At 41.5% G+C, this 57,341-nt stretch carries 59 protein-coding genes and 2 pseudogenes (1 of these 61 cut by a window edge); 16 read left to right on the forward strand and 45 right to left on the reverse strand.

The window, feature by feature from the left end:
- Window positions 1-104: 104 nt before the first annotated feature.
- The 3 genes from ACTJJQ_RS01065 to ACTJJQ_RS01075 all read right to left on the reverse strand — a co-directional run bounded on the left by ACTJJQ_RS01065 (window position 105) and on the right by ACTJJQ_RS01075 (window position 1,824).
- A complete protein-coding gene (locus tag ACTJJQ_RS01065; RefSeq protein ID WP_440599878.1) occupies window positions 105-857 on the reverse strand; it encodes an HAAS domain-containing protein in 753 nt (250 codons plus the stop codon).
- A 4-nt stretch (window positions 858-861) separates the two neighbouring features.
- Window positions 862-1,188 (reverse strand): PadR family transcriptional regulator, encoded by a 327-nt coding sequence (locus ACTJJQ_RS01070; RefSeq protein WP_017367090.1) that lies wholly within the window; start codon window positions 1,186-1,188, stop codon window positions 862-864.
- Between the two features lie 114 nt (window positions 1,189-1,302).
- Window positions 1,303-1,824, reverse strand: a complete 522-nt coding sequence (locus ACTJJQ_RS01075) for an acyl-CoA thioesterase (protein ID WP_008346212.1) — start codon at window positions 1,822-1,824, stop codon at window positions 1,303-1,305.
- A 179-nt stretch (window positions 1,825-2,003) separates the two neighbouring features.
- Between ACTJJQ_RS01075 and ACTJJQ_RS01080 the strand changes: the two genes are divergently transcribed.
- Window positions 2,004-2,864: a dimethylarginine dimethylaminohydrolase family protein gene (locus tag ACTJJQ_RS01080; protein WP_440599879.1), complete on the forward strand. Its 861-nt coding sequence runs from the start codon at window positions 2,004-2,006 to the stop codon at window positions 2,862-2,864.
- Window positions 2,865-2,925: 61 nt separating this feature from the next.
- On the opposite strand, the gene ACTJJQ_RS01085 is transcribed toward ACTJJQ_RS01080, so the two are convergent.
- From ACTJJQ_RS01085 to proG, 10 genes are all read right to left on the reverse strand, one after another.
- Entirely contained in the window at window positions 2,926-3,894 is a 969-nt protein-coding gene (locus ACTJJQ_RS01085) for an ABC transporter ATP-binding protein (RefSeq protein WP_008346217.1), read from the reverse strand.
- Window positions 3,884-4,801, reverse strand: a complete 918-nt coding sequence (locus tag ACTJJQ_RS01090) for a C40 family peptidase (RefSeq protein WP_039168729.1) — start codon at window positions 4,799-4,801, stop codon at window positions 3,884-3,886. Before ACTJJQ_RS01090 ends, ACTJJQ_RS01085 begins: the two co-directional genes overlap by 11 nt.
- Window positions 4,801-5,880, reverse strand: coding sequence for a dipeptide epimerase (locus tag ACTJJQ_RS01095; RefSeq protein WP_440599880.1), 1,080 nt, complete (start codon window positions 5,878-5,880; stop codon window positions 4,801-4,803). Before ACTJJQ_RS01095 ends, ACTJJQ_RS01090 begins: the two co-directional genes overlap by 1 nt.
- Window positions 5,877-6,818, reverse strand: coding sequence for a S66 peptidase family protein (locus tag ACTJJQ_RS01100; RefSeq protein WP_060832268.1), 942 nt, complete (start codon window positions 6,816-6,818; stop codon window positions 5,877-5,879). Before ACTJJQ_RS01100 ends, ACTJJQ_RS01095 begins: the two co-directional genes overlap by 4 nt.
- Before the next feature lie 114 nt (window positions 6,819-6,932).
- Window positions 6,933-8,552: a peptide ABC transporter substrate-binding protein gene (locus tag ACTJJQ_RS01105; protein ID WP_159145616.1), complete on the reverse strand. Its 1,620-nt coding sequence runs from the start codon at window positions 8,550-8,552 to the stop codon at window positions 6,933-6,935.
- Complete coding sequence (locus tag ACTJJQ_RS01110) at window positions 8,549-9,562, reverse strand: ABC transporter ATP-binding protein (RefSeq protein WP_440599881.1); 1,014 nt, start codon at window positions 9,560-9,562, stop codon at window positions 8,549-8,551. Before ACTJJQ_RS01110 ends, ACTJJQ_RS01105 begins: the two co-directional genes overlap by 4 nt.
- 7 nt (window positions 9,563-9,569) lie before the next feature.
- Window positions 9,570-10,532 (reverse strand): ABC transporter permease, encoded by a 963-nt coding sequence (locus tag ACTJJQ_RS01115; protein WP_024719611.1) that lies wholly within the window; start codon window positions 10,530-10,532, stop codon window positions 9,570-9,572.
- Window positions 10,529-11,464: an ABC transporter permease gene (locus ACTJJQ_RS01120; RefSeq protein WP_048001639.1), complete on the reverse strand. Its 936-nt coding sequence runs from the start codon at window positions 11,462-11,464 to the stop codon at window positions 10,529-10,531. Before ACTJJQ_RS01120 ends, ACTJJQ_RS01115 begins: the two co-directional genes overlap by 4 nt.
- Before the next feature lie 18 nt (window positions 11,465-11,482).
- Window positions 11,483-12,307 (reverse strand): M55 family metallopeptidase, encoded by an 825-nt coding sequence (locus tag ACTJJQ_RS01125; RefSeq protein ID WP_061418779.1) that lies wholly within the window; start codon window positions 12,305-12,307, stop codon window positions 11,483-11,485.
- Between the two features lie 189 nt (window positions 12,308-12,496).
- Window positions 12,497-13,321: a pyrroline-5-carboxylate reductase ProG gene (gene proG, locus ACTJJQ_RS01130; RefSeq protein ID WP_041507414.1), complete on the reverse strand. Its 825-nt coding sequence runs from the start codon at window positions 13,319-13,321 to the stop codon at window positions 12,497-12,499.
- Window positions 13,322-13,490: 169 nt separating this feature from the next.
- Here proG and ACTJJQ_RS01135 point away from each other — a divergent pair, with 169 nt between their 5' ends.
- Window positions 13,491-14,807, forward strand: coding sequence for a S1C family serine protease (locus ACTJJQ_RS01135; RefSeq protein ID WP_440599882.1), 1,317 nt, complete (start codon window positions 13,491-13,493; stop codon window positions 14,805-14,807).
- Between the two features lie 42 nt (window positions 14,808-14,849).
- On the opposite strand, the gene ACTJJQ_RS01140 is transcribed toward ACTJJQ_RS01135, so the two are convergent.
- Window positions 14,850-15,800 carry a ring-cleaving dioxygenase gene (locus ACTJJQ_RS01140; protein ID WP_440599883.1) on the reverse strand — a complete coding sequence of 317 codons (951 nt, stop codon included), beginning with the start codon at window positions 15,798-15,800 and terminating at the stop codon, window positions 14,850-14,852.
- Window positions 15,801-16,129: 329 nt separating this feature from the next.
- Here ACTJJQ_RS01140 and ACTJJQ_RS01145 point away from each other — a divergent pair, with 329 nt between their 5' ends.
- A complete protein-coding gene (locus ACTJJQ_RS01145; protein WP_041092308.1) occupies window positions 16,130-17,455 on the forward strand; it encodes an APC family permease in 1,326 nt (441 codons plus the stop codon).
- 13 nt (window positions 17,456-17,468) lie between these two features.
- Here the strand turns inward: ACTJJQ_RS01145 and ACTJJQ_RS01150 are convergent, their stop codons facing one another.
- The 18 genes from ACTJJQ_RS01150 to ggt all read right to left on the reverse strand — a co-directional run bounded on the left by ACTJJQ_RS01150 (window position 17,469) and on the right by ggt (window position 34,803).
- Window positions 17,469-17,798 (reverse strand): hypothetical protein, encoded by a 330-nt coding sequence (locus tag ACTJJQ_RS01150; protein WP_008358910.1) that lies wholly within the window; start codon window positions 17,796-17,798, stop codon window positions 17,469-17,471.
- A gap of 63 nt (window positions 17,799-17,861) precedes the next feature.
- Window positions 17,862-18,818, reverse strand: a complete 957-nt coding sequence (locus ACTJJQ_RS01155) for a sugar-binding transcriptional regulator (protein WP_007498849.1) — start codon at window positions 18,816-18,818, stop codon at window positions 17,862-17,864.
- A 93-nt stretch (window positions 18,819-18,911) separates the two neighbouring features.
- Window positions 18,912-19,697: an SDR family NAD(P)-dependent oxidoreductase gene (locus tag ACTJJQ_RS01160; protein WP_072367659.1), complete on the reverse strand. Its 786-nt coding sequence runs from the start codon at window positions 19,695-19,697 to the stop codon at window positions 18,912-18,914.
- Complete coding sequence (locus tag ACTJJQ_RS01165; protein WP_440599884.1) at window positions 19,675-20,370, reverse strand: SDR family NAD(P)-dependent oxidoreductase; 696 nt, start codon at window positions 20,368-20,370, stop codon at window positions 19,675-19,677. Before ACTJJQ_RS01165 ends, ACTJJQ_RS01160 begins: the two co-directional genes overlap by 23 nt.
- Window positions 20,371-20,401: 31 nt before the next feature.
- Window positions 20,402-21,784: a dihydrolipoyl dehydrogenase gene (lpdA, locus tag ACTJJQ_RS01170; protein WP_056407862.1), complete on the reverse strand. Its 1,383-nt coding sequence runs from the start codon at window positions 21,782-21,784 to the stop codon at window positions 20,402-20,404.
- Window positions 21,785-21,796: 12 nt separating this feature from the next.
- On the reverse strand, window positions 21,797-23,119 hold the full coding sequence (locus tag ACTJJQ_RS01175) for a dihydrolipoamide acetyltransferase family protein (protein WP_178897143.1): 1,323 nt from the start codon (window positions 23,117-23,119) through the stop codon (window positions 21,797-21,799).
- A 17-nt stretch (window positions 23,120-23,136) separates the two neighbouring features.
- A complete protein-coding gene (locus ACTJJQ_RS01180) occupies window positions 23,137-24,117 on the reverse strand; it encodes an alpha-ketoacid dehydrogenase subunit beta (RefSeq protein WP_026050078.1) in 981 nt (326 codons plus the stop codon).
- Between the two features lie 31 nt (window positions 24,118-24,148).
- Window positions 24,149-25,132, reverse strand: a complete 984-nt coding sequence (gene pdhA / locus ACTJJQ_RS01185) for a pyruvate dehydrogenase (acetyl-transferring) E1 component subunit alpha (protein WP_048001645.1) — start codon at window positions 25,130-25,132, stop codon at window positions 24,149-24,151.
- Between the two features lie 180 nt (window positions 25,133-25,312).
- A complete protein-coding gene (locus ACTJJQ_RS01190; protein WP_017367078.1) occupies window positions 25,313-26,344 on the reverse strand; it encodes an alcohol dehydrogenase catalytic domain-containing protein in 1,032 nt (343 codons plus the stop codon).
- Entirely contained in the window at window positions 26,341-26,787 is a 447-nt protein-coding gene (locus tag ACTJJQ_RS01195) for a hypothetical protein (protein WP_008346260.1), read from the reverse strand. The genes ACTJJQ_RS01190 and ACTJJQ_RS01195 overlap by 4 nt, the downstream gene beginning before the upstream one ends.
- A 62-nt stretch (window positions 26,788-26,849) precedes the next feature.
- Window positions 26,850-27,128: a PTS sugar transporter subunit IIB gene (locus ACTJJQ_RS01200; protein ID WP_008346262.1), complete on the reverse strand. Its 279-nt coding sequence runs from the start codon at window positions 27,126-27,128 to the stop codon at window positions 26,850-26,852.
- 19 nt (window positions 27,129-27,147) lie between these two features.
- Window positions 27,148-28,521, reverse strand: a complete 1,374-nt coding sequence (locus ACTJJQ_RS01205) for a PTS galactitol transporter subunit IIC (protein ID WP_007498866.1) — start codon at window positions 28,519-28,521, stop codon at window positions 27,148-27,150.
- A gap of 50 nt (window positions 28,522-28,571) precedes the next feature.
- Window positions 28,572-29,039, reverse strand: coding sequence for a PTS sugar transporter subunit IIA (locus ACTJJQ_RS01210; protein WP_144684613.1), 468 nt, complete (start codon window positions 29,037-29,039; stop codon window positions 28,572-28,574).
- A gap of 240 nt (window positions 29,040-29,279) precedes the next feature.
- Window positions 29,280-30,011 (reverse strand): sulfate/molybdate ABC transporter ATP-binding protein, encoded by a 732-nt coding sequence (locus tag ACTJJQ_RS01215; RefSeq protein WP_284565007.1) that lies wholly within the window; start codon window positions 30,009-30,011, stop codon window positions 29,280-29,282.
- A 15-nt stretch (window positions 30,012-30,026) separates the two neighbouring features.
- Window positions 30,027-30,896 carry a sulfate ABC transporter permease subunit CysW gene (gene cysW / locus ACTJJQ_RS01220; protein WP_284565006.1) on the reverse strand — a complete coding sequence of 290 codons (870 nt, stop codon included), beginning with the start codon at window positions 30,894-30,896 and terminating at the stop codon, window positions 30,027-30,029.
- Between the two features lie 5 nt (window positions 30,897-30,901).
- Window positions 30,902-31,747 carry a sulfate ABC transporter permease subunit CysT gene (cysT, locus tag ACTJJQ_RS01225; protein ID WP_019743464.1) on the reverse strand — a complete coding sequence of 282 codons (846 nt, stop codon included), beginning with the start codon at window positions 31,745-31,747 and terminating at the stop codon, window positions 30,902-30,904.
- Between the two features lie 11 nt (window positions 31,748-31,758).
- Complete coding sequence (locus ACTJJQ_RS01230; protein ID WP_440599885.1) at window positions 31,759-32,790, reverse strand: sulfate ABC transporter substrate-binding protein; 1,032 nt, start codon at window positions 32,788-32,790, stop codon at window positions 31,759-31,761.
- Between the two features lie 258 nt (window positions 32,791-33,048).
- A complete protein-coding gene (gene ggt, locus ACTJJQ_RS01235) occupies window positions 33,049-34,803 on the reverse strand; it encodes a gamma-glutamyltransferase (protein WP_017359155.1) in 1,755 nt (584 codons plus the stop codon).
- Between the two features lie 227 nt (window positions 34,804-35,030).
- On the opposite strand from ggt, the gene ACTJJQ_RS01240 reads away from it, so the two are divergent.
- From ACTJJQ_RS01240 to ACTJJQ_RS01265, 6 genes are all read left to right on the forward strand, one after another.
- Window positions 35,031-35,489: an ASCH domain-containing protein gene (locus ACTJJQ_RS01240; RefSeq protein ID WP_035392337.1), complete on the forward strand. Its 459-nt coding sequence runs from the start codon at window positions 35,031-35,033 to the stop codon at window positions 35,487-35,489.
- A 206-nt stretch (window positions 35,490-35,695) separates the two neighbouring features.
- Complete coding sequence (locus ACTJJQ_RS01245; protein WP_017359157.1) at window positions 35,696-36,313, forward strand: DUF47 domain-containing protein; 618 nt, start codon at window positions 35,696-35,698, stop codon at window positions 36,311-36,313.
- A 15-nt stretch (window positions 36,314-36,328) separates the two neighbouring features.
- Complete coding sequence (locus ACTJJQ_RS01250) at window positions 36,329-37,327, forward strand: inorganic phosphate transporter (RefSeq protein ID WP_017359158.1); 999 nt, start codon at window positions 36,329-36,331, stop codon at window positions 37,325-37,327.
- A gap of 146 nt (window positions 37,328-37,473) precedes the next feature.
- Window positions 37,474-38,244, forward strand: a complete 771-nt coding sequence (locus tag ACTJJQ_RS01255; protein WP_017359599.1) for a type II toxin-antitoxin system SpoIISA family toxin — start codon at window positions 37,474-37,476, stop codon at window positions 38,242-38,244.
- Entirely contained in the window at window positions 38,213-38,389 is a 177-nt protein-coding gene (locus ACTJJQ_RS01260; protein WP_008346289.1) for a type II toxin-antitoxin system SpoIISB family antitoxin, read from the forward strand. Before ACTJJQ_RS01255 ends, ACTJJQ_RS01260 begins: the two co-directional genes overlap by 32 nt.
- 99 nt (window positions 38,390-38,488) lie before the next feature.
- A complete protein-coding gene (locus ACTJJQ_RS01265) occupies window positions 38,489-38,620 on the forward strand; it encodes a hypothetical protein (protein WP_255290884.1) in 132 nt (43 codons plus the stop codon).
- Here ACTJJQ_RS01265 and ACTJJQ_RS01270 read toward each other — a convergent pair.
- Entirely contained in the window at window positions 38,609-39,508 is a 900-nt protein-coding gene (locus tag ACTJJQ_RS01270; protein WP_440599886.1) for an N-acetylmuramoyl-L-alanine amidase, read from the reverse strand. The two genes, ACTJJQ_RS01265 and ACTJJQ_RS01270, sit on opposite strands and share 12 nt — an antisense overlap.
- A gap of 311 nt (window positions 39,509-39,819) precedes the next feature.
- Between ACTJJQ_RS01270 and ACTJJQ_RS01275 the strand changes: the two genes are divergently transcribed.
- Window positions 39,820-40,404, forward strand: coding sequence for an ImmA/IrrE family metallo-endopeptidase (locus ACTJJQ_RS01275; RefSeq protein ID WP_008346294.1), 585 nt, complete (start codon window positions 39,820-39,822; stop codon window positions 40,402-40,404).
- Here ACTJJQ_RS01275 and ACTJJQ_RS01280 read toward each other — a convergent pair.
- Window positions 40,395-41,018 carry a poly-gamma-glutamate hydrolase family protein gene (locus ACTJJQ_RS01280; RefSeq protein ID WP_024719586.1) on the reverse strand — a complete coding sequence of 208 codons (624 nt, stop codon included), beginning with the start codon at window positions 41,016-41,018 and terminating at the stop codon, window positions 40,395-40,397. The two genes, ACTJJQ_RS01275 and ACTJJQ_RS01280, sit on opposite strands and share 10 nt — an antisense overlap.
- A gap of 244 nt (window positions 41,019-41,262) precedes the next feature.
- Between ACTJJQ_RS01280 and ACTJJQ_RS01285 the strand changes: the two genes are divergently transcribed.
- On the forward strand, window positions 41,263-41,634 hold the full coding sequence (locus ACTJJQ_RS01285) for a DUF5412 domain-containing protein (RefSeq protein WP_017359605.1): 372 nt from the start codon (window positions 41,263-41,265) through the stop codon (window positions 41,632-41,634).
- Between the two features lie 39 nt (window positions 41,635-41,673).
- Here ACTJJQ_RS01285 and ACTJJQ_RS01290 read toward each other — a convergent pair.
- A pseudogene (locus ACTJJQ_RS01290) lies at window positions 41,674-42,497 on the reverse strand (methyl-accepting chemotaxis protein).
- 220 nt (window positions 42,498-42,717) lie between these two features.
- Here ACTJJQ_RS01290 and ACTJJQ_RS01295 point away from each other — a divergent pair.
- Window positions 42,718-44,187 (forward strand): NAD(P)/FAD-dependent oxidoreductase, encoded by a 1,470-nt coding sequence (locus tag ACTJJQ_RS01295; protein WP_217967323.1) that lies wholly within the window; start codon window positions 42,718-42,720, stop codon window positions 44,185-44,187.
- A 32-nt stretch (window positions 44,188-44,219) separates the two neighbouring features.
- On the opposite strand, the gene hag (ACTJJQ_RS01300) is transcribed toward ACTJJQ_RS01295, so the two are convergent.
- The 4 genes from hag (ACTJJQ_RS01300) to ACTJJQ_RS01315 all read right to left on the reverse strand — a co-directional run bounded on the left by hag (ACTJJQ_RS01300) (window position 44,220) and on the right by ACTJJQ_RS01315 (window position 48,834).
- The gene (hag, locus tag ACTJJQ_RS01300) at window positions 44,220-45,140 is read right to left on the reverse strand and encodes a flagellin Hag (protein ID WP_041092274.1); all 921 of its coding nucleotides are present in this window, start codon (window positions 45,138-45,140) and stop codon (window positions 44,220-44,222) included.
- A 294-nt stretch (window positions 45,141-45,434) separates the two neighbouring features.
- The gene (hag, locus tag ACTJJQ_RS01305; protein WP_138825599.1) at window positions 45,435-46,340 is read right to left on the reverse strand and encodes a flagellin Hag; all 906 of its coding nucleotides are present in this window, start codon (window positions 46,338-46,340) and stop codon (window positions 45,435-45,437) included.
- A 225-nt stretch (window positions 46,341-46,565) separates the two neighbouring features.
- Window positions 46,566-48,086 (reverse strand): Kelch repeat-containing protein, encoded by a 1,521-nt coding sequence (locus tag ACTJJQ_RS01310; RefSeq protein ID WP_217967324.1) that lies wholly within the window; start codon window positions 48,084-48,086, stop codon window positions 46,566-46,568.
- Window positions 48,087-48,219: 133 nt separating this feature from the next.
- On the reverse strand, window positions 48,220-48,834 hold the full coding sequence (locus tag ACTJJQ_RS01315; protein WP_058213846.1) for a TetR/AcrR family transcriptional regulator: 615 nt from the start codon (window positions 48,832-48,834) through the stop codon (window positions 48,220-48,222).
- Window positions 48,835-49,131: 297 nt separating this feature from the next.
- Here ACTJJQ_RS01315 and ACTJJQ_RS01320 point away from each other — a divergent pair, with 297 nt between their 5' ends.
- Window positions 49,132-50,145 (forward strand): NAD(P)-dependent alcohol dehydrogenase, encoded by a 1,014-nt coding sequence (locus tag ACTJJQ_RS01320; protein ID WP_346394716.1) that lies wholly within the window; start codon window positions 49,132-49,134, stop codon window positions 50,143-50,145.
- 74 nt (window positions 50,146-50,219) lie between these two features.
- Here ACTJJQ_RS01320 and alr read toward each other — a convergent pair whose 3' ends face one another.
- Window positions 50,220-51,401, reverse strand: a complete 1,182-nt coding sequence (gene alr, locus ACTJJQ_RS01325; protein WP_440599887.1) for an alanine racemase — start codon at window positions 51,399-51,401, stop codon at window positions 50,220-50,222.
- Between the two features lie 182 nt (window positions 51,402-51,583).
- A complete protein-coding gene (locus tag ACTJJQ_RS01330; RefSeq protein WP_156060661.1) occupies window positions 51,584-52,195 on the reverse strand; it encodes a hypothetical protein in 612 nt (203 codons plus the stop codon).
- Window positions 52,196-52,362: 167 nt separating this feature from the next.
- Here ACTJJQ_RS01330 and ACTJJQ_RS01335 point away from each other — a divergent pair, with 167 nt between their 5' ends.
- A complete protein-coding gene (locus ACTJJQ_RS01335) occupies window positions 52,363-52,710 on the forward strand; it encodes a YunG family protein (protein WP_039168782.1) in 348 nt (115 codons plus the stop codon).
- A 61-nt stretch (window positions 52,711-52,771) separates the two neighbouring features.
- Here the strand turns inward: ACTJJQ_RS01335 and ACTJJQ_RS01340 are convergent, their stop codons facing one another.
- From ACTJJQ_RS01340 to ACTJJQ_RS01355, 4 genes and pseudogenes are all read right to left on the reverse strand, one after another.
- Entirely contained in the window at window positions 52,772-53,230 is a 459-nt protein-coding gene (locus ACTJJQ_RS01340) for a GyrI-like domain-containing protein (protein WP_440599888.1), read from the reverse strand.
- A 263-nt stretch (window positions 53,231-53,493) separates the two neighbouring features.
- The gene (locus ACTJJQ_RS01345; RefSeq protein ID WP_440599889.1) at window positions 53,494-53,913 is read right to left on the reverse strand and encodes an N-acetyltransferase family protein; all 420 of its coding nucleotides are present in this window, start codon (window positions 53,911-53,913) and stop codon (window positions 53,494-53,496) included.
- A gap of 31 nt (window positions 53,914-53,944) precedes the next feature.
- Window positions 53,945-54,514: pseudogene (locus ACTJJQ_RS01350) on the reverse strand (TetR/AcrR family transcriptional regulator).
- Between the two features lie 202 nt (window positions 54,515-54,716).
- The gene (locus tag ACTJJQ_RS01355) at window positions 54,717-55,874 is read right to left on the reverse strand and encodes an MFS transporter (protein WP_138279264.1); all 1,158 of its coding nucleotides are present in this window, start codon (window positions 55,872-55,874) and stop codon (window positions 54,717-54,719) included.
- Window positions 55,875-55,986: 112 nt separating this feature from the next.
- Between ACTJJQ_RS01355 and ACTJJQ_RS01360 the strand changes: the two genes are divergently transcribed.
- Both ACTJJQ_RS01360 and ACTJJQ_RS01365 read left to right on the forward strand, forming a co-directional pair.
- Window positions 55,987-56,892 carry a LysR family transcriptional regulator gene (locus ACTJJQ_RS01360; protein ID WP_017367054.1) on the forward strand — a complete coding sequence of 302 codons (906 nt, stop codon included), beginning with the start codon at window positions 55,987-55,989 and terminating at the stop codon, window positions 56,890-56,892.
- Window positions 56,893-56,908: 16 nt separating this feature from the next.
- Window positions 56,909-57,341: the 5' portion of a GNAT family N-acetyltransferase gene (locus tag ACTJJQ_RS01365; protein ID WP_348936672.1), read on the forward strand. It continues 131 nt past the right edge of the window; 433 of the gene's 564 nt are visible here — the first part of the coding sequence; the start codon lies at window positions 56,909-56,911; the stop codon falls past the right edge of the window.

Raw genomic sequence — 57,341 nt, forward strand, 5'->3', positions numbered from 1 at the left:
GGCGCGGAGCGAATTTGACATTCGTGAGCACCAGCACGCAGGACTGACAAAGAATGCGAGGGTTTGTCTACACGCTGAAGCACATCGCAAGTGATGTGCTCTATCTACATTAAATGTTCATTTTTCTTGTTTGTTTTCTGTAAAAAAGCGATTGTTAGCAAGACTAAAATCACAATGGATACCAGACTTGTGAAAAGAAGCATCAGAGGTGATGTCCATCCAAGCCATTCGAATAGGAGCTGCGGCCCAAAGAAGATCACCGGAATGAGCGACACCATATTGGCTTTTAAAATGGCATTCAATAAGACAATACACAGCAGCAACAGAACAATGACGCCCCATCTTTGGCTCGAGGTCAGCACAAGTAAAGGAGTACCAAGTTTTTGGTCCAATAATTTCACTGTGATCAAGGCTGTCATCTGAAAAACACCTAATATCCAAAAGTAAAAGAATGCCCTCCTGCTTGTTTGAAAGGCAGAAGCTCTAAACATCACAATGGTCATGATCACATTGGCCACTATGATTAGCGGATAACCAATGAGTGCATACCAAGAATACGATAAACTTTGACTGATGGCATCTGCTAACATCATGTAAAAAAGAGATCCAATTAAAAAAGCACTGACAAACGGAACCCAGTCTTTATGATTTCTAGAAAGCTCTTTCACTAGCTCGTCAGCAAAGCCCCGTGGATCTCCGCCAAATACATCTTCCCCTGTTTTCCCATCTTTCTCAGCTTCGACAGCGTGTGTCGTTAATTCATCCATCACTTCGTCGATCTCGTCCTGATTTTTCCCTTTTGATATGAGATAGAGTTGCAGCTCTAATAAGATGTGTCTCGTTTCTTTTGTTACCATCTTCTCACTTCCCTTTATGTAATAATCGCTCTACATTCCCTGACAGCTCATTCCATCGCATGGTAAAATCCGTCAGCGCTTCTTCGCCTCTTTGTGTGAGCGTATAGTATTTCCTTTTCGGCCCGCTCGCCGATGCTTTTGTGGACGTATGAACCAGTTGTTCTTTTTGCATGCGCAGCAAGATCGGATAAATACTACCTTCACTAATTTGATCAAACCCATAGTGAGCAAGCTTCTTTGTCATTTCATAGCCATAAATTTCACCTTCAGAAATAATCGACAGCAGGCATCCCTCTAAAATTCCTTTTAGCATTTGTGTTGATTGTGTCATCATCGATCCTCCGCTTTCAGTACCTTGCATGACAAGATAGTTTGATCTTACCACACACTATCTTGCCATGCAAGATACCGGCTCAGAAAAAAATCACCGCTTAAAGGGTGATTTTTACGCCCAAGGCTTATCCGTCCCAAGTGCGTCAGCCAAAGCTTTACTATGCTTCCGGCGGCTTTTTCTTTCCTCTGCCCGCTGCTTCGCTGTTTGATGAAGCATGATTTCTTCCTCTGTTTCCGGCATGACTTGTGGAACTCGTTTTGGCTTCCCGTTTTCATCAAGCGAGACAAAGGTAAGAAATGAAGTTGCTGCGAGTCTGCGCTCTCCAGACATCAAGTTTTCCTTAATGACTTTGACGAATACTTCCATAGAAGATGTGCCGACCCATGTCACATAAGATTCTAAGCAGACGGACTCTTTCTGTCCAATCGGCTCTAAAAAATCAACTGAATCCATTGATGCGGTGACTGTTTCACTACGGCTGTGTCTTGCTGCCGAAATGGAAGCAATGTCATCTATATAACTCATTAATTTCCCGCCAAATAACGTTTGGTGGTTATTCGTATCGAGGGGGAATACCCTGCTGGTTTTCACAACTTTTGATTCCTTGCAGTATTTGAAATTTTCTTCACTCATCGTCATAGCTCCTTCTTGCTGTTTTCGTTGATGCGGAACGACTTTTATTAAACACTATTCTATTAGGTTTGTCTAAACTTTTTGCTTTAGTCTCTCATGAGAGATTTTCTTTCGGAAATGTTTCAACATTTACTAGAAGGAGGAATAATATAACTATCGATAAACAAGGAGGCCCTTTGATGGATTCTATGAAATCAGAGAAAGTGTATAAAACGCCGCAATGTATGAGTGAATATGATGATTTACAAGAAGTCCTCTTATGCAGTCCAATTTATATGGAAATTAAACAGATCATCAATGAAACCCAAAAGCATTTTGCAAGAGAAAATATTTCTCAAATCAAAGCCCTCACGCAGCATAAGCAATTCATCCAAACGCTGAAAAACCATCATGTCCGGCCTGTCCTTCTTCCTGCAAATGAACGTTTCCCTGAACAAGTCTTCACTCGGGATATTGGATTTACAATTGGACAGACTTTATTTGTTTCAAACATGGCAGCCCCTGTCAGACAAGGAGAAGAACATTCCTTAAAAGAATGGGCACAGACAAAAGGATGGACAACCATCACGCTGGATGATGGAACGATTGAAGGCGGCGATGTGCTTATAGACCAAACCCGTGTATTTGTGGGGATCAGCAAAAGAACAAATATAGCCGCCATCCAGCAGCTCAAAAAAGAACTGCCGAATCACGACATCATTCCTATTCATCTTCCTTCTCACATTTTGCATCTTGATTGTGTGATGAATATTCTTTCTCATCATGAGATCTTGATTTACCCTGAAGCTTTTACGGAAAAGGATCTTCATATGCTCAAAAAGCATTATGATCTCATTGAAATAAGTGAGCAAGAGCAGTTCACACTTGGACCAAATGTGTTGTCCATTGGACAGAAAAAAGTCATCAGCTTACCAATCAACCAAGAAACAAATGCTGCATTAACAGCCCGCGGCTACACCGTCATTGAAGTAGATTTTTCAGAAATCATTAAATCCGGTGGCTCTATTAGATGCTGTACATTACCTATTAGGCGGTCATAAAAGCCAAAAAGCCAGCTTGTCTACTCGCTGGCTTTTTAAATGCTTACCTTCTTCCCTCTATCTATTTCCTATCATATAAATGACAAGCCACTTCATGCCCTTCTTCGACTGCTTGTAATACTGGCTTTTTGTCCGCACATACATCCATTGCAGCAGGACATCTTGTCCGAAATACGCAGCCGCTTGGCGGATTCACTGGACTTGGAATTTCTCCCTTTAAAATAAACCGCTTGCGTTTATCTTCCACATCAGGATCTGGAATCGGGATAGCAGACAGCAATGCTTGTGTATATGGATGAAGCGGTGTTTTATATAAAGCATCACTGCTGGTCATCTCCACGAGATGTCCTAAGTACATGACACCGATTCGATCGCTAATATATTTGACCATCGATAAATCATGGGCAATAAATAAAAACGTCAATCCTTCTTCTTTTTGCAGTTTTTTCAGTAAATTCACGACCTGAGCTTGAACGGATACATCTAGTGCAGAAATCGGCTCATCTGCCACGATAAACTTTGGCGATAATGCGAGTGCTCTAGCAATCCCTATTCTTTGCCTTTGTCCTCCGCTGAATTCGTGAGGATAGCGTGTAGCAAAATCATGACTTAGCCCCACCGCTTCAAGCAGTTCCTTCACACGCTCGAGTCTTTTCTTTTGACTGCCATACAATTGGTGGATCTCCATCGGTTCTAGCATAATATCTTTTACAGAGAGCCTAGGATTTAAAGAAGAATACGGATCTTGAAACACCATTTGAATTTGCCTATTGAAATCAAATGATTCTCGGTTCGATAAGTGATGGAGACTTTTCCCTTCATACAAAGCTTCACCTTCTGTCGGGTCATAAAGGCGCATGAGCACTTTTCCAAGTGTAGATTTACCGCAGCCTGACTCACCAACAAGACCAAAGGTTTCGCCTTGTTTCAGCTGAAAGGTGACACCATCTAATGCTTTTAACGTTCTTCCTTTCGATAGATGAAAATGCTTTTTTAAGTTGTTGACTTGCAGAAGTGGTTCACTTCCCATCACATCTCCCCCTCTCAGCTTTCAAATACCGCCTAGTTCCTGCCCACTCCTGTTCATATGAAGTACCAGAAAGAGAAAGGAGTTCAATCTGTCTGCCCGTTTTAGGCGAGTGAAGCATCATGCCATCTCCAGCATACATCCCTACATGGCGAACTGCTCCCTTCCCATTGTCATTGGCAAAAAACATGAGATCACCTGGCGCCAAATGGTTTGATGCGACTGGGGTTCCTTGAACTGCTTGGTCACTTGCGTCTCTCGGTAATAAACATCCACACGCTTTGTACATACTGTAAACAAAACCCGAACAGTCGTAGCCATAGCTGCTCATGCCGCCCCACAAATATGACAGTCCAATAAATTGTTTTCCTATGGCTAAGACATCCTTACCGCTCATAGAAGAAGGTGATGAAGCACGGCGCACATCTTCTTTTTTGATTTCTCTTCTTCCTACTGGAGTCAGAACATCAAAGGAATCGCTCATTTCTTCAACAGGTGCTAGTTCTGTTAAAAAACTAACCTCCATATCCGGTGTTCCGTTTTGATATAAAACCGCTTTTTTCTGACAAACAATCAAGGGACTAGCAGGTGGTTCACTCTCTGATACTTCATTTAATTGCTCTACAGGAATATAACCTGGATAGCCTTGCGGGTGTTTTCGGCTTGCCTGCTGCGGGATGACAACTTTCATCCAGCCATCTGTCTCCTCCAGCCCAATGACTCGTTCGCCAAGCAGTACTTGGGTTTGAATAAGGTTTTCTTCACATAAGGCCAATTTCTGTTCATATGTTTGCTCATCAATCCATTCTTTGATCTGGACGGAACTTTGAAGAACGTGTCGATCCATTTCTCTCGGCGACTGCGGTGCTGTCCATATATTTGCGACTGGAACCTTTGATTCATATAACATCATAAGACCCCTTTCACTCTTTGAATGCCTAACCCATGATGCGGTGGAAAGAGAATATCTTTTCCTTGATAGATAATTCCTCCGTCTATTAAGTCCTCTTTTAGCATAAGCGGCGCATCAAAATCGTAACGGGTAATATTCGGTTGGCTTGCAGCAAGATGAGCGGCTGCGGTAATCCCTAGTTTTGATTCGATCATACTGCCAACCATGCACTTGACGCCGTATGCTTCTGCTAAACTATTGATTTTCAACGCTTTTTTGATACCGCCTGTTTTCATTAATTTTAAGTTGATGAGATCACAGCTTCTCGTTTCTAACATCTTGATGGCATCATGGAGGCTAAAAATACTTTCATCTGCCATAATTAATGTGTCTGTTGCTTCCGTCACCCGGCGCAGACCCTCGATGTCTTCTTTAGGCACTGGCTGCTCGACTAGTTCAATATCAAGTGCCTCCATTTTTCGAATGGCGACAATCGCTTCCTTCCATGTCCAGCCTTGGTTGGCGTCAAGCCTGATTTGAATATCCGGCCCGACTTTTTCTCGAATCCGTTTGATCCTCTGAATATCCGTATCTATATCATCTTTTCCCACTTTGATCTTTAAGGTACGAAAGCCTTCAGCTGCATATTGCTTCGCATCCTCTGCCATTTCTAGCGGACGGTTGACACTAACCGTGTAATCCGTTTCCAGCTGATCACGATAACCACCAAGATATTGATAAAGCGGCAGGCCAGCCTGCTTCGCTAAACCATCGTAAATCGCCATATCTATTGCAGCCTTTGCACTCGTGTTTCCTACAAGTACAAGGTCGATCGCTGAAAAGATTTGTTCATATTGTGACAATGAGGCCCCAATCAAGATCGGCCTCATCACAGCGCAAATAGCATAGTCGATGCTTTCCAGTGTTTCACCTGTAATGACCGATGTCGGGACTGCCTCTCCATAGCTGACATCGCCTTGATCATAGGTGATGATCAAAATAAGAGATGCGGCGTCATACACCGTTCTTAATGCTGTTTTGAAAGGCTTCTTTAGCGGTACATTCTTTCTGCATGTGCGAACATCTACGATTTTCATTTGATCGCCTCTTTCGCTGCAACACCTGGGGAAATATGAAGTTTTTTCCCTGTAGCATCTAATGTTGCGTGCACGCCGATTGGAATGGCGAAGTTTGGAGATGAATGACCGATCCGAAAACCACCAAGTGCAGGTTTCTGTTGCGGAACAATATACGTCTCCCATAACTGATCGAGCGTTAACGACTGCTCTTTCTTTTTCGGCTCACATTGATGAAAATCACCAATGATAAATCCAGCCGCATCACGTAATTTTCCTGCAGAGGCTAGGTGCTGCATCATTCGATCGATTTTATATGGTTCTTCGTCAATATCTTCTATCAATAAAAGCTTCCCCTTTGTATCAATTTCAAAAGGTGTACCAAGTGTCGTGACAATAAGGGCAAGATTTCCTCCGGTGATTTCGCCTGAAGCCGTGCCATGATAAAAAGTGTGAAGAGGTGACAGGTGGTTCGTATACGAAATGGCTTTCGGAGTGAATAGCTGTAAAAAGGTATCCTTTGTATACGGATGAACCTCCTCAAGTCCCACATCAGAGGAGAGCATTGGACCATGAAAGGTCACAAGACCCGTCTGCTGCTGAATCGCTGTATGTAAAAACGTAATATCACTGTATCCCCAAAAAATTTTGGGGTTCCGGCGAATGAGGTCATAATCAATGGCTTCTGCAATTCTTCCTGTTCCGTATCCTCCGCAAGCACAAATCACTGCCTTCACGTCTGGATCTTGAAACATGTGATGAATATCTTCCACTCGTTCATGATCATGACCTGCTAAATAACCATACCGGGAGTCGATATACTTCCCCTTTTTCACCTTTAGCCCTAAGCTTTCTAAAAAAGAAATACCTCTTGCTAATTTCAGCTCATCAGGCGGGCTTGCTGGTGCAATGATTCCCACTGTATCTCCTGTTTGAAGTGCCACTGGCAGATGGTTCATGCCAATCCCCTCTTTCTCTTCGTTTCTTTCAATCTATGGGCATCTTCTTCATAACATGAACGAATAAAGGAACAGACGCTTTTTTCAAAGCGTCCCGTTCTCTCATTTTTTCATTTACTCTCCATCTACCTGTGCCCATTTCAAATCAATGTAACCAACAGGATGACGGACAATGCCCTTTACGCCTTCTTTTTGTAAATAGACTTGGTTATAAAAATGAATGGGAATGATCGGTGCTTCTTCCATGAGAAGTGCCTCGGCATCATGCAGCATACGATTTCTCTTTTGTTCATCTGCTTCTTGACTCGCCTTTTTGATCAGCTGATCATACGTATCATTTGACCAACCTGTCCGGTTCATCGCATTTCCTGTTTGGAAGCTCTCTAAGAAATTGATTGGGTCTGCATAGTCAGCTAGAAATGAACTTTGCGAGAATTGGAATTTGAGTGCCTTTTGATCTTCTGCAAACACATTTGCTTCCATGTTTGCAAGCTTCACATCTACCCCTAGCGCTTCTTTTAATTGCTGCTGAATGGCTTCTGCTTTTTTCTTATTTTCAGGCTTTGTACTATATGTTAATGTGACGGGCGGCAGCTTTGAATAGTTCTCTTCTTTCAACCCTTTTTCTAATAGTTTTACAGCTTCACTCGTATCATGTTTGACAAGATCGCCGCCAGCTTCTCTGAAATCTTCACCATTTGAATCTAAAATTCCTGGTGAAACGAAGGCACGTGCTGGCTTCTCTTCATTTTTCGTCACATACTCTACAATATCCTGAGGATTGATCGCCATTTGAAAGGCTTTGCGAATGTTCTTATTTTGAAAAGGCTCCATGTTGACATTTAGACGATAAAAAAACAGCCCTGCTTGATCCTCAATTTGCACATCTTTGCTTTTTAACAGGTCTTCACTTTGTTCTGCCGGAACGAAGGCCGTATCTAAATCTCCTGATTGATACATTTGATAATCTGTGTTTCGATCACTGATCATGAGCCATTTCACTTGGTCTAGCTTGACCGTTTGTTTGTCCCAATACGTGTCACTTTTTTCCATTGTAAAGCTTTCATCATGCTTCCACTCTGTCAGCTTAAACGGTCCATTGCCGACAAAGGTTTTCGCATCCTTGGCCCAGTTCGGGTCCTTTTCTGCTACCTTCTCATTCACTGGGAAAAAGGCAGGGTTTGCCGTCATATTTAAGAAAGATTTCTGCGGGTATGCTAGCTTGACCTCTAGCGTTTGATCATTAACAGCCTTGACTTTTACATCTTCTTTCTTCCCTTTTCCGCTGTTAAACGCTTCGCCCCCTTCAATCATATAAGCTAAGAATGCCGCAGAAGAGCCCGTCTTTGGATCTAGCAGCCGCTTCCACGCATATTCAAAGTCACTTGCTTTGACTGGATCACCATTTGACCACTTAATCCCATCCCTTAAATGGAACGTGTACGTTTTTCCGTCCTTTGAGATGTCCCATTTTTCCGCCATGGCAGCAGATGGTTCGTGCTTCTCATTCAGTCTCGTTAATCCTTCCATTAAGTTATTGAGCCCTTGCCAGGACACATTATTAAAACCAATGGGCGGATCAAATGATGTCGGTTCGTTTTCGTTATTTAATGTTAAAACTTTCTCTTCACCCTTGCTTGAAGATCCTTTGCCTGCTTGCTCATTGGCTGTACATCCTGCAAGCAGCATCACTGTGATAAAGCACATACTGAGAATCCAACCTGTTTTTCTCATGAAAAACTCCCCCTTTGTGTTGAAGATAAAACCGTTTGCTTCGCTCGTTCATCTTGAAGCCAGCAATGTACTGCATGTGTAGGTGAACGCTGCGTTTCATGCGGCATAATATGATCACACACTTTCATCGCAGACGGACATCGATCGGTATATGGACAACCTTTTGGCGGAGCAAATAAATCTGGCGGGCTTCCTTCAATAGGAATGAGTTCATCTTTCATATCCAGCCTTGGAACGGATTGCAGCAGCCCTTTTGTATAGGGATGCTGTGGATTGTAAAAGATATCTCGCCTTGTCCCAACTTCAACGATTTTCCCCCCGTACATGACAGCCACTCGATCAGCGACTTGTGCTACGACCCCTAGGTCATGTGTGATTAAAATAATCGTCACGCCTGTTTTTTTCTGAATCTCTTTAAATAGTTCTAAAATCTGCGCCTGTATGGTGACATCTAGTGCAGTTGTCGGTTCATCTGCAATCAGCACCTTCGGCTCACAAATAAGAGCCATTGCAATCATGAGCCGCTGCCTCATGCCGCCGCTGAATTGATGCGGATATTGCTTCAGCCTCTCTTTCGGCTGCGGTATCCCCACCAAATCAAGCATACGAAGCGCCTCTTCTTTCACTTCTTTTTTTGTCAGCTTCTGATGCACTTTTGCAGCCTCCATCAGCTGATCTCCAATTGTCAGCGTCGGGTTGAGTGCCGTCATAGGATCTTGAAAAATCATGGAGATATTGACACCACGTATGCTTCGCATGTCTTTTCCAGATAATGACAGCAAGTTGCGATCACGAAACCAAATTTCCCCTTGATCGACTTGTGCGCTGTATGCAGGGAGAAGCCGCATGATACTTTGAGACGTCACACTTTTTCCGCAGCCTGATTCTCCGACAATGGCGAGGGTTTCTTTTTCATACACATCCACATTCACCCCGCGTACCGCTTGAACAGAACCGCCATATGTCCGAAAGCTAACATGCAGATCGATAATCCGAAGCATTTTTTTCATCACGCCATCACCTCTTCATCTTCGGATCAAGCGCATCTTGCAAGCCATCACCTAAATTATTAAAGCAAAACATCGTCAGCGAAATAAAAAATGCCGGAAAGAATAAACGCCACCAGTGACCATTATCTGACAGCACTGTTGGCAAGGCATCATTGGCCATCACACCCCAGCTTGCAAACGGCGCTTGAATCCCTAAACCAAGAAAACTTAAGAACGCTTCAGCAAAGATCGCTGTCGGTACAGTTAGCGTCATCTGGACAATAATCGGTCCCATCGTATTCGGCAGTAAATTTCTGCGGATGATGCGCAAACTTTTTGCGCCAAAGGTTTTCGAGGCAAGGACATATTCTTGGCTTTTCAGCTGAAGGACTTGACCTCTCACGATTCTTGCCATCCCGATCCATCCTGTGACAGTGAGCGCCACAATAATAGTCACAAGCCCAGGCCCCATCAGAACCATCAATAAAATGACGACGAGTAAATACGGCAGACCGTAAAGCACCTCGACGATCCGCATCATGACATGGTCATACTTCCCGCCTTTATAGCCTGCAATACCGCCATAGATGACACCGATTGCAAAATCAATGAGAGCGGCCATGACGCCCACAAATAACGAAATGCGTGCGCCGTACCAAGTACGTGTAAACACATCACGTCCAAGTTCATCTGTTCCAAACCAGTGAGCAGCTGACGGTGGCAAGTTTTGCATGGAAAGCCGCTGTTCTGTCACACTATTCGGTGCAAGGAGTGGGCCTAATACAGCCATGACGAAAAGAAAAATCAGCACCGATAAACTAAACATAGCGAGTTTATTTTGTTTTAACCGTCGCCAAGTATCTGCCCAATACGAAAGTGAAGGTCTTTTAATGGCATGGACTTCAGATGTCTTTTGTTCTTTAGGAGCAAACCATTCATCTGGCACTTCATGCGCTTGATTCGTTTGATCATGCTGAAGGTGTATACTCATGCCTTTCCTCCTTTCTGATGCAGCTGGATCCTTGGATCAAGCAGACGATATGTCACATCTACAATGAAAAGAAGGGTAATTAAGATGATACTGTAAAAAACAGTGGTTCCCATGATGACAGGATAGTCACGGTTGTTAATACTCTCGACAAAATATTTTCCCATTCCTGGGATCGCAAATATTTTTTCAATCACAAAACTGCCTGTTAAAATACTTGCGACAAGTGTGCCAAGGATCGTGACAACAGGTAAAAGCGCATTCCGCAGGGCATGTTTAAACACAATTTTATAAGGGGAGAGTCCTTTCGCTTTTGCAGTTCGAATATAGTCCTGCGACAGCACTTCAATCATGCTCGATCTCGTTAACCGGGCAATGATCGCCATTGGACCTACCGCCAGTGCAATGGTAGGAAGCACCATATGCATTGGACTTGTCCACATTGCTGTAGGAAAGAGCTTTACATTCACAGCAAGCTGCTGAATTAATAAGGTAGCAAAGATAAAGTTTGGTATGGATATACCGAAAACAGCAATCGTCATGGCGATATAATCAATCAAGCCATTATGCCGGAGGGCAGCCATGATTCCGAGCAAGATGCCGGAGATGACAGCAATCAAAATAGAGATAAGACCAAGTTCTAATGAGACTGGAAAACCTCTCGCCAATAAATCATTGACACTTTCAGAAGGCTTTTTAATGGAAGGACCAAAATCAAAAGTAACGATGGATTTTAAATAGATCATATATTGAACATAGAGTGGTTCGTCTAAGTGATAGTAGCTTTCGAGGTTTCGCTGGACAGTTTCGTTTGTATTTCGTTCTTCATTGAAGGGCGATCCTGGGATGACCTTCATTAAAATAAACGTTAACGTCGTAATCGTTAAAATCGTGGCAATCATCGCAATCAAACGCTTGAGCAAAAAGCTGGTCATCTGCCGTCTCCCCCTCGCTTAACAAAATGTTGTACGTGCGGCAAGCTCTGTCATGACAAGCATTGCTTGGTAGGCCTCTAATATATTCTCTGCTTGATACGTCACCGTTGTTGTCCCTTCGATGATGGCCGTACCCGGCATTAAATTCGCCCATTCGGCTTGTCCATAATTGGCAAACTCAATCTTCAGCAGCGGTTGATCAGGAGGCGTCAGCGGCTTGATGTGATGAATCTCTTTCATTGCGACTTCCACTTGCTGAGAGATTAGTTGGTTGACTTTGGCAGGAGTAAGACATTTCACAGCAGATCTTGAAATGGTTTCTTTCACCGCCACTGTTTTTACGCCAGGCATTAACTTTTCTGCTTCAAGTGCCGCTTGATCGTCTCCGCATACAAGAATGACTGGAACACCATAATACCCTGCGACATACGCATTAAAGCCCATTTCACCAACTGGATGATCATTTATGTAAAAATGTCTGACACCAAAAATCATACTGTGCGACATCACACCTTTCATTGATGCCCTTGCATGATAGCCTAAAAAAACAGCGGCATCATACGTTTGATCTAATCCTTGAACCATTGAATAAGGCTTTACATCCCCTGATATGAGAGATGCTTCCTCATGCAAATCTTCAATCAACAAATTATTCATTTTAGAATGGCTATCATTCACTAAAATCTCGGTCGCCCCATGTGTAAGAAGAGCTTCTACACAGGCGTTCACTTCACCTGTCATGATTTTTCTCCCGCGCTCATAATTGTGCTGGCGGCTATCAACAAATGTATGATCAGCTAGACCAGTAATTCCCTCCATATCGACTGATACATAGAGCTTCATCCCCATCCCCCTTTAATTAAACTTAAAATTTGTGTATATTTTTCTAAATTTTCTAAAAAATTATATGAGAACTTGATTGATTTTTCAATACAATGTCTGAAAATAAGGAAATTAGACTCAGGTAATACAGGTCAAAAGCATTGATGATAAAGGATTTATTTGACAGAAAAAACACCACTAGCTATGTCTTTAGTGGTGTTTGTCTGCTTCATCGATTTGCGATTTTAGCTGCGCATATTTTTTCATCGTTTGTGTAAACAAGTCATCGAACATTTGCGGCGCCTGCTGCTGGATGACTGCAGCGCCTTCTCCTGTAATCCCGCCTTTTGTTGCGACCCTGTTCACCGTTTCAGCAAATGTCAGTCCGCGTTCAACAAGAACTTGTCCTGTACCGAGCAGCGCATATGTTAAAAATTCATAGGCTTCTTCTAAAGAAAGCTCACTATTTCGAACAGCAGCTCTCGCCATTTCTTCAAAGATTGCTGCAATAAAGCCCGGAGAAGAGCTTGTCAAATTACTCGCCGCATCAAACCGGTCCTCTTCCACTTCCCTGACGATACTAAAAGCTGAAAGCAGGCGGTGGAGTCGTTCTTGTGCCTCCTGTCCAGTGGTTTCACCATGCGCCACAAGGGATACACCCGTCCCTACGGCTGATGTCAAAGTGGGAATGTATCTAGAAACCGGCTGATTCGTATGTTGCATTAATTTATCTAACGTGACAGCCGCTGCCACTGATACGATATGAAGAGATGTCTTTGCGGGGCTCAGCTGATCTAAGACATCAAGTACAGCAAGTGGTGGTACACAAACAAACACGACATCACATGATGCAGAGATGTCATCTAAAGAGCAAATGTTGACATGCTGGTTCTTCTCTTTCAGCTCTTGTAGCCGCTCCGTTTCACTTCTTGTATGGATCATAAACTGACTGGCATGAAGTACTCCTTTGTCCAGCCATTTTTGTACCATCATATCTGCCATGCTTCCATATCCAATGATTCCAATAGTCTCCACAGTTTAATCTCCTCTATTTTGCTTAGATTCACTACTTATTTTAACAATTTCCCACAATGTTTTCATTTTTATCCCACACTTTTTTCTTACGATAAAGTCAGTATCCACCACATACGGTCAATCACCTTACACACATACATGTAAAAATCGATGAAAGAGAGTGATCTTGATGACACATCACAAAGATGAAAAACACACTTCTTATGAATTACAAACCATTGAACAGCCGAAAAAAAAGAAGAAGCCAAGTGGCTGGCTGAAGCCATTTGTCAGCGGGATTGTAGGAGGTACGTTAGCGTTAGGTTTTTACGTTCTAACTCCATATGCTCAGCATTCAGAAAATAGTTCAACTGATTCGTCAACGAAAACAGCCGCTGTATCGACAAATGATACAAGTACAAATTCGTCAAAAACAACAGCGTCACAAACATCGAATTCGACCAGCAGTATTTCAAGTATGGTCGAAAACGTATCACCAGCCATTGTCGGCATTACAAACTATCAAACACAAAGTCAAACAACCACAGATTTTGGCGATATGAACACACCTTTTGATGGATCACAGCAAAATCAAAACAGCAGCAGTCAAGAGCAAGAAAGCGGTACCGGATCAGGGGTTATTTTTAAAAAATCCGGCAGTAAAGCCTATGTATTAACAAACAACCATGTGATTGAAGGAGCAAGTAAATTAACAGTCTCCTTGCATAATGGCAAGACAGTGGAAGGAAAAGTAGTCGGCTCTGATCCGCTAACTGATCTTGCTGTCGTGGAAATTAGTAGCAGTGGCGTTACAAAAGTCGCTGAACTTGGAGACTCCTCATCCCTTCGTGCAGGAGAAACCGTCATCGCAATCGGAAACCCGCTTGGTGAAGATTTATCAAGAACAGTGACACAAGGAATTGTCAGCGGTGTCGATCGAACAGTTTCTATGGATACATCAGCTGGCGAAAGCAGTATTAATGTCATTCAAACAGATGCCGCCATTAACCCCGGTAACAGCGGCGGACCGCTTTTAACAACAGACGGAAAGGTTGTGGGGATCACCAGTATGAAAATTTCTGAAACAGGTGTGGAAGGTATCGGATTTGCGCTCCCAATCAATGATGTCAAACCAATTGCAGAACAGCTTCTCACAAAAGGAAAAATCGAACGGCCTTATATCGGTATCAGCATGCTGGATCTCGAACAAGTACCAGATGCTTATCAGAAGGAAACGCTTGGACTGACAAGCAGTCAACTGGATAAAGGCGTGTATGTAAAAGAAATCGCTGCTGGCTCACCTGCTGCAAAAGCTGGATTAAAGGCAGAGGATGTCATCACCGCCATCAATGGCAAAAAAGTGACAACCGGCAGTGAATTACGCCACGAGCTTTACACGAATGCAAAAGTAGGAGATACCATCAGCATCACACTTGTTCGTAATGGAAAAGAAGAAACAAAACAAGTGACATTAACACAATCTGAATCAAAGCAAGTCAGTTCTTAACGAAAAAAGCAGCTCATAAAAATTGAGCTGCTTTTTTCATGTTCACTTGATTGGGACCAATCTTTGTTCAATTTCTGCTCGTTTGTGCTCTAAAAATGGTGGAAGTGCTAATTGATCACCAAGTTCATCCACGCTTTCATCCACTGTAAATCCCGGACCGTCTGTTGAGATTTCAAACAAAATGCCGTTTGGCTCTCTAAAATATAGGGCTTTAAAATAAAACCGTTCTACAACACCAGAGTTGGTGAAACCGGCTTTGGCTATTTTATCATGCCATTTTTCAAGCTCTTCTGCGTCCGCTACACGAAAGGCTACGTGATGAACACTCCCTCTGCCAGATCGCTCAGCAGGTCCTTCTACTTTTTCAATGACATGAATCTCTGTTCCAGCTCCGCCCTGTCCTGATTCAAAAATCGTCACGATTTCCCCATCATTTGATTGTTCACGTGCTTTTTCTGTGAAACCAAGGATGCTCGTTAACACACTGATCGTTTTATCTGCTTCTGCGACTGTTAATTCTACTGGTCCCAAACCTCTGATCGCAAAATCAGCAGGAATCTCATCATGCACTGGCGGCTTCGCTCCATCTTGCACGCTTGGTTCTACAGTCAAAAACAGCTGCTGTCCTTCTGGATCTGTAAATTTCAAGGCAGGTCTGCCGCCTCTTAAAGAAGCTGTTTCTTTCTTTACACCTTTTTCTTCAAAGCGCTTTTCCCAAAAGGTGAGTGCTTCTTCTGAAGTGACAATCAGACCTGTGCGTGAGATCGCATTTGTTCCGTCCAGCCGGCGGGCGAGCATCGGTATTTCAAAAAACGTCAGCTCTGTACCAGGTGAGGCGACCTCATCTCCATAAAATAGATGATACATCGATGGATCATCTTGATTGACTGTTTTTTTCACCAGTTTTAAGCCAAGGATTTGGCGGTAGAAATCAACGTTTTTCTGAGCATTTGCTGTTAGTGCTGATACGTGGTGAATCCCATTTATTTTCATCGTGTTCACTCCTATTATAAAATATCTCGAATTCGAGATAATATCCTTATGAATAAAATAGGTCATTTTAGAAGAAAAGTCAACCATTCGGCTGCATCTTTATTGGACGTTCGGCTTTCGCCTATTAAATTAACATTACATCAAAAATATTCTTATATTGTTCGCTTTTAAGATAACATTCATCCTAATATCTCCAATAAACGAACACTTTTAAATACAAATACGAAAATCAGAAAATTTTTTTAATTCTTGTTTTCCTAAAATCGTATTACAATGAACAAAATACATGTCACAGTAACGTACGAAAGTGATGCAGGAGGTCGTGTGTAATGAACAAAGAACAACCAGCGTTAAAACAAGACATCGGCTTATTTTTTGCCCTATCTCTTGTCATCGGAACAATTATTGGATCTGGCGTTTTTATGAAGCCTGGCAACGTCCTTTCTTATTCAGGAAGCTCAGGCATCGCCTTATCCGCATGGCTGTTAGGCGGGATCTTAACCCTTGCAGGCGGACTCACAGTCGCTGAAATTGGTACACAAATCCCACGTACTGGTGGTTTATATGCCTACCTAGAAGAAGTATACGGTGAATTTTGGGGCTACTTATGTGGCTGGGTGCAAATTATTATTTACGGACCAGCGATTATTGGTGCTCTTGGTCTTTATTTTGGTTCATTATTAGCTAATTTATTTTCTCTTTCTTCTTTATGGGCTACAACCATTGGCATTATCACCGTTCTTTTTTTATGTGTGATCAACATCATGGGAACGAAATACGGTGGTTTTGTCCAAGGACTGACCACGATCGGAAAGCTTGTTCCAATTGCAGCAATTATTGTGTTTGGCTTATGGAAAGGAAATGAACATATTTTCACAGCCGTCAATGAGAGTATCGCACAAATGAACTTCGGTGCAGCAATTTTGGCAACATTATTCGCCTATGATGGCTGGATTTTGCTTGCAGCGCTTGGCGGTGAAATGAAAAATCCAGAGAAACTGCTTCCTCGTGCGATGGCAGGCGGTATTTTAATTGTCACAGCATGTTATCTCTTTATTAACATCGCCCTTTTGCATGTGTTACCAGCTGATCAAATCGTTCAACTAGGTGAAAATGCAACAAGCACAGCTGCTACAATGCTCTTTGGTCCAATTGGCGGTAAAATTATTAGTATCGGAATCATCATTAGTATCTTTGGCTGTTTGAATGGAAAGGTTCTTTCGTTCCCGCGTGTCATTTTTGCGATGGCAGAACGAAAACAAATTCCGTTTGCCAAAGCCATTTCACGCATTCATCCTACTTTTCAAACACCTTGGATCGCTGTATTTGTACAGATTTTGATTGCCATTGTGTTTATGATCGTCAGTAATCCCGAGAAGCTGTCAGAGGTTTCGATTTTCATGATTTACATCTTTTATGTGATGGCCTTTTTCGCTGTCTTTAAGCTAAGAAAACAAAACAGGGGAATGAAGCGCGCTTATAGCGTACCACTTTACCCGCTCACACCGATCATTGCGATTATCGGCTCTTTCTTTGTCTTAATCAGCACCATGATCACCGATTGGCAAAGCTGCCTGATCTCCATGCTGATCGGCATTGCCGGACTGCCGATTTATTACTACATGAAAAAAACACAAAATAAAGCAGAGCGCTAAGACAGCCTCTGCTTTATTTTTTATATTGCTTAATGACCTTATAAGATTCGTTTAAATATCTCATCAGCCGGTATGGCTTACTTAAAACCCGGATGGGGAGTCTTGAAATAAATCCATTCAGATTCGCCTTATACTCCTGCGTCATCCGCTTCGGCTTTGTGGCAATTTTTTCATATACTTCTTTGTAAAATTCCTTCATGATGTCGACTTGCACACTGATCTTCTGATGACACTCTGTACACTCAACGCTTTTCATCTGATCATTCACATAAACGATGCTGTGGAGGGTCTCTTCTTGGCACCGAGTACAGTGTAGGTTTGCTTCCATTTCGGTTTTCTTCAAGATACACAGCTCCTTTCTCGTTTGATGTTGCTCTTTTTATACAATACGATGGCTGTCAGCTGTTTATTGGACAGATGCTTCCTTTAAAATAGCTGCCGCAGTCAATTCATCGGTGACGAGCACCTGAATAAAGCCGCCGTTTAAGGCCCCTAAAATACTTTCAGCCTTATGGGTTCCTTCCACAACTGCGATGACTTTTTTCACGCTCTTTAATTGTTCTAACGATAATCCAATCACCTTTTGGTTCAGCTCATCTTGGACTGGTTTCCCTTCCCCGTCAAAGAAACGAAAACCAATATCACCAACAGCTCCTGATTGCCTTAAACCAGACAAATCTTCTTCTTTTAAATAACCGACTGTTTTCAATGTAGAGCCTTTATGCGGATTCCCAATACCGATCAGGGCAATATCAACATTTCTGCCTTCTTCAAGCACAGCTTCTATGTCCTGCATCGCCATCAGCCGCTCTTTTAATTCTTCTGTTTCTAAAATCGCAGGTGCATATAAATAAGAGCACGTACCATTCATCTTCTTTGCCAGCTCATATGCCAGCTGATTCGCGTGAATGTCGACTGCCTGCCTGCCCATTCCGCCCTCTAAAGGAATGACTTTGACATCGTTTCTTCGCTCAAATGGATATTCCTTCACTAGTTCGGCAAGTGTGGTTCCCCATGAAATACCGATTTTCTCAGCGCCTTTCATGTTTTTAGAAAGATAATAGGCGCCCGCTTGACCGACTGCCCGTTTGACCATCTCAGACATTGTCCCGACACTTGGGACAACGACAGCATCCGTTAATTGAAAGGTCGTTTCGAGCTGCTTTTCAAGTTCCACTGTATGAATACTTTCGTCTTTAATGTACACTTCAACGATTCCCACATCTTTTGCTTTTTGTAAGAGCTTTGAAATGACTGGTCTTGAGACATTGAGCTTTTTTGCAATCTCCTGCTGCGTCCACCCGTCTGTATAATAAAGATGAGCAACCTTGACGAGCTGTCGTCTTTCTTCCCAATTCAGCATGTGACATCATCCTTTTAATATACTATGATTACCAGTATACCAAACATTCGTTTCTAATTGGAACAATTGTTATGAAAATGACAAAAAGAGCGATTAACTCTCCGCTCTTTTTCCCTCGCTATATTTAGGCTGATACGTTCTCCCGCCATCTAATAAGAGTATCTGTCCGTGCAAATAGCTTCCCTCGTCACTTGCGAGAAATAAAGTGACTCCAGCAATATCTTCTGGTTTTCCTAATCTCCCGATAGGAATAAGTGATCGAAGCTGACTTTTCTCAAGCTCAGTCGGATAGAGCGTATCAAGCATCTGAGATTCAATGACGCGCGGTGCAATGACATTGATGCGGACATGATGTGAACCCAATTCCTTTACAAGCGAACGCATGAGACCAAATGCCCCGGCTTTTGACGCGTAATACTGGATGCCGCCGCCAGAGCCTGTTATCGCAGATCCTGATCCAATAATGACAACGCTGCCTTCTTTCCGCTCACATAGATAGGGTGCTAATGCTTTGATGCAGTAGAAAAGACCATATAGATTCACAGCCAGTGTCTTTTTCCAAAGTGAAAAATCAACCTCTAAAAAAGGAAGGGATTTCGTCATTCCTGCTGAATAGACAAGATGCCCAATGCCACCCAGCTCTTTTTCAGCTGCTGACGCCATTTGCTGAACACTTTCCCACGATGAAACGTCAGCTTGGAACGTCAGCAGCTGAGGATGCTGTTGTTTTAAAAGCGAAAGTCCCTGTTCATCTATATCTGACACAGCTACACGATGCCCTTCTTTTAAAAAACGCTGAGCAATTTCTTTGCCGATTCCTTGGGCGCCACCTACGATGAGAACTGGTTTTTGTTGATTAGCCAGCGCTCTCACCCCCATCGAGCATAATCGCTGCTCCATCTGTAAATGCACCGTACGACGTACTTAAGAAAACCGTCATATGAGCCACCGTCTCCTTGATTTGCTCTTTGTCAGGAAGCAAATGGAGAGGCGGCGGAAGTAGTGCCAATACCCGGATGCCTTTGTCTTTAAATTCGCGCGCTAATCCTTTTGTCATGGCATTCAACATACTATTTGATGTAGCATGTGAGATCCCGCCATCACCTGTTATGCTGCCTGATGAGGAAATATTAATGATGCAGCCCTGCTTCTGATCCACCATATGCCACACAGCGGCTTGACTGGAAAGAAAGACTGTATTTACGGATCTTTCCACTTCATCGACCCATATCTCAGGACTTACGTCATCAATCTCCTCATCTGCTTTTTGCTCGGCTTGATTGACTAAAATATCAAGCTTGCCGCATGTATCGATGACTTGTCTTAGCATAAGCGTAGCATCACGCGGTGTCTCAAGCGGATTGATGACAACAGTCGATTGGCCGCCTAATTTTTCAATGTCTTCGCTTATCGACTTTGCTTTTGATTCATCACGAAAAGCGTGTATGAAAACATGTGCACCTGCCTGGGCCAAAGCTAGGCAGATGTCTTCTCCAAATCCATCTGTGCTATCTGTCACAAGTGCCACTTTCTGATGAAGCTGGACGTGCACACGGATCTCCTCCCTATCCCTTGTTTGGCATTTATTTTCTCAGCTTACTCACAATATCAAGAGCTGCTTCATAAAAGCCTTCTGAGATGGTTGGATGCGGGTGAATCATTTTGGCCATCTCTTCCGCTGTTCCTTCTAAATACATAAATGAGGAAGCCTCTGATATCATCTCCGTTACGTGCGGACCAACCATTGTAGCGCCAATGACTTCACCATATACGGTATCGTACACGAGTTTAATAAAACCGGTTTGAACACCTGCTGCCAACGCTTTTCCGCTTGCAGCTAAATCAAATCGCTCTGCCCGCACGTTTAGCCCTTTGGCTTTTGCCTCTTTCTCAGTCAGTCCCACACTCGCTACTTCTGGCAATGTATAAATACATCTAGGAACGATGTCGTGATTCATTTTTTCAGGCTCGCCGCATATATTGCTGACCGCAACGGCTGCCTCTGCCATCGCCGCATGAGCGAGCTGATATCCGCCGGCTACATCTCCAATTGCATATACACCTTCAGCACTTGTCTTCATCTCGTCGTTTACTTTAATAAAAGGACCATCCAGCTGAAGGTCCAGCTGACTGACAGCAGAGACATTTGGTCTTCTTCCGACACAAACTAGTAGTCTTTCAGCCGTAAAGATGTGCGTCTCTCCTTTATCGTCTGTCGCATGAATCGCTTTGACTCCTTCGCTTTCTGTTACCTCTGTCACCGTCGTTTTCTTTGCGATATGGATGCCTTTTTTCTTCAATTCTTTTTCTAGTAATTTCGAAGCTTCTTCATCTTCCTGCGGAATAATCGACGGAGCGGCTTCTATAATGGTGACTTTTGATTGGAGACTCTGGAAGATGCATGCCAGCTCAAGACCAATTACACCCCCGCCAATAATGACGACAGATGCAGGAATATCTGGGATGTCAAAGATCGTATCACTTGTGTCAAATTGAATCTCTTTGAGCCCTGGAATAGGCGGAATAGCAGGTGATGAGCCAGTGGCAATGATCAGCTCTTTTGTTTCAATCGTTTCTGACCCATCTTGTTTTTCAATGTCAATGCGATTTTTTGTCACAGCTGTGCCTCTGCCGTTATATACATCAATCTTTCCTTGCTTTAATAAAAAGGCGATTCCGCCCCTGAGTTTTTCGATGACATCATCTTTACGTTTTCTCATTTTATCGAAGGAAAGAACCATCTCACCTGTTTCGATTCCCCAGCTTTTTGCTTTCTCAATGGATTCAATGACTTCTGCATGTTTGAGCAGTGTCTTTGAAGGGATACAGCCTCGATTTAAACAAGTCCCCCCTAGAAAATCCTCTTCAATCAATGCAACCTTGTGTCCACGTTCAGCGGCTTGAAGGGCGGCAGTGTATCCGCCAGGCCCTCCGCCAATGACTGTCAGATCATACGTTTTTGTCATCCGATTCATCTCCTACATTAGCAATTCAAATGGTTGTTCAAGCACTTTTTTAAGGTCTGTTAAAAAGGCTGCTGCTGGTGCACCATCTACCACTCGATGATCAAATGATAAACTGACGCCCATCATTGGCCGCACCTGAATTTCTCCATCGATCACTACAGGTTTTTCTTGAATGCGTCCAACGCCTAAAATCGCCACTTCCGGCTGATTAATAATTGGGGTAAACGTGTCAATGGCATACATCCCTAAGTTACTAATGGTAAATGTAGACCCCTTCAACTGGTCTGGCAGCAGCTTTTGATCGCGTGCATTTCGACCAATTTCTTTTGCTTCTTTTGTGAGCTGTTTCAGCCCTTTTTGATTTGCATGAGAGATGACCGGAACCATTAAGCCGTCTTTCACAGCAACCGCAAGACCAATGTGCACATCCTCATGGAAATGGAGCTCATTTTGTTCAAACGTCATATTGATTTGCGGATGGCGCGTGAGGACACTGCTGACCGCATGGATGATGATTTCTGTAAACGACAATCTGTAGCCTGTTTCTTTTTCTATCGCTGGGAGCAGCTGTTTGCGCACTTCTTTTGCTTTTGTCATATCAATTTCACTTGTTAATGTGACGTGCGGCGCTGTAAAGGCACTTTGTGACATGCGATCTGCGATCACTTTTCTCATCCCGGCTAGTTTTTGTGTTCTCACTGGAGCAGCTTCTGCCTTTTGTGCGCCTGCTGCTGTCACATCACTCTTCATGATTTTGCCGTGAGCGCCAGAACCAGCAACATTCGCTAAGTCGATTCCTTCACGAGCAGCCACTTTTCCTGCAAGTGGTGATACGCGCTGGCCTTCCTCGTTCGTATGAAGGGCCGCTTCGACATCCCGTTTTTGAATTCTGCCTTTTGGTCCTGTACCAGATACTTCGTGAATGGCAACTTGGTGATCTTTTGCCGTTTTTCTCGCTGCAGGTGTTGCGCGTACTTTCTCACCCACCGCTGGTTCAACTTCAGTCGAAACAGATGGTTCAGATGGTGATGACGTTCCGCTGTCTTCAGAAGATGCTTCATCTGACTGCGCTGGCGGCTCGCTCGGTACCTGCTCATTTGCCTCTCCGATATATCCAATGACAGCATTGACTGGAATCTGATCATCTGCTTCGTAATATTTCTTTAGAAAAACGCCATCATCATAGGCTTCAACCTCGATATTGATTTTGTCTGTCATAATCTCAAATAGAGGCTCACCGATTTCAACCGAATCTCCTTCTTCTTTAAACCATTGAAGCAAGGTACCGATCTCCATCGTACTGCTTAGCTTCGGCATAAATATCTCTTTTGGCATGATCTTCTCCCCTTTACTTAAGAGCGCACGAGCTCTTTTGCTGCTTCAATAATATCTGGCACTTGTGGAATGACTGCTTTTTCCAGCGTTGGGTTGTACGGTATTGGGACGGCAAGACCGCCAAGTCGTTTAATAGGTGCATCTAAATAGTCAAAGGCTTCACTTTCCGCTATCATACTGGCAATCTCTCCGCCGTAGCCGCCTCGTTTCACTGCCTCATGCACAACGATACATTTGCCTGTTTTTTTCACAGATTCAATAATGGTTTCTTCATCTAATGGGACGAGCGTTCTCGGATCAATGATCTCGACATCGATTCCTTCCGCTTCTAGTTCCTTCGCTGCTTCGAGCGCTTTGTGCACCATAATGGCTGTTGCGACAATTGTGACGTCCTTTCCGCTTCTCTTCACATCCGCTTTCCCTAAAGGAATCGAATACTGCTCTTCTGGTACTTCACCGATTGTTTTATATAAAAGCTTGTGTTCATAGAAAATGACAGGGTTGTCATCATCCATTGCTGCTTTTAAAAGTCCTTTTGCATCATAAGCTGTTGAAGGCTGAACCACCTTTAGTCCAGGAATATGAGCCATCCACGCTTCTAAGCTTTGGGAGTGCTGCGCTGCGGCACCTGTCCCAGAACCTGCTGGTGTTCTGACAACAAGCGGCACCTTCCCTTTTCCGCCAAACATGTAACGTGTTTTCGCTGCTTGGTTTACAAGCTGATCCATTGCAATTGTAATAAAGTCAGAGAATTGTAGTTCTAAAATCGGACGCATCCCTGTCAAAGCCGCTCCGACTGCGCCTCCTGCGATGGCAGCCTCTGAAATCGGCGTATTGCGGACGCGTTCTGGACCGAATTCCTCGATCATCCCGCGCGTGACACCAAATGCGCCACCGTATACGCCGATATCTTCACCTAAAATGAAGACATCTTGATTTTTTCTCATTTCCTGACTCATTGCTTCTCGAACGGCTTCTAAATATGAAATCTCTCTCATTGTCGTGTTTGTCACGTGATTCCCCTCCTAATTAGGCGTATACATCCTCTAATAGTGTGTCAATTGATGGTTCTTTACTATTTTTCGCAAATTCAACAGATGCCTCGATCTCTTGCTTCGCTTCTTCTTGTAAACGAGCAGCCTGCTCTTCTGTCAGAACATCTAGCTCCATTAAGAGTGACTTAAAGCGTTTAATTCCGTCTTTTTGTCTCCATTCTGTCTCTTCTTCACGTGTACGGTATTTTTTCGCATCACTCTTAGAGTGACCCTTCCAGCGATACGTTTTCATTTCAATGAGTGATGGCCCTTCTCCAGCTCTTGCACGGCTGACCGCTTCATCTACTGTGTTCATAATCTCAACCATGTCATTTCCATCAATCGATTTTCCTGGGATTCCATAGCTTTCTGCTCTTGTTGAGATGTCTTCAATGTTGATCATTTCTTTCACAGGACCAGACATGCCGTATTGGTTGTTTTCACAAATAAACACAACAGGTAAATCCCAAATGGAAGCAAGATTCAGCGCTTCATGGAAGCTGCCTTCATTTGTGGCACCGTCTCCGAAGAAACAAAGGACCACAAAGCCTTCCTTTTTCATCTTGGACGTGAGCGCCGCACCTGTTGCAAGCGGAATACCGCCGCCAACAATCCCATTTGCCCCAAGGTTTCCTTTTTCTAAGTCGGCAATATGCATGGAACCGCCTTTTCCTTTGCAGTAACCTGTTTCACGTCCGAACAGTTCAGCCATCATTTTATTGACCTCTGCACCTTTTGCAATACAGTGACCATGTCCGCGGTGTGTACTAACAATCTTATCTTCATCCTTTAACACAGCAATAGATCCAACAGCCGATGCTTCCTGTCCAACACATAAATGGGTCGTTCCATGGATTAATCCTTTAGCAAAGAATTGATCGACCTTTTCATCAAAATATCTTACTAACCACATTTGTTTATATAAATCTGCTAATTTCTCATGACTAATCTGTTCAGGCAAAGTGATTTGTTTTTGCATTTCTTCTCTCCCCTTTACATTTGTTCTTATGTGTTACATTTGTAATTATCATACGTTTAACTCTCATTGAAGTCAAGTATTTCCGTTTATTTTTTAAGCGTTTTCATCTTTTTTCAGAAAAAAAGAGAAAGGCAAAGCCCTTTTCCAAAGACCTTCTCTTTCTCTCCATCTCGTACATTCTCATTCATCTGGATACATCATGATTTTGACGCTTTCACCTTCTGGATGCCTAGCGCATTCTATCGCCTGACGAAGCTGACTTAATGGATATCGATGCGTCACCATTTTTTCTGTATGAACGACCTTTGCTTTTAAGAGCTCTAGCGCTTCACGATAATGGTATGGATGCGAGGAATAAGCTCCGACTACTTTTACTTCATCATGGAAAAAACGTTCTGCTGGAATGGAGACATCCCCTTTCGGAAAGTGAGCAAAGACCAAAATCGTTCCGCCTCTTGCAACAGCTTGAAATGCTTCTTTTAAAAGCGCACTGCTCCCCACAGAAATAATGACAAGGTCCGCTCCCTTTCCATCTGTTTCTTTCATGACGCGGTTTTCTACTGGCTCAGATGCTGGATGAAAAGCGACGTCCGCCCCAAGATTTCTTGCTTGAAGGAGCCTGTTCTCATTTACGTCTGTGATCATCACTTTTCCAGCCAAATAATATTTGGCAAGCTGTAATTGAATGCAGCCAATTTGCCCCGCTCCAAGAATCAAGACCGAATCTCCAGGATGAACGGGCGCCCTTTCAAAGCCGTGAAGACAGCAGGCAACCGGTTCGACCATCGCTCCTTGTTCATATGAGACGTCATGTGGGAGCTTGCCCATTGTATGCTTCACATGTAAAGCAGGAACACGAATATATTCCGAAAAACCGCCCGGCTCTACATTTGTGGCTGCAAATTGCGGGCACATTGTATAAAATCCTCTTTGACAAAAGTCACAAGTGAAACAAGGGACATGATGCGCTACATACACCCTGTCTCCCGTTTGAACATGTGTGACGTGACGGCCTGTTTCGATAATGTCACCTGCGATTTCATGCCCTAGCACTGTGCCAGGAGGTACCGTCTCATGTGTCGCTTTATAAATATCCGTCCCGCATAACCCGCAGGCACGCATTTTTAATAATACTTCATCATCACCAATGGCTGGCCGCTTCCGCTCCTCGTAACGAATGTCTTCTGAAGAATAAAAGACAGCTGATTTCATTTAGCCGCATCCTCCTTTTCATCACATGTCGCAAGACTCTGCAAGGATTGAACGAGCTGCTTGTACTCACTCATCTCACTTGAAATCCAGTAGCGTCCGCCAAATATTCGCGCAGGTCCCACTCTGACATATACTTTCCCGATATGAGGATATGGTTTTAAAAACAATTTTCCTTTAATATCGGACACGGCATATGTGTGCCACCTGCCAAACGCACCTATTTTCAGCTCATCTTCACTAATCATGATATTCGTTGGCTGATTCAGGCCAGTGATGCTAGAAAGCATAAGGATAGGCAGCGTATAGACACCTAACACAGCTAATGGCTCAGGTCCTGCCGACATCAACGTATAAAGAGACCAGAGAAAAAACACACATATTAACAAAGCCGGAAGGAAAATAGAAAACATGGCAGACGTTCGGCTATAAGCATGCTGCTGCATGAGAGCTCCTCCTTTCAAATGACATGGAAGGAGCTTTCGCAGCTCCTCCACGCAATCATCGTTCACTTAATATGATCGATAATTTTTTCAATATCTTCTTCAATGCCAAATCCCGTTAAAAAAGATAACGTTTGAATCACAGGCGTTCCTTTTGTATCACTAACAGGCGTTGTCGTCACAATTAAATCAGCACCCTCCGCTTTCTGCGGAACCTCAGATGCCTTACACTGTTCAACGATGACATCGTATCCTTTTTCCTTTAATGTCTCTTCTACCTTTTTTGCCACAACCGTTGACGTTGCAACTGCCGTTCCGCAAGATACTAATATTTTTTTTGCCATGAGAATCCCTCCAGGTCGTTTATTGATCTTTCTGATCTAAGCCCATTTCTTTTGCATACTGCTTTTTAATATCATTTCGCACCCAGTACCAAAGAAGCGCATATGCCAGTGCACAGACAATCGCTGCAATGAAGTAAGGATTGCTCGGATCAAGAAGTCTCACCATGATCCAAGGAATGACGTGTGAACCAAGATCGATACCAGAGATCATATTTGCCCCTTCTGGGAAGTCGAAACCAACTGCTTTCCCCATTGTTGTGGCGAGTGGTGCAAGGTTCGTTGCAATGAAGAAGACAATCATTAAGGTAAAAATACTGTTAATGAGGCCGCGAATAATATTCCCACGAGCGGCTGCTACTGCCCATACTACTGTAAATGGCAGAACCGATAAGTCTGCAAACGGCAGCATACCATTGTAAGGAAGAACGACAGCGAGCAAAATGGTGATTGGCACCATCAAAAGGGCTACAGCCATATTCGCTGGATGACCAATGACAATCGCTGTATCCAAACCAATATAGACATTTTTTCCAGGGAAACGCTTTTGAATATAAGAACGAGCACCCTCAGAGATTGGAATAAGTCCTTCCATTAATAAAGCAACCATTCTTGGCATTAACACAAGCACTGCAGCCATTTGAATTCCAAGGGTCATGACACCTTTTGCATCATAGCCCCCAAGAAGACCAATAATGATACCAAGTATAAGACCCATCACAAGCGGTTCACCAAAGATGCCAAAACGTTTTTTCAAAGTTTCTGGATCCGCATGAATTTTGTTTAGACCAGGGATTTTATCAATCACGCGGTTTGACGCATACATGAGCGGAGCGAAGTTGACCGTTTCAGCATGAGCCATCGATACGCCTTTTAATCCGAAATGGTGTTCAATCGTCGGTGCCGTCCAATCGGCGAGTTTTAGTGTAATCGCAGAAACGATTAAACCAACGGCAAGAGCTAAGAACATATTATGATAAGCGTAGTAAGTAACAGAGGCAGCGAAAATCAAATGCCAGAAATTCCAAATATCCACATTCAATGTTTTCGTAAAGTTAACAGACAGCAAAATGACATTTAACAAGAGCACAAGAGGAATCATCAAAGGGGCAACAGGTGTACCAAATGAAATGGCGGCTCCAATCGGCCAGCCGACATCTAAAATATCAAGCTTTAATCCAAGAGAATTGACCATGGCTTTGGCTGCTGGTCCAAGACCGCTTACGAGTAAATTAATGACCAGATTGACCCCGACAAATCCAATTCCGATGGTAATACCTGCACGGAAGGATTTTTTAAATCCTTGCCTTAAAATCATACCGAATAACGTCATAATAATTGGGAGCATAATTGTTGGCCCTAAGTCTAAGATGAAATCGACGGCTTGCTTGATCATACATCCACCTCCTGATTTTAAATAAAGCGCTTACATTATGTCGTGAATAGCTATTGGTTTAATTCTTTTTGAAGTACATCAACTGCTTCTTCATACGATGTCATGTGAGATAAACTTGTCATTACTTCTTCTTTTCTGAAAAGCGTCATCAGTTTCTCTAACATCACGAGCTGTTTACTAGGTTCAGAGATTGCCAGAACGAACACAATTTTGGCTTGAACTGTCTCATGAGGGCTTCCCATCTTATGAAAAATAACAGGTTCCTTTAATGTCGCTACACTGATCGCCGGTTTGTTTACATGTTCAGGATCTGTATGGGGAATGGCTACCCCAAAGGTCGCAAGAGGAAGACCGGTCGGATATATTTTTTCTCTTTCAAGCACTGCTGGTAAAAAGCTCGATTTGATATACCCTCCAGTTTCTAACCTTTCTGCTAAATAGGCAGTCACCTCCTCACTTGAAGATGCTTCGTATTGCAGCTCAATCAGCTGTTGATCTAACTCAAACAAGCTGTTCAAACAACCACCCCTTTCATTTGGTATAAATATGAACACATGTAACAAAAAGAATGAACATTTTAAAATAGAACCTTTTGTGAAGCGCTTACAAATAGATGTTTTATAAAATGTTCAATGCTGTTACCTTTGTAAAGATATTATAATATTCGAAATTATAAGTCAATGTTCCTAGGAAAATTTTTATAAAAAAAGATGCAGCTTTTTGCCGCATCTCTTTCATTACATCGCATCAACTTCTTGTTAAATATGGCTTCCTATATCTAAAAATTCAGCTACAAAAAGGTTGTCTGTCTGCTCTGTCATTTCTTTTTTTGTGCCGATTTTTTCGATTCTGCCCTCATTCATCACCACAACACGATCAGCGATATCAAACGCTTCTTCTTGATCATGCGTCACAAAGATGGTCGTCATTTGAAATTCTTGATGAACTTTTTTCAGCCAATGTCTTAATTCTTTTCTCACCTTTGAATCTAGTGCACCAAAAGGTTCATCTAAGAGAAGAGCTTTCGGTTTAACGGCTAGCGCACGTGCAAGTGCTACACGCTGCTTTTGTCCACCTGACAGCTGCTCTGGATAACGGTGAGCATACTGCGTTAATTGAACGACTTTCAGCAGCTCATGCACCCGCTCTTTGATGTCTTTTTTAGGCAGCCTTTCTCCTCTAGGTTTCATCTTCAATCCAAAAGCCACATTATCAAATACCGTCATATTTCGAAAAAGCGCATATTGCTGAAAGACAAAACCAATTTTCCGTTTTCGCACTGGGATGTGAGTATAATCCTGTTCTCCAAATAAGATCTGTCCTGCATTCGCATCATCAAGCCCTGCAATAATTCTTAATAAAGTCGTCTTACCTGATCCAGATGGTCCTAGTAAGGATATTAATTCCCCATTTCCGATCGTCAAATCCACGTTTTGCAAAACCTTCGTCTGCCCAAATTGCTTTGATATTTGTTTCGCTGTAATCCCCAAGGCTGATCCCTCCATTTATTTTGAACGCTTGCCAAGCCTGTGATCTCTCTGCTGAATGATCTGCTTGATGATTAATGTGATGACCGCAACAAACGCCATGAGAGAGGCCACGGCAAAAGCCGCTTGGAATTGATACTCGTTGTATAGAATTTCTATATGAAGTGGCATCGTATTCGTCATTCCGCGGATATGACCTGATACAACCGACACTGCACCAAATTCACCAATTGCCCTAGCCCCTGCTAAAATGGCGCCGTAAAAAAGGGCCCATTTTATATTTGGAAGTGTCACAAGGAAAAAGGTCTGCCACCCACTGGCACCAAGCGTAAGCGATGCTTCTTCCTCATGAATGCCTTCATTTTGCATAAACGGAATTAACTCTCTCGCAACAAAAGGAAATGTCACAAAGATGGTCGCAAGAATCATCCCCGGTACAGAGTAAATCACTTTCCATCCATTTGCTAAAAGCCACGGTCCTAAAAGTCCATTTGAACCAAATAAAAGTACAAATACAAGTCCTGCAATGACAGGTGACACCGCAAACGGAAGATCAATGACAGTCGTTAACAAACGTTTTCCCGGGAAATGAAATTTTGTGATGAGCCAAGCAGCACTGACCCCAAATATCATTTGAAGCGGCAATGTGATCATCACAATGAAAACAGTCAATTTAATTGCCGCAAGCGTGTCTGGATGTGAGATGGCAAGAAAATAAGAACTCCATCCTTTCTCAAAAGCCTTTGAAAATACAGCAATCAACGGCATGAGTAAAAACAAAATCAAAAAAGCATACACCACACTAATTAACATACGCTTCACCGCTTTTGATTCCGTCACAGGACTCCTGTACTTGATGCGGTGCTCTTTAAGAAGCTCCCTTTCCAATCATCTCACCTCACTTCCACTTGTTTTTTACGCTCGACAAACCACTGCAATCCGTGAATTAATAACAAAATGACAAATGATAAGAGCAGCATGAAACAGGCAATGGCTGCGGCACCTTGATAATCATACTGCTCAAGCTTAGACATGATCATCAGTGGTGTAATCTCTGTTTTAAACGGGATATTTCCCGCTATAAACACAACGGAGCCATATTCACCTAGTGCTCTTGCAAATGCAAGAGAAAATCCAGTCATCACCGCTGGAAACAAGGCAGGCAGCAGTACATGAAAAAAGGTCTGTTTTCTTGTAGCACCAAGTATAGCTGCGGCCTCTTCCACTTCCTGCTCAAGCCCCTCAATGACCGGTTGAACCGTTCTTATGACAAATGGAATGCCAATAAAAATCAGTGCCAAAATAATCCCGAGCGGGGTGTAAGCCACCTTCACATGCAAAAATTGCCCAATCCACCCATTCGGAGAATAAAGAGTCGTCAAAGCGATGCCAGCCACTGCCGTTGGAAGAGCAAACGGCAAATCGATGAGGGCATCCAGGATGTTCTTTCCTGGAAACGAGTACCGCGTGAGAACCCATGCGATCAGTACACCGAAACCTGCATTGATGAGTGCAGCTGCAAAAGAAGTCGTAACTGTAAGCTGCAGCGACTTTAGCACCCGCGCATCACTAAAGACATTCCAAATTCCTTCTGCTCCTAATGAAGCCGTCCAAATAAATACCATAGATAAAGGAATCACGACAATCGCACTGACATAAACAAGTGTCACTCCGAGACTCAGCCCGAATCCAGGCAATACACGTTTTCTTTTATTGGCGGCAGCATAGCCTTTCTTCATCACGTCGCCCCCTATTTTTGTCCGCTATATAGTTGATCAAATAATCCGCCATCATCAAAAAATCTTTTCTGCGCCTTTCGCCATCCGCCAAATGCCTGATCAATGGTCACCATATCAATCTCTTTAAATTGATCTTTATATTTGTTTAGCACTTCTTGATTTCTTGGTCGATAATAGTTTTTCGCCGCAATTTCCTGTCCTTTTTTAGAATACAAATAATCTAAATAAGCCTTTGCCACTTTCTCTGTTCCTTTTCGTTTCACATTTTGGTCGACAACGGCAACGGGCGGCTCTGCTAGAATACTAATGGAAGGACTGACAATCTCAAATTTGTCTTTGCCTAATTCATGCAGTGTCAAATAGGCTTCATTTTCCCAAGCAATTAACACGTCACCAAGACCGCGCTCGACAAAAGTTGTTGTGGCGCCACGAGCACCTGAATCGAGCACCTCGACATGCTCATATAACTTTTTCACAAAATCCTTCGTTTTTTCTTCATCCCCATGAAAGGTTTTATCGGCATATGCCCATGCGGCTAAATAATTCCATCTTGCACCGCCTGACGTTTTTGGATTTGGTGTGATGATAGATACACCTGGCTGAATCAGGTCATCCCAGTCTTTAATCTTTTTTGGGTTCCCTTTCTTCACAAGAAACACAATAGTAGACGTATAAGGTGTGGACTGATTCGGAAATTCTTTTTGCCAATCCTTTGAAAGTAGCCCTCGATCTGCAATGGCATCAATGTCGTACCCAAGAGCAAGTGTAGCCACGTCTGCTTCGAGTCCATCAATAATCGATCTCCCCTGCTTACCTGACCCTCCATGAGACTGCTGGATTGTCACATCTTCACCGGTTTTTTCTTTCCAATAAGTCTGAAAGGCTTGATTGTATTCCTGATACAATTCACGGGTAGGATCGTATGACACATTCAACAGCTCAACCTTTCCCTTTTGATTTGAGGCTTCATTCGCATTTGAGCATGCAGCACTTGTGATGATGAAAAGTGTGATCGCAATAGAAATCCATATCCATTTTTTCACGTTATCCGCTCCCTTTCACATTGAATAGTGACACCAACCTTGCCGTTTTCAGTTCTATACGCAAAAAAGGCCCTCAGCGATTGAAGTACAAAAAAGTCCTGTACGTCAATGCCAAGAGCCTTCGGTTGTCCGATCAGCTATGTATGATTGATGTTAGTCTATATATTATTCAAACTATTCACAGGTGTCAACTGTGTTTTTATTTTAATGAAAAAAAGAAACGCCTTCTTGATGAGGCGCTTCTTTTCCCGGGAAATGCTATTGATCTGCAGCTACCTTTAGATTGACACCAACAGCAGTTCCATTTCTCGTTGAATCAGCTACTCCAGTAAATGTCCCTGCTTTTCGATCAATCAGTAAAGCTTGCACATTCCCTATATCAATAGGCGAACTGCCAAACTGGTGACCCATATCATTTAACTTTGTTCTTACATCTAGAGGAACACCTACTTCATAACGATACGAAGTTAAGCTGTTTGTGTAGATTCTTGGCTCTTCTACTGCATCCTGAAGCTCCATGTCATATTCAAGTAAATTGAGAATCGTCTGTGAAACAGAAGCAATGATCGTCGTTCCACCAGGAGACCCAACAGTCATGACAGGCTCTCCATCTTTAAAAATGATCGTCGGGGTCATGCTTGATAACGGACGTTTATTGGGCTGGACTTCATTTGCCCCGCCAGGTCTTGCATCAAAATCAGTCAGTTCATTATTTAAGAAAAATCCATACTCTGGAACAAGAATCCCTGTACCAAATAATTGTTCAATGGTCGTTGTAAATGACACAACATTTCCCCACTGATCTGCAACAGTAAAATGGGTCGTCTCACCAATGGTTTTATCTTCTGGCTGAGGAACAATTGGGGATGGATTTTTTTCATCCTCATATGCCCAAGGATCTCCTTCTTTCGGGCTGCGATTCATTTGATCTAATTGAATGAGAGAGGCTCTTTCTGAAATGTAATCATCGTCTAGTAGTCCTTTTAGTGGAACATCTACGAATTCGGGGTCGCCGGCATATGCGGCTCTGTCAGCATAGGAGAGGTGCATTGTTTCAGCAAGCAGCTGATATTTTTCGAATGATTTGGGGTCATACTGAGACAGGTTAAAATGGTCAAGTATTTTGAGAATTTGTAGCATAAACACCCCGCCTGAGCTTGGTGGAGGCATGCTTGCAAGCTGATATCCTTTATAGTCTCCCCAGATTGGCTTGTCAGTCTTGACTTCATAACGTTTGATATCTTTTGAAGTCATCGTCCCGCCAAAATCTTGAACTGTATTTGCAAGTGCCTTTGCTACTTTTCCTTCATAAAATGCTTTGCTTCCTTTTTTCGCAATGAGTTTAAATGTTTTTGCAAGACCTGGCTGTACAAGCAGATCTCCTTCTTCGAGCGGCTGATCATTTGGAAGAAAAATTGGCGCTGCGGCCGTTTTTTTCAATTTTCCTTGATGATCATCAATCGCTTTTGCCAAGACAGAATCAATTTCAAAACCATCTTCTGCAAGTTGAATGGAGGGCTCAATCAATTCCTTCATAGAACGAGTACCCCACTTATCTAATGCAGCTTCAAGACCTTTTACAGTCCCTGGAACACCTACCGCATTTCCATGTGTAGATCGCTCAGCAAACGGAATCACTTTTCCATCATCTGTTAAAAACATGTCAGGTGTTGCGCCCTGTGGTGCTCGCTCTCTGCTATTGATGATGGATGTTTCCTTTGTTTTCCCATCATAAACCATCATAAATCCGCCACCGCCAATTCCAGACATCATTGGCTCTGTTACGTTAAGTGCGTACTGAATGGCAACAGCAGCATCCACTGCGTTCCCACCTTTTTTCAATACGTCAGCACCAATCTCTGATGCAAGCGGATGTGCAGTAGCCACCATACCATCTTTGCCAACAGCTACTTTATTCCCATGAGTTTCGTTTGCAGTGACTTGGCTGACCGGCAGGAAAAACGAGAAAACAAACAGACATATGGACAAAACAGTTAGAGAAATGCGTTTCATGAACAACACCCCTTCCATATTCTTACTTTGACCTTACCGACTTCTTGACCAGAATACAATAGATTATTCTAAAATTTCAAAATTTTTCATTCTATCATCCTATATCTGCCAAACAAAACGCATGTTTTCAAAACATATGACATGCACAGTTCGTAGTAATAAAGACATATGATTTCCAAGTTTGAAACTTCACGATATAATAATCTCATAACAAAGGGGGAAAAAGGATGAACCACAAAAGCACTTTATTTTGGGAATCTTATTGGGAGGAAAAATCAGAAAAAACTCCTGATCACGCCTCTGTTTCTGCTTGGGCATTTGGCGCAGATCCAGATCACTTGCTTGACCTTGTACAACAAGGGAAAAAAACAGCCACTTGTTCTGGATACCTTTTTTACGAAAAAGAACAAGAGCCTCTTCCAAAACCCGGTCAATATGCGGTCATTTTGGACAGCAGGGAGGAACCAAAAGCCATCATAGAGATCACACAAGTAGATATCATGCCAATGAATGAGGTTCCTGAATCATTTGCAAAAGCAGAAGGTGAAGGCGATCTTTCATATGACTATTGGTACAAAGAACATGAAGAATTTTTCACAGAAGCCCTTAAGCCGTACGGATTAACATTTAAGGAAGATATGCTTCTTGTTTGTGAGCGGTTTAAGCTTGTTTATTCAGCTTCTTAACGTTTAAGCGGTGCCAAAAATGGTCCGCTTTTTTGCTTTCTTTTCCCCTTTCTGAAAAAGGTGAGTTGAGATCACATCTTTAGGTCAGAATAAGATCAAATAGAAAAAGTGAAGAAATTTTCGACTACACCTGTTTTTTTTCGACAAAAGAATATATAATTATTTGATGTGTGCATTGTCTCATTTATACAATGGAGGGTTTTTACATGTTAAAAAGGAAAAAAGACAAGTTTTCCGTCTTGTTAACGGAAATTGCTAAAAATTTAGATGAAACTGCTGAGTATTTTGTTAGCTATAAAGTAACAAATCAAACCACTCTGAAAGAATTTTCTGACACATTGAAGGAATATGAGACAAAAGGTGATAATCATGTTCATACCATGATTAAAGAGCTGAACAAAGCCTTTATTACACCGATTGAACGTGAAGACATTCTTCAATTGACGAATAGCCTCGACGATGTTTTAGACGGAATTGAGCATTTTTCAGCAACTTTAGAAATTTATTCAATTACAAGCTCTGACGAACATATCGACAAATTCAGCCACTACATCAGAGAATGTGCGAAAGAAATTTTAACGACTATTGAATTACTGGCTGATAATCGCTTGAAAGATATTCATCCGCACGCAATCAAAATTAAAGAGATTGAGCATAATTGTGACAATCTTCACCGCAAATCACTAAAGAACTTGTTTGGAAAAGAAACAGATCCAATTAAGGTCATTCAATACAAAGAAATTTACGAAACACTTGAAGAAATCGCAGATTCCTGTCAAAGTGTTGCCAACAATCTAGAAACAATCATTATGAAGAATGCGTAACGGGGTTAGTTAAACATGGATACATTACTCATCCTTACCATACTTATTGTCATTTGTGCACTTGCTTTTGATTTCATTAACGGATTCCACGATACAGCAAATGCCATTGCTACTTCTGTTTCAACAAAGGCGTTAAAGCCTAGACATGCTATTATTATGGCAGCGTTTATGAACTTCTTAGGAGCAATGACATTTACAGGTGTGGCAAAGTCCATTACAAAAGACATCGCAGATCCTTTTACACTTCAAAACGGATCTGTCGTCATTTTGGCTGCTTTAATTGCAGCGATAACTTGGAACTTGCTTACTTGGTATTACGGGATTCCGAGTAGTTCTTCACACGCACTGATCGGATCAATTGCAGGAGCTGTTATTGCCTCTGCTGGTTTTGGCGCTTTAAACTATTCGGGATTCATTAAAATCATTCAAGCACTTTTGCTTTCACCTATCCTGGCTTTTGTTTTGGGATATATCGTGTATACCATTATCAAAATTATATTCCGAAATAACAATCTCGCAAAAACAAATAAACAATTCCGACGTGTTCAAATTTTAACGGCTGCACTGCAATCGTATACCCACGGAACAAACGATGCGCAAAAAGCGATGGGAATTATTACGATGGCTTTAATTGCAGGTAATTTGCATACAACAGACGACATTCCTTTCTGGGTACAATTCTCTTGTGCGCTTGCAATGGGACTAGGTACGTCTATTGGCGGCTGGAAGATTATTAAAACAGTCGGCGGTAAAATCATGAAGATTCGTCCAGTAAACGGAGTATCTGCAGACTTAACGGGTGCAGCTATTATCTTCGGTGCAACATTTATTCACTTACCGGTTAGTACCACTCACGTGATCTCATCTTCTATTCTAGGTGTAGGATCTGCACATAGAGTAAAAGGAGTCAACTGGGGTACGGCAAAACGTATGCTTGTCACTTGGGTGATCACATTACCGATTTCGGGAACTCTAGGGGCACTTATATACTTTGTGTTAAATGCGATTCTCTAATATCAAAGACCTGTCTAACAGGTCTTTTTTTATTTGTTTGCATGCTCAAATGCTCTTTTTCTGCAAGCCATTTTTTCATGAAGCAGGGTTTCCAATCATATCCATAGAAATAAATAAGTATCCATCTGTCTATGGGAGAGAAGAACATGCTATTATTTTTTCAATTGACTGTTTGGTTATTGCTAGGTGCTCTTGCTGTATATGTATTTGCGGTATGGCGCTTTGAACAAAAAGTAAAAGAAAAGATGTTTGCAATTCGTAAAACGTGGTATTGGATTTATGTAGCAGGTGCTGTTGTGTACTGGACAAATGACCCTGCTTCAATCTTCACCGATTGGATGCACTACCTGATTATTGCTGTTTTTTTCGCATTAACTGATGCCTTTATTTTCCTCAGCTCCTATATTAAAAAACTCGGAAATCATGAACTTGAAACTGACACCCATCAACTCCTAGAACAAAATAACGACCTGCTTCATTCTTACCTCAATAAACTAAAAACGTACCAATACCTATTGAAAAACGAACCGATCCATGTATATTATGGAAGTATAGAAGCTTATATAGAGGGAATTGAACGACTGATCTATTCTTTTGCAGAAAAAATGAATATTCAAGCAGTTCTTTGTCCTTATGATACGCAGGAGCAAAAAGATGACCTGCTGCGGACACTTGATCAGAGAGCGCTCATTCAAGCAAAGCTTGACAGGCAGGAAGTGTATTACGATGATTTCGGCAAATTGGTTCTCATCCCGTTTTCAGTAGCGGATGCACACTTTGTGATTAAGCTGACCTCTGAGGAAATTGTCACTGAATTCGACTATTTATTAATGACTTCACTTACAACGATTTATGACCTAATCTTGCCTGACGAAGAGGAAGGTGATGAAGATGGAACACGCACTTCAAGGGGATAATAACAATCGCAAGAAAAACCCATTTAAGATTTTAAAGAAAAAGCGCCATATTAGTATGGCTGATTACAAAGTAAGTCCCCATACGGAGCGTATTTTCAAAAAGAATGAACAGCTCCTAGATGAGTATAAAAATAAAAAAGCTTGATTACACTAAAGGACGCGGAACTTCATCCGCGTCCTACTTCCGTTTTCACATCTACTTGCATACAATAAAACCAACTGCTGCAACGATTGAGGTGCCAATATGAAAAAGAAACTTAAACAATTGAGGTATGTTCAGTTTGCTGAATTTAAGCCATCCCCTTATGTCTGCCGATTACATGAAAAAAGTGAAGCCGTCATTCAAGCGGCCAAAAAGAAAGACTCACTGATTTAATAGTTGAAGCAACTTCACTTTTGTTTTAGGACCGTATACTCCATCACTTGTTAGACCATTCATCAGTTGAAATCGCGCGACGGCATTGGCTGTTTTTTCCCCATAAACGCCATCAATGCCCTTATCTACAGCTGTTTTGTCAGGATAAAAATACACAGCAGCAAGCGCTTTTTGGACGAGACGTACATGCTCCCCTTTTGTCAGAGGTGATGTCACCTTTAACACCCCATCCGGAAGTTCATAACTGAGCTTTTCTTCTGCATGATAAATCTTGAGAACTTGTCCAACTCGAATCATGTTGGGGTCACTAATCTGATTCCATGTCTGTAAATCACTCACTGTGACACCATGGGCTTTGGCAATACTCGTTAGCGTATCCCCGCTTTTCACCACATATGTGATAACCGTTTCCGGATCACCTGCAGTCTCAATTCCTCTTTTAAATTCATCCCATGTAGCTAGTAGCAGACGTGGACATGTTTTTCCTGACCAATGCTGATGCGTCACCACATTTGCTAATGGAATGCCATGTTCTTTTAAAAGCTTTTGAATAAGCCACTGGGCATGTTTGACAGCTTGTTGAAAGTTTCCATCCTCATTTTCACAAATTTCAATGCCAATCGATTTTCGGTTGCCATCTCCATGTCCATCCCCAGCATGCCATCCATTTTCATTTAAAGGGAGATGCTGAAAAATTTCCTTGTCATCCACTGTAAAGTGCCAGCTTACCTCTGTTGTTGAGCGTTTGACATATGCCGCGTGACTTTTTGCGTCAGATCCCTTAGATGTATTGGCTGTGTTATGCACAGTTACATAAAGCGGCGTCATAGCATATCCTGGCCGATTTCCGTTTCCAACTGGAATAAAATCTTTATAAATTTGTACCATGTTTTGCACTCCTTTTTGTTAAATTGATGTTTGATCTTGCTCATCAATCGGTGGCAAACGTAAGACAAATTTGTTTGTTTTCGTCATAAGACTATGGTAAAATTTGAATTCAATCGCCGTTTTATCTTTGTAAAAAATAAAAAATTAGAATAAAAAACAGGAAAAACTTCCAATTTTCTTTGATTTTATGTTAAAATTGTTAAAAATAAGCCGATATAAAAAGTAAGCGATAGCTTTATTAGCCATTTAGTCCTATATGGACTTTTCTTTTACGGCAAAAATAGAACATACGTTTGTATGGAGGTTTTGACATGACTTATTTTTTAACCCATTTAGAAGAAGATATTAAACGGTTATACACTCAACTGCAAATAAGCGGTCCTGCCTATGTAGACATGCATAGGATCGCAGCTGAATTTCATGTATGGGTACACTACGAGGATACTGGCAGCATGATGATCAAACATCAAGGTCTTTACAGTATTATTTTAAACAGAGCCTTATCGTCAGAAGAACAGTGGCAGGATTTCGCCCACGAGCTTTGTCATGTGCTAAAGCATACAGGCAACCACTTTAACATGCACAAGCTCTTTCGAGAACTGCAAGAGTTTCAAGCAAAACAATTCATGTATCACTTTTGTGTTCCGACTTTTATGCTGCTGCAAATGACGCTCCCAAACCTTAGGCAGCAAGCCATTTTGCATATTGCTCAAACATTTCATGTCACTCGGGCTTTTGCTGAAAAACGGCTTGCTCTATTTGAACAGCGAAGAGCCGGCATTCAATTTCAAAAAGAATTTACTTCTTATTTAATGAGAGCCGGCAAGGTCGCAGAAAATGAAGCTGCGTATCAAACAAAAGCGTCAGCACACGTGACGTCAGAAGTTTATTCATAAAGGCTTAACACTTGTTTCAGTACATTTGTGTATTGATAAAATTGTTCGGTTTGTGTATCACGCCTACGGCTCCGCCTAAAGTCTTGAAAGAAAGCTCTTCTCTGAGCTTGGCTAATTTCAATTTGAACACTTTTTCCTGTGAGGCATTGATTATTAATATTTTGAGGATGTGTTCCAGCAAATTGATCCGATTCAGATAAAAGTAAGGCATGGAAGCCATTTTGTGTGAGATACTTCACTGTTTCAGCAGCTTTTTCCCTGTCGGTACCGCCAACTAAAGTTTGTAGGACGTCTGTTTCTCCATAGCCGTGGAGTGCAAACGTATAATGATGTGTATGCACTTGAGAAAGACAAATCGGCTCATCAAAACGTGTGCTCGTAATATGAAGAACATGATTGCCTTTCACTTTAAGGCCCTCGAATAAATACATAGAATAATCGGTTGCTACTTCATGGACCAGCTCGCTCACGCCAGATTCAATTCCTCCCGCATGAGGTGACAGGACGAGAAGCTGATCCCCTTTCCGCTGATGAAGAATTTGATAGTCGATCCCTTTTCTTTCATGAGCGGAAAGCTCTTCATAATTTTGATACGTATCTATGATTTGATTCATTCCATCTGCCCCATTTCTCTATATGAGCATAAGTCTACTGATCGCAAATTCTTTTGTAAAGTGTTTTCGAATAACCAGTGTGATCTGAATGCATCCTTAAATTTTCCTTATCTTTACGGGCTAACTGTTGAATGTTGAGAAAAAATGACCGATAATTGAAATGAATAGAACTTTTGGACTATATGAATCTTTTTGTAATCTCTCTCATATATTAGAATATTGCGATCTACACCTGGAGGAATTCATGTTTAAAAAGAAAACCACCATCATCCTTGCCATCTTATGTCTTAGCTTCGCCGGAATTATTTACTGGAAATGCTTCTCTCTTCAAGGCGTGTCTCACGGCACATTCATTCGCTCGATATCATCACCTGATGGAACCTATACCATTAACACATATCGACATAGCGGAGGAAAGCTAAAAGAGAATGCGGTCAGAGCAGAAATTGAAAACAAACTCACCCACCACAAAAAAACAATCTACTGGAAGTACCCTGATAAAGATCCTCTGATCAAATGGGAAAATGCACAGCTCGTTCAAATTGGACATGAGTTTTTAAATGTGGTCAAAGGTGAAACATACGATTATCGCTTTGATCAGAAAAATAGAAAATAACGAGCCAGCAAAAAAACGAACCCTTTTTGGATTCGTTTTTTACGTTGACATCACCTTTTGCATAAATTCTTTCATTTCTTTGCTAACCGTCGTCAACCTGTCTACAATTTCACTAAACTCCGTCACTAATAAAGCCTGTTCTGAAGATGACCCTTTCATATGGCCCATACTCTCAAGTAATGTATGTATATTAGAGGAAATCCCTTGCAATGAGCTTTCTATGTTTTCTGTTGCACGTGAGGTTTCGCTTGAGAGCTTTTGAACCTCGCTCGCTACCACACTAAAACCCGCTCCCTCTTTCCCTGCCCTGGCCGCTTCAATTGAAGCATTCAACCCTAGCAAACTCGTTTGCTTAGAGATACCTTTGATCATTTTTGTAATATCTGAAGTTTTTTTCGAGCTTTCAAGTGTTTGCTGTGTTTGGAATGTCATTTCCTCACTTGTCGCAGAGAGCTCTTCTGAATGAGCCGCCACCACATGTACCTTTTCTTGAATACTTTGAATGATGTCATTCAATGACTCCATATACGCCTCAAGTTCTATTTGATTTTTAAGTGGAAAACCTAAAGCAATTGCACCAATGACTTGGTGATTTTCATCGAAAATCGGCAATCCCATTGCATTTAAAGGGTCCCATACACCGATTCAGGTACAAATGTACTTGATGTTTCGCCTCTAAGCGCATTTTTCATATTCTGATCATCTGGTTTAATGGGATCTCCTGTCCGTATTTGAAAATCCACATCTTTTGATGGCAAATACAGCAAGAATTTTTCTCGATCAATGACCCCCATCGTCACTTCATCTTTTAAAATCTTCATCATATATGGTGCTGCGGTTACAATACTCTGTAGTATATCCATTCCCTCTACCCCCTTAATGTATTTATCGGTCATTCCTCTTAAATTTGATTATTATTTTTTAAAATTAATGATCAAGATTGAAGTTTTTTTATATTTACGAGTAAAAAGTATGACAATTCCTTTCTATATTCAAAAAAACGAGAATTTGCTATACTTAGAAAATCAACATATGATGAAATGGTCATGTAACCATTTGATATATTCACTGGAGGCGCATGTTGTGACACAACCCATGAAGTATGAGCGGGCGATCGTCATCGGAGGCGGAATAACGGGAATGCTCGCTGCAAAGGTTTTATCAAGTTTTTACCTTGAAGTATTGATTATTGAAAAGGACGAATTGCCAGACGCTCCTGAAAATCGTCTTGGCACGCCTCAAGCTTTTCATCCACATAGAATGTTGCCACTAGGCAAACAAATCGTGGAACGTCTATTTCCTGGTTATACAAAAGAATTACTCGAAATGGGCGGGTACAACACATGGCATCAGACATCTCGATTTATGACAAAAGATGGCGAGTTAGTACTCACCGATACTGAAGAAACAGCTGTCACACGACGTGCCATGCTAGAGTGGGTGCTGATGCAAAGAATGTTACGTGAGGATCGTGTTCAATTTTTAGAAAAACATGAAGCGATCGCTCTTCTTTTTGAAGAAGAAACGACTAAAGTGAGTGGATTACAGGTCAAAGATCGGAGGATAAAGCCTGGAATCATCAACAAAATGAGTGCGGACATAGTCATTGATACGTCTGGAAGAATGTCTAAATTGCCAAAATGGCTGAAAAGCGCAGGACGAACCTTGCCTCAGACAGATGAGCTAATCGTGTCTCTTGGCTATAGCACGAGATACTACCAAATACCATCTGAGGCACCGAACCTAGAACCAATGGTCATCGTTGGACAGCCAAATAAAAAAATTCCAACAGGACTGTTTGAACGAGTAGATCATGATTTAGCAGCGGTTCTTCTCTCTGCAGCTGGCGGCTCTCATTATCCAACAACGGACGCTGATCAGTTTGATGTAGAGACCGCTAGGCTGACCAATCCCTCGATAGCAGAAGCCATCACTCATTTAATTCCCTATACGAAACCAAAAGGATTTAGAGTTCCGGCTTGTGTCAGAAACCACTATGAACAAATGGAAGATTGGCCAAGCGGCTTATTGGTCATGGGTGATGCCTTATGCACATTAGATCCAATACATGGTCAGGGAATGACAAAGGCAGCTCTTGAGGCACAGACACTTGAGCGTATGCTCAAACAAGCACAAGAAGATGGGCTTATTTCTTTTGAACGGCATACCTTACAACAAATGCAGCACGCCAATGAGCTTGGCTGGTGGCTTTGTGCAATTGCGGATATGGCTTGGGAAGGCGTTGAATTAAAAGGAACCCCCATTCCCCATCTGACATTTGTACAAGAATTTTTCAATTATTATGTACAATATGCCGTTCAAACAAAACAACCTAAATGCCTTGAGGCTTATCATCGTATGCATTCGTTCTTAATAGAACCGAGAAAAATCATCAACCTAGAGCAGCTGCAAGACATGATTCAAGCTGACTCCACTGGTGAGGTCGGCCACTGGTGGCATAGGTGGGATCAAAAGAATGATGAATTAAATCGAGCTTTCTTCTATGAAGCTGTTCCAGACTTTCAATTACATCAATTGCTAAAATCAAACTAACATAAAAAAAGCCCCTCAACGGGGGCTTTTAATTAACGTAATAATTGAAGTACGTTTTGTGGCTGTTGGTTCGCTTGTGCAAGCATAGCTTGAGAAGCTTGAGAAAGAATGTTGTTCTTTGTGAACTCACTCATTTCTTTCGCCATATCAACGTCACGAATACGAGACTCAGCAGCTGTTAAGTTTTCAGCAGAAGCACTAAGGTTGTTGATTGTGTGCTCTAGACGGTTTTGGACTGCACCAAGCTTAGATCGCTGAGCAGACACTTGCTTAATAGCTGTTTCAATAATACCAAGTTGTGCATCAAATCCAGCAGCTTCCTCGCCATCTTCACCACTTGCACTAATAAATTTTGTCACATCGATTCCAGCAACAGAACCGGCTCCATCTTCACCTTCAGCCGTCCCATCTGTACCTAAAACTGAAGCACCCATGTTTTCGATGTTAAGTGTAATTTGTTGTGTTGCGTTTGCACCGATTTGGAATACAAGGCTTTGTGCCTCACCACCGTCATCAGCACCCTTAGACGAATAAGTTCCATCTAATAATTTCTTCCCGTTAAACTCTGTACGAGTAGAAATACTTGTAATCTCATCTTGCAAGTTTGAGATTTCATCTTGAATGGATGCTAAATCTTCTTCCTGCTGTGTACCTGTGTTCCCAGCTTGAACAACTAGCTCACGAATACGTTGAAGTATCGCATGAGATTCAGTCAATGCGCCTTCAGCCGTTTGAATAAGAGAGATACCATCTTGAGAGTTTTTAGTAGCCATTTCTAGACCACGGATTTGACTTCTCATTTTTTCAGAGATCGCAAGACCTGCTGCGTCATCCCCTGCGCGATTAATGCGAAGACCAGAAGAAAGTTTCTCCATGTTCTTTTGGCTTGAACCGTTGTTAGTAGAAAGACGATTCAATGTGTTAAGTGCTGCGATATTGTGGTTAATTCTCATATTAAATGACCTCCATGTGTTTGAACCAATTAGACATCCATGTCTAAAAGTTCTAAATTAGAATTTTTCCGTAAGCCTTACAATCCATTTATCGAACTTTAATGGAATATGTTTAACAAAAAAGGAATAAATAAGGGAAAAGTCTCATTCAATATGATCGTTTCGCTAGAGTATGCCAAATTTAAAGGTCGTTTTTCATGATTTAATAGAGGGATTAAAGAATCACAAGTGAAGAGAAGGAGAAAAAGCGAAGAAAAAAGAGCATAAAAAAAAGCCCCATTAAGGGGCCTTTCATTAACGTAGTAATTGAAGTACGTTTTGTGGCTGTTGGTTCGCTTGTGCAAGCATTGCTTGAGAAGCTTGAGAAAGAATGTTGTTCTTAGTGAACTCACTCATTTCTTTCGCCATGTCAACGTCACGGATACGAGACTCAGCAGCTGTTAAGTTTTCACCAGAAGCACCAAGGTTGTTGATTGTGTGCTCTAGACGGTTTTGAACTGCACCAAGTTTAGAACGTTGTTTAGAAACTGCTTCAATTGCGCCATCTACGATTGCCAATTGGAAGTCATATCCGCCATCAGCATCAGCCTCAATTGTTGCGAAATCTGTTACTTTAAGTGCAGAAACAACTTTTGTTGCATCTTCTGGGTCGCTACCAAGTTTATCAGCAGACATTGCTTCGATGTGAACAGATAACTGTTGAGCACCATTAGCACCAATTTGGAAAGTTAGTTTTTTAGGATCTGCTCCAGTTGCACTGAAAGAACCATCAAGTAGTTTCTTTCCGTTAAATTCTGTACGGTCAGAGATACCATTCTTGTCAGAACCGTTTCCAATCTCTTGTACTAGTGCATCGATTTCTTCTTGGATAGCACCAAGATCTGTATCATCTTGAGTTCCAGTGTTTCCAGCTTGAACTACAAGCTCACGTACACGTTGAAGAATTGCATGAGTTTCAGTTAATGCACCTTCAGCTGTTTGGATAAGAGAGATACCGTCTTGTGCGTTTTTAGTAGCCATTTCTAATCCGCGGATTTGTCCACGCATTTTTTCAGAGATTGCAAGACCTGCTGCATCATCTCCTGCACGGTTGATTTTAAGACCAGAAGAAAGTTTCTCCATGTTCTTTTGGCTCGCACCGTTGTTTGCAGACAAACGGTTTAATGTGTTAAGTGCTGCGATATTGTGGTTAATTCTCATTTCCTATTACCTCCATGTATGTGGGACCTGACAGACGTCCTTGTCTGAAAAAAGTCCTTTATTCTAGGGCTTATCAACCCTGACAATTCTATTATCGGACGTGGTTATGGGATGTTTAGCAGATTTTTAAAAAAATATCTTATTTTTTTATGATGTTCATCCTAATTTTAACAATAATGTAAAATAAAAAAAGCTGCTAATCTATTATCAGCAGCTTTCATTTTATCAATATTGCTTGATATCAAACATTAAGATATTTTGGTACACCACGTAATCTTTCTTACTTGTGAAAGGTCCTTTATTGTGTTCATCATTGATCTCATAAAAGTTCATTCCGATTCCAAAGCTTCTTTCTTTATACCAGTTAAGAAAATCGTTGATTTCTTTCATTGAGAGCAGATAATCCTTTTGTAACCCATTGATCATGGTAATAGAAAGTATACCTTTCGAAGTTTCTTCTCCGGGTTTTGTTCCGTCTTGATCTTTTGGTTCTCCCGTTGTTCCGTCATCTGGCTTTGTTCCGTCCTGATCTTTTGGTTCTCCCGTTGACCCATCACCAGGGTTTGTTCCATCTTGATCTTTTGGTTCTTCCGTTGTTCCGTCACCGGGATTTGTTCCATCGTGGTCTTTTGGATCTTCCGTTGTGCCATCACCTGGCTGTGTCCCATCTTGATCCTTTGGGTCTTCTGCTATCCCATCATCTGGCTTTGTTTCATCCTCAGTCACTTGTAAGTCTTTTAATGAAATAGAAATCACGGATCTGTAATCACTTTTCACAGAAAGATGTCTCATAGATTCCGAATAGTTACGTCCGCCAATGACATACAATTGGTCATCAACAATTGCTGCGACAGCTGATACTCTACCTTCTGGTAAATCATATGCTGAATTTTTAAATTGGCCATCTTTTGGATTGAAAATCTGAACTTTGTTTACCATATTTTTTGAACTATCACCATATAATTGCCCACCAATAATCAAGAACTTGCCGTTGTAAGTTTCATAGGAGGGTTCATATGTATAAGATGTTAACTGAACATCAATTAATCTCTTCCAAGTATCTGTTGAAATATCATACTGAAACAAATACTTTTCTCTACTATGCCCTATCGAATTTTCGCCACCTGCAACATATATATTTCCGTCAATTGCAGAAATGGCTCTCCCATTCCGAGATGGTAAACCCGATGAGTTCAAGCTCTTCCATTCACCAGAGATTGTATTGTATTCATAGACATTATTCTTATATGAGTTTTTTGAAGATACAATATATATCTTCTCTTTCACTGCAACTGCTTGTAAAGTTCCTTTACTATAAGCTGAAAAAACCGGCTCTCTTGGAATTCGAATCGGCTCTTCAGCCCACTGATCAAGTTCTGCATCATAAATATCTATAGTGTTATAAGCTACTTCTGTCTCTTCATTAATTCCACCTATTAGATAGATTTTTTTACCTACAGTAGCGTAAGTACCGCCTGTTCTATTTCTTGGCATACTGGCTTTCTCTTCCCAAACATCTTTTTTTGGATCATACATAAATGTTTGGTTATTCAACTTATTTTTTTCACTTGCTCCACCAAATACATAAATTTTCCCATCAACGACTCCCACACCAGCATTAATACGTTCTTCTGGTAAATCAGCTCGTTTCGTCCATCCAATTGAATTTTCTGCATTTGCTTTAAATGGACTAAGAATACTCATTAATAGGAGTACCGTGATAAATAATAAAAACCTTTTTTTCATTTTCTATTCCTCCAACTCGTTATGTTCCCTCCTTTTATCGTTCTATTTTTTACAAAGTTTACAATTTAAAGAAGTTTTAAATAAAACTTTATATACATTCAAAATGTTGTGGGCTAGAGATGCGGCCTAAGCATTACCTTTTCATAATCGCTTCTTCATCTTTCAACTGAATCATAAGTGAGGATTGAATATATAATAAATTGATAATACGTCGTGCCATTTCTGAGGGAGATGCATTGTAGTCATTTCTGATCCATTCAATGATAAAACCAAAGATGCCATATGAACGATATTGGACAAAATAACTGTCGTTGATTTCTGCATACTGATCACTCACAAACGACATTCTATTTTGGAAAATATATTGTATTTTCTTAAGCAATTGTTCTTGTATGTGGGGAATTCGGTCTTCCATCACTAATAAATCATAATAGTCGCGATTTTCAACGATATATTGAAATACATCGGTGCCCTCTGGTTTCATGCGAGTTAAATCCAACAGTGGATTTTCACGAGTCGGCTTACAAAATTCATATTCGAAATCGACCATTTCCCGGTGAATAACATCTGCTGCTAATTCATCTTTACTTTCATAATGCACATAAAACGTCGTCCGATTATAGTTTGCCTTTTCCACAATATCCTTCACTTTTACGTGCGAATATCCTTTTTCTTTTACTAGTATTTTGAATGTTTGACGAAGTGTTTCTTTTGTTCGCTCAACACGGCGATCCTCTTTTTTGATCATGGGCCCCTCCTTTAGACACTTTTTAATAAATGTTGATTAGATATACATAAATTTATTTGTGTTGAAAACCTATACAAAAAAGATTTTTTGCTGATTGAAACGGAAAATCTTTCGTCCTACAATCAACTTAGTCATAAAGAAATGAATTTTTTGTGACATTTGATCTAACCTTTCTTCAGAATATCATACTATACAAAAAGTGAGGGCACATGATATGGAAATTCAAGCGATGGTCACACAAATGAAAAAGATTTCGAGAAACAAACACTATTACTAGATGATCCAAAAGCAGATGAAGTGCTTGTCAAAATCGTTGCATCTGGTGTTTGTCATACGGATGCCACTGTATTAGATGGCACGCTTCCTGTCCCACGTCCTGCTTTATTAGGACATGAAGGCTCTGGCATTGTCGTAAAAGCAGGTTCTAATGTCACAACCGTTCAAGAAGGGGACCACGTTGTACTAGGTTTCGCTTATTGCGGTCATTGCCATAATTGTCTTGGCGGGAACGCTGGTGGATGTGAAAACATGATTCCACTGAATTTTTCTGGTCGTAATAAACATAATGAAACGCCTATCCATACACATGATCATCAAGATGTATCACAATTTTTTGGTCAATCGTCATTTGGTACATATGCAACGGTTGATGAGAAAAATGTGGTGAAAGTAGACAAAGAAACTGATTTACGTTATTTAGGACCATTCGGTTGCGGCTTAATGACTGGGAGCGGTACTGTCTTAAATTCACTTGCTCCAGCTCCAGGTACAAGCTTTGTTGTGTTCGGTACAGGCGCTGTTGGTTTAAGTGGGTTAATGGCAGCAAAAATTGCAGGCTGTGATCCGATTATTGCCGTTGATATCCATGATAGCCGCCTTGAACTAGCAAAAGAATTAGGTGCAACACATGTCATCAACAGTAAACATGAGAACCCAGCTGAAAAAGTGAAGAAAATCACAGAAGGAAAAGGGGCACATTACTCATTTGAAACAACTGGAGTACCAGAAGTCACGCTAGCTGCCCTTCACTGCCTGCGTGTCAAAGGAACTTGTGCAACAGTAGCAGTAGGAAAGCGCGATTTAACGTTTAATGTGACCAATGATCTCATGCTCAATGCGCTCACGTTAAAAGGTGTGATAGAAGGCGATGCCGTTCCTCAACTAGTCAAGTTCTTTAAAAATGGACAATTCCCAGTTGAGAAACTAGCAAAATTCTACGAATTAGAAGAGATTGAACAAGCTTTTGAAGATTCTAAAAATGGATCTACGATTAAACCAATTCTTATTTTAGATAAAGAGTATCGAGCTTAAGCCGAAATAAGACGTGAAACTCAAAATCCCCCTTTATAAAGGGGGATTTTTGCAATTTCATGCTGTCCTTACCTTCACACATACATCACCGGCGTCGATATTTTAATAATCTTCCCGCCTCGACGATAAAACCTTGGAACACGGCGGCTTAATGTTGCAATGACTTCATAGTTAATCGTATTGAGCATTTCAGCAATTTCATCAACAGAAATTTCTCCGCCCTTTTGACGGCCATAAATGACGACTTCCTCGCCTTGCTTTGCTTTCATCTCTCCTAAGCTGATCATCGTCATATCCATTGTGACTCGGCCCGCAATTGGCATTCGTTCTCCGCGGAAAAGCATAAACCCTCGATTGGATAAAGCACGTGAGTACCCATCTGCATAACCAATCGGTATGGTCGCAATGACTTCGTCAGGCTTTGCCACATAGGTTGCCCCATAGCTGACCGTTCTTGGCTTTGTCACCATTTTCTTCACGAACGCAATCCTTGCTTTTAAACTGAGAGAGGGCTCTAGCTGAACAGCGTCTAAGCTTTCAATGTATTGCGAGGGATACAATCCATAAAGTCCGATACCAAGCCGGATCATATCGGCACTAAATTCAGGAAACGCAATCGAAGCAGCTGTATTGTTCATATGTACGGTCGGCAGTTTGATCCCTTCTTCTTTCAAAAACCGAAGGAAATCAATGAAGATGCTGTGCTGAAGCAACGTAAAATCAGGATCAGGCTCATCCGCAGTGGAGAAATGCGTAAATATTCCATCCCACCTCAGGTTTTCACTCTTTTCAAGCGCCTTCACCACCGCTAACAGCTCTTCCTTTGTCCGTACACCTAATCGCCCCATCCCTGTGTCAACATTGACATGAATCCCAAGCCGGCGCTGGCTTTCTTCTTCAGCTAAGATCTCATTTGCTTGAGCAATCCAGTCTTCACGAAGGCCAGATAGATCAATTCTCCAGGCCGCAGCCCTTTTCACACAGTCGAGCGGGGTAAATCCAAGAACCAAAATTGGCGCTTCAATTTTTGCTCTTCGCAGCACAATGCCTTCCTCTAAGCTAGCAACTGCAAGTTCTGTCGCACCGCTTTCTAGTGCCTGCCGCGCTACCTCCACTGAACCGTGTCCATAAGCATTCGCCTTCACGACAGCCATGATCTTACTTTTTCTTGGAATATGCGCTTGAATCGCTTCGATATTTCTTTTAATCGCATCAAGATTGACTTCGATCCAGACTTCCCTGCAAAGCTTTTGCATGTATGTTTCCTCCTCATCACATGAGTCATTTCAATATCAATGTTCGTTTTCGTGTCTAGTCTATCTTTATTCATTTTTGAGAAAAACATTCAACTACAATGACTGGACTGGCTTTAACTTGATTGAGATAAAAAAAGAAACCACATCAAAATGTGATTTCTTCTTTATGAACAGGAATTTAGTTAATATACAGATTTCATCATCGAATTAATTTGATGATAAATTTCCTCCAAATTTTCTCGTTCAATTAAATATTCAGCGGTGCTCTTACGAACTGGCACATCAAATTGCAGGAAGGTGATCGTGATCGTTGATGCTTCTTGATCATTCATCGTTAATCTTAATTGAAGTGTAGAAATCTCTTCATTATTATCACTCTCAGTAGAATGTTCAATCGGTATACCATCTTCTAACATGTCAACTTGTTTCAACTCTTGCAAGGAAAGTTCAGTGACTTCAAACCTGAATTTCTGAGATGAGCCGCCAGGTTGATGTGTAATAAAGCGCATTTTCTTTCGCTCGTCATCAATCGCAAAACCTTTATCAACATTTTGCGAAAAGATGTATGTTGAGGACTGAAATCCGTCTTCATGAAAGAGCATCATCATCTTATCTAATAAGATGTTTGGATCATTCTTTTCTTTTTGTCTTTGCAGCCTTCCCGCTATGAATAAAATGACCATTCCCCCAATAATGCTAAAAGCCGTTCCCAACCCATTACCTACATCTACGAAAACAGTAAAGCCTAAAATAGCAACAATAAAAGCGATTACAATTCCTATGATGAATATCACACCATGCTCCTCCTGACATGACCTTTCATTGTTTTAGCCATAGTATATCATTTGGATCAAGTGCTTCAACGAAAAGATTTTATTGGTTTTTAAATGAAAAAAATCTACTATAGACTAAACAGATGCTATATTTATCTCACTCTTTAAATAGAAAGGATCTTTAGTAAATGAACCTCTACTCGACAGACGAAATCATTGATGCTTTATATAAAGCCTGGTCCTCTCAATCTAGTTCAAAATGGAGTAAAGACAACCCAGCAAACGGACAATGTGGCGTCACTTCTTTAGTTGTCCATGATCTTTTAGGCGGAAAAATAAACAAGACCTCATTACCCAGCGGATGGCACTTTTACAACGTAGTGAATGGAACAAGAATTGACTTTACTTCTTCACAATTCTCTGAAGAAATTTTTTATATGGATGTACCTTCAAATCGGGAAGAAGCATTTCAAGATACGAATAAGGATCAATATCGTTATTTAAAGGAACGAGTCCTAAACTATTTAAACGTGTAGATTTTATATTCATGAAAACAGACCACAAGAGGTCTGTTTTCATGAAAGTTAGATAAAATGTTTAAAAGATAGGCAGTAAGAATTCACACACCTTATCTTCGCCTTCATCTTCTCTATATCTCTCCATAATAGGTGCATGGCGTATGTTCAATTGATTGTGTTGGATCATTTGAGGTAATTGTCTCCAAAACAAATTCACTTTTTCGGCTGTATGTGTCACCGTAAACACAGCATACTTTCCTCCTTCAACATGACCAGTCTGAACAAGTTGATCTTTGGAGAAATCTCTATTTGTCATGAACATTAGGTCATATCTGCAATTTTCAGGTAAAGTTCTTGCAGGATCTTCTTGAGGGACACCGTATATGCCATGCTTCTTTAATTCATCATTGAATTGATGTTCGTTGATCCATTTTTTAAATTTCTTCATCATCTCCACATTCTCTTTACTGCCATACGGTCCTATATTTCTCATATACACCATTTTCATATTCGTTAACATTTCAATTTTGTAATTCATGATTCTCCTCCAACTCTTATTGGAAGATTGGCCAATCATTCCTTACATCCAACGGTAACACCCTTTAAAATATAATGCATTAGGATATTAAAAATAATGGAATCTCATATTCTCATTCATAAGATGTCCAATTTTTAAGCATAAAAAAGAACGGATTTTAGCCGCTCATTTGTTATTGATTTTCATTTGAAGAAATGGCTTTTAGAAACTGACAATCAAAAAGGCCCTATAAAGGGCCGTGTGAATGATAGATAACATGACTTCTATTCATAAATAAGCACCCAGTACTTCGCCCCAGGCTCCCCTTCCTCTACAACAGCCTTCCATCCTCTTTTTTGATAAAAAGACAAAGCTTTGTGATTTTCGGATACACATTTGAGGGTGACTGGTGTTCCCAAAACTTTTATAGCTTGCTTGAGCAGCTGATCGCCAGCCCCTTGACCAGTAGCTTCTGGATGTACAAACAAGAGATGAATAAAACGATCTGGCACATATAATGAGATGAATCCAAGGATTTTATTGTTCTCCTCAGCTAAGAAAATTTGCTCTTCCTGCGTATCTTGATCAGAATCTTGGAGTTTGATTTCTTCTGTATTGAGCCAGTGAAAGCTCTGACGTCGGGATTCTAAATAGATTTGTCTTAATTGTGGATAATCTTCTATGCTTGCTTCTCTAATAAACATCGCAACATCTCCTATGTTTTTCATTTGAATGTTAATTCGCTTCTAATATGTGTTTTGCCTGTGTTCTGCCTGCAAATAACAATTGATCACTGAACTGCTAGTCATTGACAGCACGCGCAAGAGCAATTGTACCAATCATGCTGCTTACTAGTGCGTAACTCTTAGAGTGATCTATGTTTCCCGTATCGGCTATAAACGCCATAAACCGTTTCAATTCATCGGTATAAGCTTTCCGTACCTCTTGCGATAATTGAGCAATCTCCCCTGCCAGTGCAGGCAGTATACAGCCGACTTCCGTCTGATCACGGTGAACGGAACTTAAATAAAATTCAATGATCGTCTGAATTCGAGGCTGATCTGCCTTCTTGTCTGCAACACTTTGCAGCAGCTTGATCGTATCCGTAATAGCAAAATGAAAAGTCTCTATCACCAACTGATCTTTGTTCTTAAAGTGAGCGTAAAACCCTCCATGAGTTAGACCTGCCCCTTTCATAATGTATGGCAAACTGATATTACGGACCCCATTTGTTCGAAATGCTCGTGCAGCACTTGCGATGATCTGCTCTCTCACTTTTGACTTATGACCTTTCGGATAAGGCATCCTCTTTTCTCCTCCTTCATTATGTGAAATGATCATGGAGGCTGCAGAAATGGCCACTCGTAAAGTTGAAAAATTTCTTTCACGATAATTCATTCAGGTGCATCTTTTAAAGATTGAGCAAAATAATCGTCATAGCCTACTTAGAAATAGGCTATGGCGATTTCAATTGAGTGATGAAATAAAAGCAGCGGTATACTGATCTTTAATTGGATACCTCATCACGTTTTTTTCCTAACTTCATAGATAACTGCACGCCAATCATCAGCATCACGATGGCGAGCATTGCGACAATAGCAGCTTGAAAATGTCCGCTGATATCGAAAATCAAACCGATTAAAAATGGACCAAATCCTCCCATGATGTACCCGCCCATCTGTGACATCGCTGACCATGTACCGGCTTCTTCTGGTGTACGCGTTTCAATAATAGGCAGCATAAGCGCCAAAGGAAATAATCCACCTGCTCCAATCCCCAGAAAAATAACAGCTGGCAGGATCGGCATTGGCAGTAGAAGGAATATGAGGCCAATCAGCTCTGACAAACTGCATAAGATCAGAAATAATTTCGGCTTTCCTAGACGATTGACGATGTTTGGAACGAGTAATGCCACCGGAATCTGAATGAGTGTAAATATCGTAAGCAGCATGGCGGCATACTGCGGACTATTCCCAAAATCAAGCGCAATGGGTGAAATCCACGCTGTTAACGAATAGAACATGCTAGACATAAAGCCAAAGAACAAGGTGAATTGAATGGCTTTTTTGTTTCGCAGCGGTAATCTCAGTGGCACGTCTGCAAGATCCGCTTGTTGGTTTTGACGAGCTAGACCGAGCCATAAAATCATGGCAATAACGCCTAAAATCGCCCAGCAGGATAACGCAAGTGGAAGGTTATGCTCACTGCGAAGGTAAATCGGAATGGTCAAGCCCGAAGCAAGTGCAGCTCCAACTGTCATCGATATAGAGTACACACTGACAATCCCAGGACTTTTCGGGAAATACTTTTTAATAAAACTAGACAACAATGGTCCGGCAAAACTAATTCCAACTCCTCCTGCAAAAGCAGTCATGAGAAGGATGGTAACTGTTTGACTTGTACCACGCAGTCCAGTCGCAATTGTGATAAGAAAAATCGAGAAAAAAAGGGTTCTCTCTAATCCAAACCGGCGGCTTAGTTTCGTTGCTACAGGGGCAAACACTCCCATGCACAAGACCGGCAAAGTGGTTAAAAGACTTGCCGTGAGTGCACTAACGCCAAGGTCTGATTGAATCATGCTCATCATAGAAGCTACGGATGTAATGATTGGGCGCAAGTTTAAGGCAGCTAAAAATAAAGCGGCTAAATAAAATATTTTTTTTATCAATACTCTTCTTCCTCTCTCATCTTGTTGAGGTTACTATGAGTATAAATCCGCTTCATTCATTGATCAATACAATAATTCGTATTATGATGATAGGAAAATACTATCATTAATGAAAGGATGGCATATGGATACTCGTCACATTACCTATTTTATGGCTGTATTCGATCATTTACATTTCACAAAAGCTGCAGAGCAACTAGGTATATCACAGCCTACATTAAGCCAACAGATTCAGCTGCTTGAAGCTGAAGTTGGGATGCCGCTCTTTGACCGAATCGGTAAAAAAGTAGTTGCAACTGAAGCTGGTTCGCTTCTTTATCAATATGGCATGAAAATGCTTCAGGCTGAACGAGATGCAAAAAATGCCATGAAAGAACTCTTATCTGAACAGCGGGGTACCGTTCGGCTTGCCGTCCTTCCCTCTGATCTTGACTTTCAGCTTGTTCCGCTTTTTGTAGAATTTAAAACGCTGTATCCAGAGATCAATCTAAAGGCTTTTTCGACCATCTTTGTTCGTGACGAGGTGCTCTCACATAAAGTCGATATCGGAATTGGGCTGCGCGGGCCTGCGGATAAACGCCTGATTCAAATTCCACTTGGCGATGAGCCCTACGAATTGTTTGTTCATTCAGACAGTGAACTGGCAAAAAGGCGTGAAGTGACGCTAAAAGAGCTGACAAAGCATGCGCTGGTCATGTATCCAAAAGGCTATTTAGGAAGAGATTTGGTCGATGACGTATGTAAAGAACACGGTTTTGAATTGGACACGGTCATGGATGTTGGGTCTGCCACTTCATTATTGCAGCTGGTTGAAGCTGGGATCGGCGCCACCATCCAGCCAAGAGGGCTGTTAAAGCAACATTCAGCATGGCCTAATATTGTCTCTATCCCTATTTCTGCTCCTGCTCCTGTTCGGCATCTTGAATTAACATATTATGCCGATCGATTTGTGACCAAAGCGCAAAAACAGCTATCTGAATGGCTAATAGACTTTTTCAAATCAAGAACAAACTAAAAAGTGAGGGTAACACATGAAGAATGCAAACAGCATATTTACAAGAACAAACCGGATTGTGATTCGCCAGTTTGATCAGCAGGATATTGAAGCATTTTATCAATACCGATCAAACCCCTCTATTGCCACATTTCAATCTTGGGAAAACTACACGCACGAAGACGCTGAATTATTTGTTCAACACCAAATGACGCAACAACCTAATCAACCAGGGACGTGGTTTCAATACGCGATTGCCTTATCTGAATCCAATCAGCTGATAGGAGATTGCGCCATTCATACACTCGGCAGCGAGCCTAGAATCGTTGAAATAGGATTTACACTCGCGCCTGAATTTCAAGGAAAGGGCTATATTCACGAAGCCTTGAATTCAATGATCGAATATATTTTCACTACACTGAACAAGCATAAAATCATTGCCTTTACAGATGTACGAAACGAAAAATCTA

The organism is Bacillus sp. 22483 (assembly GCF_052044605.1).
GTDB lineage: Bacteria > Bacillota > Bacilli > Bacillales > Bacillaceae > Bacillus > Bacillus altitudinis.

Excerpts from the sequence above, each read along its gene's own strand:
- ACTJJQ_RS01160 (WP_072367659.1), bottom strand. The coding sequence starts at position 19,697 with ATGGGGGTGAGAGCGCTGGCTAATCAACAAAAACCAGTTCTCATCGTA.
- ACTJJQ_RS01085 (WP_008346217.1), bottom strand. The coding sequence starts at position 3,894 with ATGGGAAGTGAACCACTTCTGCAAGTCAACAACTTAAAAAAGCATTTT.
- ACTJJQ_RS01270 (WP_440599886.1), bottom strand. The coding sequence starts at position 39,508 with ATGGTACAAATTTATAAAGATTTTATTCCAGTTGGAAACGGAAATCGG.
- ACTJJQ_RS01260 (WP_008346289.1), top strand. The coding sequence starts at position 38,213 with ATGAAGATGGAACACGCACTTCAAGGGGATAATAACAATCGCAAGAAA.
- ACTJJQ_RS01200 (WP_008346262.1), bottom strand. The coding sequence starts at position 27,128 with ATGGCAAAAAAAATATTAGTATCTTGCGGAACGGCAGTTGCAACGTCA.
- ACTJJQ_RS01120 (WP_048001639.1), bottom strand. The coding sequence starts at position 11,464 with ATGACCAGCTTTTTGCTCAAGCGTTTGATTGCGATGATTGCCACGATT.
- ACTJJQ_RS01360 (WP_017367054.1), top strand. The coding sequence starts at position 55,987 with ATGAAAGGATGGCATATGGATACTCGTCACATTACCTATTTTATGGCT.
- ACTJJQ_RS01310 (WP_217967324.1), bottom strand. The coding sequence starts at position 48,086 with ATGAAAAAAAGGTTTTTATTATTTATCACGGTACTCCTATTAATGAGT.
- ACTJJQ_RS01265 (WP_255290884.1), top strand. The coding sequence starts at position 38,489 with ATGAAAAAGAAACTTAAACAATTGAGGTATGTTCAGTTTGCTGAATTT.
- cysT (WP_019743464.1), bottom strand. The coding sequence starts at position 31,747 with ATGAAGAAAGGCTATGCTGCCGCCAATAAAAGAAAACGTGTATTGCCT.
- ACTJJQ_RS01145 (WP_041092308.1), top strand. The coding sequence starts at position 16,130 with ATGAACAAAGAACAACCAGCGTTAAAACAAGACATCGGCTTATTTTTT.
- ACTJJQ_RS01125 (WP_061418779.1), bottom strand. The coding sequence starts at position 12,307 with ATGAAGCTCTATGTATCAGTCGATATGGAGGGAATTACTGGTCTAGCT.
- ACTJJQ_RS01135 (WP_440599882.1), top strand. The coding sequence starts at position 13,491 with ATGACACATCACAAAGATGAAAAACACACTTCTTATGAATTACAAACC.
- ACTJJQ_RS01285 (WP_017359605.1), top strand. The coding sequence starts at position 41,263 with ATGTTTAAAAAGAAAACCACCATCATCCTTGCCATCTTATGTCTTAGC.
- ACTJJQ_RS01100 (WP_060832268.1), bottom strand. The coding sequence starts at position 6,818 with ATGAACCATCTGCCAGTGGCACTTCAAACAGGAGATACAGTGGGAATC.
- ggt (WP_017359155.1), bottom strand. The coding sequence starts at position 34,803 with ATGAAACGCATTTCTCTAACTGTTTTGTCCATATGTCTGTTTGTTTTC.
- ACTJJQ_RS01280 (WP_024719586.1), bottom strand. The coding sequence starts at position 41,018 with ATGAATCAAATCATAGATACGTATCAAAATTATGAAGAGCTTTCCGCT.
- hag (WP_041092274.1), bottom strand. The coding sequence starts at position 45,140 with ATGAGAATTAACCACAATATCGCAGCACTTAACACATTGAATCGTCTT.
- ACTJJQ_RS01155 (WP_007498849.1), bottom strand. The coding sequence starts at position 18,818 with ATGCTGAATTGGGAAGAAAGACGACAGCTCGTCAAGGTTGCTCATCTT.
- ACTJJQ_RS01115 (WP_024719611.1), bottom strand. The coding sequence starts at position 10,532 with ATGAGTATACACCTTCAGCATGATCAAACGAATCAAGCGCATGAAGTG.
- ACTJJQ_RS01080 (WP_440599879.1), top strand. The coding sequence starts at position 2,004 with ATGGATTCTATGAAATCAGAGAAAGTGTATAAAACGCCGCAATGTATG.
- ACTJJQ_RS01090 (WP_039168729.1), bottom strand. The coding sequence starts at position 4,801 with ATGTTATATGAATCAAAGGTTCCAGTCGCAAATATATGGACAGCACCG.
- ACTJJQ_RS01195 (WP_008346260.1), bottom strand. The coding sequence starts at position 26,787 with ATGCAGCAGCATGCTTATAGCCGAACGTCTGCCATGTTTTCTATTTTC.
- hag (WP_138825599.1), bottom strand. The coding sequence starts at position 46,340 with ATGAGAATTAACCACAATATCGCAGCACTTAACACATTAAACCGTTTG.
- alr (WP_440599887.1), bottom strand. The coding sequence starts at position 51,401 with ATGCAAAAGCTTTGCAGGGAAGTCTGGATCGAAGTCAATCTTGATGCG.
- ACTJJQ_RS01070 (WP_017367090.1), bottom strand. The coding sequence starts at position 1,188 with ATGACACAATCAACACAAATGCTAAAAGGAATTTTAGAGGGATGCCTG.
- ACTJJQ_RS01255 (WP_017359599.1), top strand. The coding sequence starts at position 37,474 with ATGCTATTATTTTTTCAATTGACTGTTTGGTTATTGCTAGGTGCTCTT.
- pdhA (WP_048001645.1), bottom strand. The coding sequence starts at position 25,132 with ATGCAAAAACAAATCACTTTGCCTGAACAGATTAGTCATGAGAAATTA.
- ACTJJQ_RS01245 (WP_017359157.1), top strand. The coding sequence starts at position 35,696 with ATGTTAAAAAGGAAAAAAGACAAGTTTTCCGTCTTGTTAACGGAAATT.
- ACTJJQ_RS01340 (WP_440599888.1), bottom strand. The coding sequence starts at position 53,230 with ATGAATTACAAAATTGAAATGTTAACGAATATGAAAATGGTGTATATG.
- ACTJJQ_RS01240 (WP_035392337.1), top strand. The coding sequence starts at position 35,031 with ATGAACCACAAAAGCACTTTATTTTGGGAATCTTATTGGGAGGAAAAA.
- ACTJJQ_RS01345 (WP_440599889.1), bottom strand. The coding sequence starts at position 53,913 with ATGTTTATTAGAGAAGCAAGCATAGAAGATTATCCACAATTAAGACAA.
- ACTJJQ_RS01180 (WP_026050078.1), bottom strand. The coding sequence starts at position 24,117 with ATGAGAGAGATTTCATATTTAGAAGCCGTTCGAGAAGCAATGAGTCAG.
- ACTJJQ_RS01205 (WP_007498866.1), bottom strand. The coding sequence starts at position 28,521 with ATGATCAAGCAAGCCGTCGATTTCATCTTAGACTTAGGGCCAACAATT.
- ACTJJQ_RS01175 (WP_178897143.1), bottom strand. The coding sequence starts at position 23,119 with ATGCCAAAAGAGATATTTATGCCGAAGCTAAGCAGTACGATGGAGATC.
- ACTJJQ_RS01335 (WP_039168782.1), top strand. The coding sequence starts at position 52,363 with ATGAACCTCTACTCGACAGACGAAATCATTGATGCTTTATATAAAGCC.
- ACTJJQ_RS01190 (WP_017367078.1), bottom strand. The coding sequence starts at position 26,344 with ATGAAATCAGCTGTCTTTTATTCTTCAGAAGACATTCGTTACGAGGAG.
- ACTJJQ_RS01275 (WP_008346294.1), top strand. The coding sequence starts at position 39,820 with ATGACTTATTTTTTAACCCATTTAGAAGAAGATATTAAACGGTTATAC.
- ACTJJQ_RS01140 (WP_440599883.1), bottom strand. The coding sequence starts at position 15,800 with ATGAAAATAAATGGGATTCACCACGTATCAGCACTAACAGCAAATGCT.
- ACTJJQ_RS01065 (WP_440599878.1), bottom strand. The coding sequence starts at position 857 with ATGGTAACAAAAGAAACGAGACACATCTTATTAGAGCTGCAACTCTAT.
- ACTJJQ_RS01315 (WP_058213846.1), bottom strand. The coding sequence starts at position 48,834 with ATGATCAAAAAAGAGGATCGCCGTGTTGAGCGAACAAAAGAAACACTT.
- ACTJJQ_RS01110 (WP_440599881.1), bottom strand. The coding sequence starts at position 9,562 with ATGAAAAAAATGCTTCGGATTATCGATCTGCATGTTAGCTTTCGGACA.
- ACTJJQ_RS01095 (WP_440599880.1), bottom strand. The coding sequence starts at position 5,880 with ATGAAAATCGTAGATGTTCGCACATGCAGAAAGAATGTACCGCTAAAG.
- ACTJJQ_RS01250 (WP_017359158.1), top strand. The coding sequence starts at position 36,329 with ATGGATACATTACTCATCCTTACCATACTTATTGTCATTTGTGCACTT.
- ACTJJQ_RS01075 (WP_008346212.1), bottom strand. The coding sequence starts at position 1,824 with ATGAGTGAAGAAAATTTCAAATACTGCAAGGAATCAAAAGTTGTGAAA.
- ACTJJQ_RS01105 (WP_159145616.1), bottom strand. The coding sequence starts at position 8,552 with ATGAGAAAAACAGGTTGGATTCTCAGTATGTGCTTTATCACAGTGATG.
- lpdA (WP_056407862.1), bottom strand. The coding sequence starts at position 21,784 with ATGACAAAAACGTATGATCTGACAGTCATTGGCGGAGGGCCTGGCGGA.